The organism is Streptomyces sp. NPDC021096 (genome assembly GCF_040641275.1).
GTDB lineage: Bacteria > Actinomycetota > Actinomycetes > Streptomycetales > Streptomycetaceae > Streptomyces.
On the sequence record NZ_JBFADG010000009.1, the window covers coordinates 57,106 to 112,960 of the forward strand.

General features: G+C 73.3%; 53 protein-coding genes (2 of these 53 running past the window's edge). 39 read left to right on the forward strand and 14 right to left on the reverse strand.

The window, feature by feature from the left end; translation table 11 throughout:
- The 11 genes from pafA to AB0G59_RS15225 form a co-directional block, all read left to right on the forward strand.
- Nucleotides 1–1,134: the 3' portion of a Pup--protein ligase gene (gene pafA / locus AB0G59_RS15175; RefSeq protein WP_360911653.1), read on the forward strand. The gene continues 228 nt to the left of window position 1, outside the view; 1,134 of the gene's 1,362 nt are visible here — the last part of the coding sequence; its start codon lies beyond the left edge, outside the window; it ends in the stop codon at nucleotides 1,132–1,134.
- A 152-nt stretch (nucleotides 1,135–1,286) separates the two neighbouring features.
- The gene (locus tag AB0G59_RS15180) at nucleotides 1,287–2,270 is read left to right on the forward strand and encodes an FKBP-type peptidyl-prolyl cis-trans isomerase (protein ID WP_360911655.1); all 984 of its coding nucleotides are present in this window, start codon (nucleotides 1,287–1,289) and stop codon (nucleotides 2,268–2,270) included.
- A 65-nt stretch (nucleotides 2,271–2,335) separates the two neighbouring features.
- Entirely contained in the window at nucleotides 2,336–2,707 is a 372-nt protein-coding gene (locus AB0G59_RS15185; protein WP_071962850.1) for an FKBP-type peptidyl-prolyl cis-trans isomerase, read from the forward strand.
- Nucleotides 2,708–2,823: 116 nt separating this feature from the next.
- Entirely contained in the window at nucleotides 2,824–3,807 is a 984-nt protein-coding gene (locus tag AB0G59_RS15190; protein WP_071962851.1) for a WYL domain-containing protein, read from the forward strand.
- A gap of 21 nt (nucleotides 3,808–3,828) precedes the next feature.
- Nucleotides 3,829–4,791, forward strand: coding sequence for a WYL domain-containing protein (locus AB0G59_RS15195; protein WP_071962852.1), 963 nt, complete (start codon nucleotides 3,829–3,831; stop codon nucleotides 4,789–4,791).
- A gap of 32 nt (nucleotides 4,792–4,823) precedes the next feature.
- Nucleotides 4,824–5,066, forward strand: coding sequence for a hypothetical protein (locus AB0G59_RS15200; RefSeq protein WP_177337776.1), 243 nt, complete (start codon nucleotides 4,824–4,826; stop codon nucleotides 5,064–5,066).
- 37 nt (nucleotides 5,067–5,103) lie between these two features.
- Nucleotides 5,104–5,301, forward strand: coding sequence for a hypothetical protein (locus AB0G59_RS15205; protein ID WP_071962854.1), 198 nt, complete (start codon nucleotides 5,104–5,106; stop codon nucleotides 5,299–5,301).
- Between the two features lie 234 nt (nucleotides 5,302–5,535).
- The gene (gene tatA / locus AB0G59_RS15210) at nucleotides 5,536–5,814 is read left to right on the forward strand and encodes a Sec-independent protein translocase subunit TatA (RefSeq protein ID WP_360911659.1); all 279 of its coding nucleotides are present in this window, start codon (nucleotides 5,536–5,538) and stop codon (nucleotides 5,812–5,814) included.
- A gap of 111 nt (nucleotides 5,815–5,925) precedes the next feature.
- Nucleotides 5,926–6,795, forward strand: coding sequence for a twin-arginine translocase subunit TatC (gene tatC, locus AB0G59_RS15215; RefSeq protein WP_360911882.1), 870 nt, complete (start codon nucleotides 5,926–5,928; stop codon nucleotides 6,793–6,795).
- 93 nt (nucleotides 6,796–6,888) lie between these two features.
- On the forward strand, nucleotides 6,889–7,806 hold the full coding sequence (locus tag AB0G59_RS15220) for a diacylglycerol kinase (RefSeq protein WP_360911661.1): 918 nt from the start codon (nucleotides 6,889–6,891) through the stop codon (nucleotides 7,804–7,806).
- 44 nt (nucleotides 7,807–7,850) lie between these two features.
- A complete protein-coding gene (locus AB0G59_RS15225; RefSeq protein ID WP_360911663.1) occupies nucleotides 7,851–10,676 on the forward strand; it encodes a DEAD/DEAH box helicase in 2,826 nt (941 codons plus the stop codon).
- A 124-nt stretch (nucleotides 10,677–10,800) separates the two neighbouring features.
- On the opposite strand, the gene AB0G59_RS15230 is transcribed toward AB0G59_RS15225, so the two are convergent.
- The gene (locus tag AB0G59_RS15230; protein WP_360911665.1) at nucleotides 10,801–11,739 is read right to left on the reverse strand and encodes a LysR family transcriptional regulator; all 939 of its coding nucleotides are present in this window, start codon (nucleotides 11,737–11,739) and stop codon (nucleotides 10,801–10,803) included.
- Nucleotides 11,740–11,809: 70 nt separating this feature from the next.
- Here AB0G59_RS15230 and AB0G59_RS15235 point away from each other — a divergent pair, with 70 nt between their 5' ends.
- On the forward strand, nucleotides 11,810–12,931 hold the full coding sequence (locus AB0G59_RS15235; protein ID WP_360911667.1) for a TDT family transporter: 1,122 nt from the start codon (nucleotides 11,810–11,812) through the stop codon (nucleotides 12,929–12,931).
- Here the strand turns inward: AB0G59_RS15235 and AB0G59_RS15240 are convergent.
- Genes AB0G59_RS15240 through AB0G59_RS15250 form a run of 3 tightly spaced genes read right to left on the reverse strand, consistent with a single transcriptional unit; the run spans nucleotide 12,858 to nucleotide 16,507 of the window.
- On the reverse strand, nucleotides 12,858–13,598 hold the full coding sequence (locus tag AB0G59_RS15240) for a helical backbone metal receptor (protein ID WP_360911884.1): 741 nt from the start codon (nucleotides 13,596–13,598) through the stop codon (nucleotides 12,858–12,860). The genes AB0G59_RS15235 and AB0G59_RS15240 overlap by 74 nt on opposite strands.
- 31 nt (nucleotides 13,599–13,629) lie before the next feature.
- Nucleotides 13,630–15,441, reverse strand: a complete 1,812-nt coding sequence (locus AB0G59_RS15245; protein ID WP_360911669.1) for an ABC transporter permease/substrate binding protein — start codon at nucleotides 15,439–15,441, stop codon at nucleotides 13,630–13,632.
- On the reverse strand, nucleotides 15,434–16,507 hold the full coding sequence (locus AB0G59_RS15250; RefSeq protein ID WP_360911671.1) for a glycine betaine/L-proline ABC transporter ATP-binding protein: 1,074 nt from the start codon (nucleotides 16,505–16,507) through the stop codon (nucleotides 15,434–15,436). The genes AB0G59_RS15245 and AB0G59_RS15250 overlap by 8 nt, the downstream gene beginning before the upstream one ends.
- 114 nt (nucleotides 16,508–16,621) lie before the next feature.
- Between AB0G59_RS15250 and AB0G59_RS15255 the strand changes: the two genes are divergently transcribed.
- A complete protein-coding gene (locus AB0G59_RS15255) occupies nucleotides 16,622–17,572 on the forward strand; it encodes a 5'-3' exonuclease (RefSeq protein ID WP_360911673.1) in 951 nt (316 codons plus the stop codon).
- A gap of 56 nt (nucleotides 17,573–17,628) precedes the next feature.
- Nucleotides 17,629–18,489, forward strand: a complete 861-nt coding sequence (locus AB0G59_RS15260) for a siderophore-interacting protein (RefSeq protein WP_360911675.1) — start codon at nucleotides 17,629–17,631, stop codon at nucleotides 18,487–18,489.
- Between the two features lie 30 nt (nucleotides 18,490–18,519).
- On the opposite strand, the gene AB0G59_RS15265 is transcribed toward AB0G59_RS15260, so the two are convergent.
- The 3 genes from AB0G59_RS15265 to AB0G59_RS15275 form a co-directional block, all read right to left on the reverse strand.
- A complete protein-coding gene (locus tag AB0G59_RS15265) occupies nucleotides 18,520–19,293 on the reverse strand; it encodes a gamma-glutamyl-gamma-aminobutyrate hydrolase family protein (protein ID WP_360911677.1) in 774 nt (257 codons plus the stop codon).
- Nucleotides 19,290–20,756, reverse strand: a complete 1,467-nt coding sequence (gene eat, locus AB0G59_RS15270) for an ethanolamine permease (protein ID WP_360911679.1) — start codon at nucleotides 20,754–20,756, stop codon at nucleotides 19,290–19,292. The genes AB0G59_RS15265 and eat overlap by 4 nt, the downstream gene beginning before the upstream one ends.
- A 110-nt stretch (nucleotides 20,757–20,866) precedes the next feature.
- Nucleotides 20,867–21,589 carry an FCD domain-containing protein gene (locus AB0G59_RS15275; protein ID WP_360911681.1) on the reverse strand — a complete coding sequence of 241 codons (723 nt, stop codon included), beginning with the start codon at nucleotides 21,587–21,589 and terminating at the stop codon, nucleotides 20,867–20,869.
- A 73-nt stretch (nucleotides 21,590–21,662) separates the two neighbouring features.
- Here AB0G59_RS15275 and AB0G59_RS15280 point away from each other — a divergent pair, with 73 nt between their 5' ends.
- The 5 genes from AB0G59_RS15280 (at nucleotide 21,663) to AB0G59_RS15300 (ending at nucleotide 27,868) form a co-directional block, all read left to right on the forward strand.
- Nucleotides 21,663–23,030, forward strand: a complete 1,368-nt coding sequence (locus tag AB0G59_RS15280) for a glutamine synthetase family protein (RefSeq protein WP_071964719.1) — start codon at nucleotides 21,663–21,665, stop codon at nucleotides 23,028–23,030.
- Between the two features lie 121 nt (nucleotides 23,031–23,151).
- Complete coding sequence (locus AB0G59_RS15285) at nucleotides 23,152–24,528, forward strand: aldehyde dehydrogenase family protein (protein ID WP_360911684.1); 1,377 nt, start codon at nucleotides 23,152–23,154, stop codon at nucleotides 24,526–24,528.
- Nucleotides 24,525–25,310, forward strand: a complete 786-nt coding sequence (locus tag AB0G59_RS15290) for a 3-oxoacyl-ACP reductase (RefSeq protein ID WP_071964717.1) — start codon at nucleotides 24,525–24,527, stop codon at nucleotides 25,308–25,310. Before AB0G59_RS15285 ends, AB0G59_RS15290 begins: the two co-directional genes overlap by 4 nt.
- 89 nt (nucleotides 25,311–25,399) lie before the next feature.
- Nucleotides 25,400–26,671, forward strand: coding sequence for a haloacid dehalogenase-like hydrolase (locus AB0G59_RS15295; RefSeq protein WP_360911686.1), 1,272 nt, complete (start codon nucleotides 25,400–25,402; stop codon nucleotides 26,669–26,671).
- Nucleotides 26,672–26,818: 147 nt separating this feature from the next.
- Nucleotides 26,819–27,868: a zinc-binding dehydrogenase gene (locus tag AB0G59_RS15300; protein WP_360911688.1), complete on the forward strand. Its 1,050-nt coding sequence runs from the start codon at nucleotides 26,819–26,821 to the stop codon at nucleotides 27,866–27,868.
- Between the two features lie 22 nt (nucleotides 27,869–27,890).
- On the opposite strand, the gene AB0G59_RS15305 is transcribed toward AB0G59_RS15300, so the two are convergent.
- Entirely contained in the window at nucleotides 27,891–29,087 is a 1,197-nt protein-coding gene (locus AB0G59_RS15305) for an amino acid deaminase/aldolase (RefSeq protein ID WP_360911886.1), read from the reverse strand.
- A gap of 160 nt (nucleotides 29,088–29,247) precedes the next feature.
- Here AB0G59_RS15305 and AB0G59_RS15310 point away from each other — a divergent pair, with 160 nt between their 5' ends.
- The 4 genes from AB0G59_RS15310 to AB0G59_RS15325 all read left to right on the forward strand — a co-directional run bounded on the left by AB0G59_RS15310 (nucleotide 29,248) and on the right by AB0G59_RS15325 (nucleotide 33,073).
- Nucleotides 29,248–30,087 (forward strand): hypothetical protein, encoded by an 840-nt coding sequence (locus AB0G59_RS15310; protein WP_360911690.1) that lies wholly within the window; start codon nucleotides 29,248–29,250, stop codon nucleotides 30,085–30,087.
- The gene (gene mycP / locus AB0G59_RS15315; RefSeq protein WP_360911692.1) at nucleotides 30,084–31,259 is read left to right on the forward strand and encodes a type VII secretion-associated serine protease mycosin; all 1,176 of its coding nucleotides are present in this window, start codon (nucleotides 30,084–30,086) and stop codon (nucleotides 31,257–31,259) included. Before AB0G59_RS15310 ends, mycP begins: the two co-directional genes overlap by 4 nt.
- A 164-nt stretch (nucleotides 31,260–31,423) precedes the next feature.
- Nucleotides 31,424–32,158: an SseB family protein gene (locus AB0G59_RS15320; RefSeq protein WP_360911694.1), complete on the forward strand. Its 735-nt coding sequence runs from the start codon at nucleotides 31,424–31,426 to the stop codon at nucleotides 32,156–32,158.
- Between the two features lie 138 nt (nucleotides 32,159–32,296).
- Nucleotides 32,297–33,073, forward strand: coding sequence for an MIP family channel protein (locus AB0G59_RS15325; protein ID WP_360911888.1), 777 nt, complete (start codon nucleotides 32,297–32,299; stop codon nucleotides 33,071–33,073).
- A 31-nt stretch (nucleotides 33,074–33,104) separates the two neighbouring features.
- Here the strand turns inward: AB0G59_RS15325 and AB0G59_RS15330 are convergent, their stop codons facing one another.
- A complete protein-coding gene (locus AB0G59_RS15330; RefSeq protein ID WP_071964728.1) occupies nucleotides 33,105–33,494 on the reverse strand; it encodes a DUF1844 domain-containing protein in 390 nt (129 codons plus the stop codon).
- A gap of 323 nt (nucleotides 33,495–33,817) precedes the next feature.
- On the opposite strand from AB0G59_RS15330, the gene infC reads away from it, so the two are divergent.
- The 10 genes from infC to AB0G59_RS15380 all read left to right on the forward strand — a co-directional run bounded on the left by infC (nucleotide 33,818) and on the right by AB0G59_RS15380 (nucleotide 44,543).
- Complete coding sequence (gene infC, locus AB0G59_RS15335; RefSeq protein WP_360911697.1) at nucleotides 33,818–34,477, forward strand: translation initiation factor IF-3; 660 nt, start codon at nucleotides 33,818–33,820, stop codon at nucleotides 34,475–34,477.
- A 127-nt stretch (nucleotides 34,478–34,604) separates the two neighbouring features.
- Nucleotides 34,605–34,799, forward strand: a complete 195-nt coding sequence (gene rpmI / locus AB0G59_RS15340; RefSeq protein ID WP_071964711.1) for a 50S ribosomal protein L35 — start codon at nucleotides 34,605–34,607, stop codon at nucleotides 34,797–34,799.
- A gap of 102 nt (nucleotides 34,800–34,901) precedes the next feature.
- Complete coding sequence (gene rplT, locus AB0G59_RS15345) at nucleotides 34,902–35,288, forward strand: 50S ribosomal protein L20 (RefSeq protein ID WP_071964710.1); 387 nt, start codon at nucleotides 34,902–34,904, stop codon at nucleotides 35,286–35,288.
- Between the two features lie 156 nt (nucleotides 35,289–35,444).
- Nucleotides 35,445–36,299 carry an RNA methyltransferase gene (locus AB0G59_RS15350; protein WP_360911701.1) on the forward strand — a complete coding sequence of 285 codons (855 nt, stop codon included), beginning with the start codon at nucleotides 35,445–35,447 and terminating at the stop codon, nucleotides 36,297–36,299.
- A 36-nt stretch (nucleotides 36,300–36,335) separates the two neighbouring features.
- On the forward strand, nucleotides 36,336–37,475 hold the full coding sequence (locus tag AB0G59_RS15355) for an ATP-binding protein (protein WP_360911704.1): 1,140 nt from the start codon (nucleotides 36,336–36,338) through the stop codon (nucleotides 37,473–37,475).
- A gap of 146 nt (nucleotides 37,476–37,621) precedes the next feature.
- A complete protein-coding gene (pheS, locus tag AB0G59_RS15360) occupies nucleotides 37,622–38,752 on the forward strand; it encodes a phenylalanine--tRNA ligase subunit alpha (protein WP_360911706.1) in 1,131 nt (376 codons plus the stop codon).
- Nucleotides 38,752–41,262, forward strand: coding sequence for a phenylalanine--tRNA ligase subunit beta (gene pheT / locus AB0G59_RS15365; protein ID WP_360911708.1), 2,511 nt, complete (start codon nucleotides 38,752–38,754; stop codon nucleotides 41,260–41,262). The genes pheS and pheT overlap by 1 nt, the downstream gene beginning before the upstream one ends.
- A 195-nt stretch (nucleotides 41,263–41,457) precedes the next feature.
- On the forward strand, nucleotides 41,458–42,531 hold the full coding sequence (locus AB0G59_RS15370) for a PP2C family protein-serine/threonine phosphatase (protein ID WP_360911710.1): 1,074 nt from the start codon (nucleotides 41,458–41,460) through the stop codon (nucleotides 42,529–42,531).
- A gap of 85 nt (nucleotides 42,532–42,616) precedes the next feature.
- The gene (locus tag AB0G59_RS15375) at nucleotides 42,617–43,954 is read left to right on the forward strand and encodes a transcriptional regulator (protein ID WP_071964704.1); all 1,338 of its coding nucleotides are present in this window, start codon (nucleotides 42,617–42,619) and stop codon (nucleotides 43,952–43,954) included.
- A gap of 58 nt (nucleotides 43,955–44,012) precedes the next feature.
- Complete coding sequence (locus AB0G59_RS15380; protein WP_071964726.1) at nucleotides 44,013–44,543, forward strand: NUDIX hydrolase; 531 nt, start codon at nucleotides 44,013–44,015, stop codon at nucleotides 44,541–44,543.
- 24 nt (nucleotides 44,544–44,567) lie between these two features.
- On the opposite strand, the gene AB0G59_RS15385 is transcribed toward AB0G59_RS15380, so the two are convergent.
- Both AB0G59_RS15385 and AB0G59_RS15390 read right to left on the reverse strand, forming a co-directional pair.
- Entirely contained in the window at nucleotides 44,568–44,825 is a 258-nt protein-coding gene (locus AB0G59_RS15385) for a hypothetical protein (RefSeq protein WP_071964703.1), read from the reverse strand.
- A 170-nt stretch (nucleotides 44,826–44,995) separates the two neighbouring features.
- Nucleotides 44,996–45,853: a 3-hydroxybutyryl-CoA dehydrogenase gene (locus AB0G59_RS15390; protein WP_360911713.1), complete on the reverse strand. Its 858-nt coding sequence runs from the start codon at nucleotides 45,851–45,853 to the stop codon at nucleotides 44,996–44,998.
- A 176-nt stretch (nucleotides 45,854–46,029) separates the two neighbouring features.
- Between AB0G59_RS15390 and AB0G59_RS15395 the strand changes: the two genes are divergently transcribed.
- The gene (locus tag AB0G59_RS15395) at nucleotides 46,030–47,277 is read left to right on the forward strand and encodes a family 10 glycosylhydrolase (protein WP_360911715.1); all 1,248 of its coding nucleotides are present in this window, start codon (nucleotides 46,030–46,032) and stop codon (nucleotides 47,275–47,277) included.
- A 4-nt stretch (nucleotides 47,278–47,281) separates the two neighbouring features.
- Here AB0G59_RS15395 and AB0G59_RS15400 read toward each other — a convergent pair whose 3' ends face one another.
- Nucleotides 47,282–47,482, reverse strand: a complete 201-nt coding sequence (locus tag AB0G59_RS15400; RefSeq protein WP_360911717.1) for a DUF1918 domain-containing protein — start codon at nucleotides 47,480–47,482, stop codon at nucleotides 47,282–47,284.
- A 109-nt stretch (nucleotides 47,483–47,591) separates the two neighbouring features.
- Nucleotides 47,592–48,542: a DMT family transporter gene (locus AB0G59_RS15405; protein ID WP_360911719.1), complete on the reverse strand. Its 951-nt coding sequence runs from the start codon at nucleotides 48,540–48,542 to the stop codon at nucleotides 47,592–47,594.
- Here AB0G59_RS15405 and AB0G59_RS15410 point away from each other — a divergent pair.
- Nucleotides 48,541–49,992: a PLP-dependent aminotransferase family protein gene (locus AB0G59_RS15410; RefSeq protein WP_360911721.1), complete on the forward strand. Its 1,452-nt coding sequence runs from the start codon at nucleotides 48,541–48,543 to the stop codon at nucleotides 49,990–49,992. The genes AB0G59_RS15405 and AB0G59_RS15410 overlap by 2 nt on opposite strands.
- On the opposite strand, the gene AB0G59_RS15415 is transcribed toward AB0G59_RS15410, so the two are convergent.
- Nucleotides 49,976–50,884, reverse strand: coding sequence for a LysR family transcriptional regulator (locus AB0G59_RS15415; protein WP_360911723.1), 909 nt, complete (start codon nucleotides 50,882–50,884; stop codon nucleotides 49,976–49,978). The two genes, AB0G59_RS15410 and AB0G59_RS15415, sit on opposite strands and share 17 nt — an antisense overlap.
- A gap of 90 nt (nucleotides 50,885–50,974) precedes the next feature.
- On the opposite strand from AB0G59_RS15415, the gene AB0G59_RS15420 reads away from it, so the two are divergent.
- From AB0G59_RS15420 to AB0G59_RS15435, 4 genes are all read left to right on the forward strand, one after another.
- Entirely contained in the window at nucleotides 50,975–52,417 is a 1,443-nt protein-coding gene (locus AB0G59_RS15420; protein ID WP_360911725.1) for an MFS transporter, read from the forward strand.
- A 179-nt stretch (nucleotides 52,418–52,596) separates the two neighbouring features.
- Nucleotides 52,597–53,565, forward strand: a complete 969-nt coding sequence (locus AB0G59_RS15425; protein WP_360911889.1) for an alpha/beta fold hydrolase — start codon at nucleotides 52,597–52,599, stop codon at nucleotides 53,563–53,565.
- Nucleotides 53,558–54,727, forward strand: a complete 1,170-nt coding sequence (locus tag AB0G59_RS15430) for an acyltransferase (RefSeq protein ID WP_360911727.1) — start codon at nucleotides 53,558–53,560, stop codon at nucleotides 54,725–54,727. The genes AB0G59_RS15425 and AB0G59_RS15430 overlap by 8 nt, the downstream gene beginning before the upstream one ends.
- A gap of 16 nt (nucleotides 54,728–54,743) precedes the next feature.
- A protein-coding gene (locus tag AB0G59_RS15435; RefSeq protein WP_360911729.1) for a sensor histidine kinase crosses the window boundary here: on the forward strand, nucleotides 54,744–55,855 show its 5' portion. The gene runs 181 nt beyond the window's last position; only the first 1,112 of its 1,293 coding nucleotides appear in the window; the start codon lies at nucleotides 54,744–54,746; the stop codon falls past the right edge of the window.

Genomic DNA, 55,855 nt, shown 5'->3' on the forward strand with positions numbered 1-55,855 from the left:
ACCCACGACAAGGCGGGCGAGCGCATTCTCGAGGGCCTGCTCGTCGATGCCGAACGCCGCCTGCACGAGGAGGGGATCGCGGGCGACGTCTACCTCTTCAAGAACAACACGGACTCCGCGGGGAACTCCTACGGCTGTCACGAGAACTACCTCGTGGCCAGACACGGGGAGTTCTCCCGTCTCGCGGACATCCTCATCCCCTTCCTCGTCACCCGGCAGCTGCTCTGCGGGGCGGGGAAGGTCCTGCAGACCCCGCGCGGCGCGGTGTACTGCGTCAGTCAGCGCGCGGAGCACATCTGGGAGGGCGTCAGCTCCGCCACCACCCGCTCCCGCCCGATCATCAACACGCGGGACGAGCCGCACGCCGACGCCGAGCGCTACCGCAGGCTGCACGTCATCGTCGGGGACTCCAACATGTCCGAGACGACGATGCTGCTCAAGGTGGGCGCGACCGACCTCGTCCTGCGCATGATCGAGGCCGGCACCGTCATGCGCGACCTGACCCTGGAGAACCCCATCCGGGCCATCCGCGAGGTCAGCCACGACATCACCGGCCGGCGCAAGGTGCGCCTGGCCAGCGGCCGCGAGGCCTCCGCGCTGGAGGTCCAGCAGGAGTACTACGAGAAGGCCGTGGACTTCTGCGAGCGCCGCGGGATCCGCACAGGCACCGTCGAGCGCGTGCTGGAGCTGTGGGGCCGCGCCCTGGAGGCCATCCGGGACGAGGACCTGGACCGGATCTCCACCGAGATCGACTGGGTGATGAAGTACCAGCTCATCGAGCGGTACCGGGCCAAGAACAACATCACCATGTCGCATCCGAGGGTCGCGCAGATAGACCTGGCCTACCACGACATCCACCGCCGCCGCGGCCTGTACTACCTGCTGGAGAAGCGCGGGCAGGCGGCCCGGGTGTGCAACGACCTCAAGATCTTCGAGGGCAAGTCCGTGCCCCCGCAGACCACGCGCGCCCGGCTGCGCGGCGACTTCATCCGCCGGGCCCAGGAGCAGCGCCGGGACTTCACCGTCGACTGGGTGCACCTCAAGCTCAACGACCAGGCGCAGCGCACGGTGTTGTGCAAGGACCCGTTCCGGTCGGTCGACGACCGGGTGGAGAAGCTCATCGCCGGAATGTGACAGGTCGTAAAGAGACACAGCGTAAAAGGCACGGATGTGCGCCGGGTCCACCGCACCCGGCGTGCATCCGTGTCGGACGGGGTTGATCGGCGGGGCGCAGGCCGTAGAGTGACGGGCACTGCCCAGCGACCTCTATAGCCGAGTTGGACTTCATGAACCACACGAAGAACGCGCGTCGCCTCGCCGCGGCGTTGGCCGTGCCCGTCCTGCTGCTCACCGCCGCGGCGTGCGGGTCCGAGGACGGCGGCGGCTCCTCCGACGCCAAGGTGAAGGTGGAGGGCAAGTTCGGGGAGAAGCCCGAGATCACCGTGCCGAAGGACGCCAAGCCCGCGGACAAGCTCGTCGTGAAGACCCTGACCGAGGGCACCGGCGAGAAGGCGGAGAAGGGCTCCTTCGTCCGGCTGGACTTCGCCGGGCAGACGATGAAGGACAACAAGCCGCTCGGTGGCACCTGGGCGAGCCAGGACAAGACGGACGGCAAGGGCCCGCGCCGTCAGATGGTGCAGCAGCTCGGCCAGCCCAGCCAGGAGATGCCCGCCAAGGTGCTGGACGCGGTGGTGGGCCAGAAGGCCGGCTCCCGCATCGAGGTCGAGGGCACGGCCAAGGCGCTGATCGGCGACCAGCTCAACCCGCAGGCGGGCGTCAAGCCCGAGGACGGCCTGGTGTGGGTCATCGACGTCGTCGGTGCCCAGAAGGTCGACGCCAAGAGCGAGGTCAAGGGCGAGCAGGCCAAGCCGGAGGCCGGCATGCCCGAGGTCAAGCCCAATGCGCAGAAGGCCGCCGACATCACCATCCCCAAGGACGAGAAGGCGCCGACCGACCTCAAGGAGCAGGTGCTGATCAAGGGCACCGGCGCGGAGATCAAGGCCGGTGACGGCCTGATCGCGCAGTACACCGGTGTGAAGTGGGAGGACGGCAAGAAGTTCGACTCCTCCTGGGACCACGCCGGCGCCACGGCGTTCCAGATCGGCACCGGCTCGGTCGTCCAGGGCTGGGACAAGGGCCTGGTCGGCAAGCACGTGGGCGACCGCGTCGAGCTGGTGATCCCGCCGAAGTTCGGCTACGAGGGCCAGGCGCAGAGCGGCCTCGACAAGAACACCCTGGTCTTCGTCGTGGACATCGTGGGCAAGGTCTGATCCGCTGACCGCGATCTGCCAGAATTGCACGGTTGTCTGCAGGATTGATTCGTAGGAGCACGTTCGTGAACATCGAGAAGCCCGAGATCGACTTCCCGGAGGGTCCGGTTCCGGCCGACCTCGAGATCACCGAGATCTGGGAGGGCGACGGCCCCGTGGCCAAGGCCGGGGACTTCGTCAAGGTCCACTACGTCGGCGTCTCCTTCTCCACCGGTGAGGAGTTCGACGCGAGCTGGAACCGCGGCGGCCCGCTGGAGTTCAAGCTCGGCGCCGGCCAGGTCATCGCGGGCTGGGACCGTGGCATCCAGGGCATGAAGGTCGGTGGCCGCCGCAAGCTGGTCATCCCCGCCCACCTCGGCTACGGCGACCGTGGCGCCGGCGGCAAGATCGCCCCGGGCGAGACGCTGATCTTCGTTTGCGACCTGATGGGCGTCTGAGACACCCCGAACGAAGGCCGAGGGCCCGTGCCTGCCTGGCGCGGGCCCTCGGCTTTTGTCGTGGGAGCCCCGAGCGGTACGGTCAACGGTTGAGAGCACAAGTAGAGAGGGCGTCGATGGCGATCGCCAAGGCCGAGCGGTTGATGAACCTGGCACTGTGCCTGCTGGGCACGCGCCGCCCGCTCAGCAAAGGGGAGTTGCGGGCCTCGATCGAGGCCTACATTGAGGCCGGCGCGGCCGGTGCGGCGAGCGGCGACTCCGGGAGCGAGGACGCCTTCAACCGGATGTTCGAGCGCGACAAGGACGACCTGCGCGAGCTCGGCCTGATCATCGAGACCGTCGAGGGCCTCGACGGCGAGACCGGCTACCTCGCCCGCCGCGACAGCAACCGCCTCCCCGCGATCACCCTGGACGTCGAGGAGTCCGCCGCCCTCGGCCTGGCCGCCAAGGTCTGGCAGCAGGCCCGCCTCGCCTCGGCCGCCAGCGGCGCCCTGCAGAAGCTGCGCGCCGCCGGGATGCCGCTGGCGGAGGACCCGTACGGCACGCACAGCGCCCTCGAGACCCGCATCCCCGTCCACGAGGCCGCCTTCGAGCCGCTGATGCTCGCCGCCCGCGACCGCCGGCCCGTCGTCTTCGACTACCGCAAGGGCAACGCCGCCACCTCCGAGCAGCGCCGCGTCGAGCCCTGGGCGCTGGAGTGCTGGCGCGGCCACTGGTACCTGGCGGGCTGGGACCGCGACCGGCAGGCCGAGCGGGTCTTCCGGCTCTCCCGGATCACCGGCAAGGTCCGCTCCCGGGCCCTGCCGTTCACCGCGCCCGTACCCGACCACGTCACCATCCGCACCACCGTCGAGAGCTGGGCGGGCGAGAAGGCCACCGGCACGGCCCGGATCAAGGTGCGGGCGGGCCACGGCTATCCGCTGCGGGCCCGCGCCCTGAGCACGCGCGAGGCCGGCGACGGCTGGGAGGAGCTTCAGATCCCGTACGGGCACGGGCTGGACGCCTGGCTCGTGGAGTTCGGCCCCGACGTGATCGTGCTGGAGCCCGCCGAGCTGCGGGCCGACGTGATCGACCGGCTGCGCGCCGTGGCCAAGGGCTGAGAGGAACGGAACCGAGCACTGATGGCCACCAACGCCATTGACCAGACCCGGCGGATGCTGTCGCTGGTCACCTATCTGCGCGAACGCCCCGGCGCCCGGGTCACCGACGTGGCCCGCGCCTTCGGCATCACCGAGGACGAGCTGATCGGCGACCTCGATGTGCTGCCCATGTGCGGCACCAGCTTCCGGGGCGGTGACCTGCTGGACATCGACACCGACGGCGACCGCATCTGGTGGCACAACCCCGACGCCTCCGGCACCAGCACGGGCGAGCCGCTGCGGCTGGCCGCCGACGAGGCCACCGCCCTGCTGGTGGCCGCCCGTGCCGTGGCGACCCTGCCGGGGCTGCGCGAGAGCGACCGGCAGGCGCTGGTGCGCGCCACCGCCAAGATCGAGGCCGCGGCCGGGGAGGCGGCGGGCGCCAGCTCCCGGCTCTCGGTGACCTTCGAGTCCGAGGGCGGGGTCTTCGCCGACGTCGACCGGGCCATCTCCGAGCGCCGCCGCGTCTGGCTGCGCTACTACTCGCCCGCGCGCGACGAGCTGACCGAGCGTGAGGTCGACCCGATCCGGCTGTTCGCCGTGGGCCACACCTACATGGAGGCGTGGTGCCGGCTGTCCGAGGCGCGGCGCACCTTCCGGCTGGACCGGGTGGCCGAGATCCGGATCCTGGACGAGCCCTCCGACCCGCCGCCCGTCGAGCTGCGCGACCTGTCCGAGGGGCTGGTGCAGCCGGCCGCCGAGGACCCCGAGGTCGTCATCGAGGTGGGCCCCGGCGGTCGCTGGGTCGCCGAGTACTACCCGCACGACCGGGCCGAGGAGCTGCCTGACGGCGGCCTGCGGATCACGCTGCGCACCCCGGACCCGGCCTCGCTGCGCCGGCTGGCGCTGCGGCTCGGCCGGGACGGGCGGATCGCCGCCCCGGCCGCCGTGGCCGACAGCGCACGGGAGGCCGCCCGCGAGGCGCTGGCGGCATACGGAGAGTGAAGGGGAACCGGACAGTGGAATGGGCAGGGGACGTGAGGGACGCCGGGACGACGGCCGCCGCGGTCTTCAAAGCCGCGTGCCCGGACTGCCGGGGCTGCTTCGAGCTGGCCGCGGGAGCGCTGCGGCTGGCGATCGGCGCCAGCGACCGCACCACCTTCTACTCCTTCACATGCCCCGACTGCGGCTCCGCGGTCCGCAAGCCGGCGGGGGAGCGGATCGTCGAGCTGCTGACGGGCGGCGGGGTGCGCACCCTGCGGCTGCACATCACCGCCTGATCCCTCCGCTCCCGGCACCCCCCGATAGGCTCGTCCCATGTTCTGGCCCATGCTCGCCATCGCCCTCGGCTTCTGCGGCCTCGCCGTGCTCGGCGTGCTCGCCGCGCGCGTGTTCGTCGAGACCCGGCGGCTGGCCCGGCAGGTGGCCGAGGCCTCGCGGCGCATCACCCTGGCCGCCGAGGACCTGGAGCGGGCGGCGACGCCGCTCGCCGCGCAGGCCCCGCGCCGGGACTGAAGGGGCCGGCCCGTCCGTCGCGTCCGGTGCCCTGCTGGCCCCGCGGGGTGGACGGTACGCTGGTCGGGGTGGCCCTGTTGACGAGGCGGAGGGTCGCGACTGGGAGTATGCACAGGGATTGCCCAGCGTTTACCCCTGCGCGTTACGATCGCTGCCGTACGACTGATGGACATTTGTCCGATCGGTCGGTCAGCTGCCCCACACCCATGCCGCTTCGGTGAGAAGGTAAACCACATGTTCGGACGGCTCGGCCCCACCGAGATCATCCTCATTCTTGTCGTCATCGTCCTGCTGTTCGGTGCGAAGAAGCTTCCGGACATGGCGCGTGCCCTCGGCAAGTCCGCCCGCATCCTCAAGAGCGAGGCCAAGGCGATGAAGACCGAGGGTCAGGACAACGCCTCGGCCCCCGCCGACCCGCCCGCCGAGCAGGCTCCCCGTACGATCAAGGCCGCGCCCGGCGATGTGACCTCCCGCCCGGTGAGCGAGCAGACCGACCGCACGACCCAGCGCTGACCCCCGGACAGACTGAGACGGCCGCCCGGACGGCGTCCGTCTGCCGCACGAGATAGGGACGGTGGGTTGCTCACGTCTGCCCGCAAGAAGGAGAAGGACCCCGAGGGGCGGATGCCGCTCACGGAGCACCTTCGTGAGCTGCGCAACCGGCTGGCGAAGGCGGTCCTCGCGATCGTCGTGGTCGCCGTCGTCGCGGCGTTCTACAACAAACAGATCATGGACTTCCTGTCCGGGCCCGTTCCGCAGTGCCCGGACCGCGACCTGGCCAAGAGCCACGGCGGCAACTGCGCGGTCCTGATCTTCTCCAACCTGACGTCGCCCTTCACCACGATCGTCAAGGTCTGCCTGCTGGCCGGCGTCACGGTGTCGTCGCCGATCTGGCTGTACCAGCTGTGGGCGTTCCTCGCCCCGGGGCTGCACCGCAACGAGAAGAAGTACACGATCGCCTTCGTGGCGACCGCGGCACCGCTCTTCCTCGCGGGCGCCTACCTGGCGTACCTGATCATGCCCACCAGCATGCAGGTGCTGCTGAGCATCACCCCCGACTCCGCGGCCAACACCCTCGCCCTGGACGACATCCTGGACTTCAGCGTCCGGATGATCCTCGTCTTCGGCCTCGCATTCGAGCTGCCGCTGCTGCTGGTGATGATGAACGTGGCCGGCATGGTCACGGGCCAGGCCATGGTCAAGTGGTGGCGCGGCGTCGTCATGGGCGTCTTCATCTTCGGCGCGGTCGCCACCCCGAGCACCGACCCGTTCGGCATGTGCATCCTGGCCGTGCCGATCATCATCCTGTACTTCGGTGCGGTCGGCTTCTCGCTGCTCAACGACAAGCGCCGCGAGCGCCGCAACCCCGACCGCATGCTCGACGACGACGAGGCGGCCCCGCTGGACCTCACGCCGCAGTCCGTCGGCGACAGCGACGCCATGCCGGCCCTGCCCGAGCAGGCCCACCGTGGCGGCTACGACGACGTGACCTGATCCCTGGTGCACACCGATGCGGGGCGGTCGCCGGGAACGGCGGCCGCCCCGGTCGTGTTCATGGCGACCGGCGGCACCCGGTAGTGTCCCCGCGTGACTAGCGACATCACGTTATTCGTCAACCCCTCGGCCGGCCGGGGGCGCGGCGCCCGCGCCGCCCAGCCCGCGGCCCGGGTGCTGCGCGATGCCGGCTTCGCCGTCCGTACGGTCCTGGGCACGGACGCCTCCGACGCCCTGCGCCGGGCGCGCGAGGCCGTCGCCGGCGGCACCGGCGCGCTGATCGCCGTCGGCGGGGACGGCATGACCTCGCTGGCGCTGCAGGCCGTCGCCGGGACGCGGACCCCGCTCGGCGTGGTGGCCGTCGGTACCGGCAACGACTTCGCCCGCGCCGCCGCCCTGCCCGTCCGTGATCCCGTCGCGGCGGCCCGCGTCGTCGCCGGGGCCCTCAAGGGCGACGGCGGCCGGGCCGTGGACCTCGGCAGGGTGGGCACGACCTGGTTCGGCACGGTCCTCGCCTCCGGCTTCGACTCGCGCGTCAACGACCGGGGCAACCGGATGCGCTTCCCCACCGGGCGGCTGCGCTACGACGTGGCCATGGTCGCGGAGCTGGCCGCGCTGCGCACCGTTCCGTACCGCATACGGCTCGACGACGGGCCCGAACAGTGCGTCGAGGCGACGCTGGTGGCGGTCGGCAACGGCAGCTCCTACGGCGGCGGCATGCGCATCTGCGGTCAGGCCCGGCTGGACGACGGACTCTTCGACGTCACCGTCGTCGGCCCCTGCAGCCGCTCCACCCTGCTGCGGGTCTTCCCGAAGGTCTACCGGGGCACCCATCTGAGCCACCCGCGCGTCACCACCTACCGCGCGGCCAAGGTGACGCTGGAGGTGGACCCCGGGGCGGCGCCGGACGCCGGGAGCGTCACCGGCTACGCGGACGGCGAGCGGCTCGGCCCGCTGCCGCTCACGGCCGAGACCGTGCCCGCGGCCGTACGCCTCCTGGGAGCTCGATAAAGATCGGGTGGCTGTCGGAGGTCCCCGGTAGGCTCGTAGACAAGATGACCGAGGACATGTCCCCTGCTGAGCGCTACGCCCTGGCACGGCACCGCGCCGCGGAGCAGGCCACCGCGCTCGCCCCCTTCCGCGAGATGTACGACTTCGAGCTCGACCCCTTCCAGATAGAGGCCTGCCGGGCCCTGGAAGCCGGCAAGGGGGTACTGGTCGCGGCGCCGACCGGCTCCGGAAAGACCATCGTGGGCGAGTTCGCCGTCCACCTGGCCCTCACCCAGGGCCGCAAGTGCTTCTACACCACGCCCATCAAGGCGCTGTCGAACCAGAAGTACAGCGATCTCGTCCGACGCTACGGCGCCGCCAAGGTCGGCCTGCTGACCGGCGACAACAGCGTCAACCCCGACGCCCCGGTGCTCGTGATGACCACCGAGGTCCTGCGCAACATGCTCTACGCGGGCTCCCAGGCCCTCATAGGCCTCGGCTACGTGGTCATGGACGAGGTGCACTACCTCTCCGACCGCTTCCGTGGCGCCGTCTGGGAGGAGGTCATCATCCACCTCCCGGAGTCGGTGACCCTGGTCTCCCTGTCGGCCACGGTCTCCAACGCCGAGGAGTTCGGCGACTGGCTGGACACCGTGCGCGGCGACACCGAGGTGATCGTCTCCGAGGAGCGGCCCGTCCCGCTGTGGCAGCACGTGCTGGCCGGCCGGCGGATGTACGACCTCTTCGAGGAGCGCAGCGACCACGGCGGCCGCGGCGCCGCCCGGCGCGAGGTCAACCCCGACCTGCTGCGCATGGCCCGCATGGAGAACAGCCGCACCTACAACCCGCGCGAGCGCCGCCGCGGCAAGATGGTGCGCGAGGCCGACCGCGAGCGCGAGCGCCGCCAGCGCAGCCGCATCTGGACGCCCAGCCGCGTCGAGGTCATCGAGCGCCTGGACGCCGAGGGCCTGCTGCCCGCCATCACCTTCATCTTCAGCCGGGCCGGCTGCGAGGCCGCCGTCCAGCAGTGCCTCTACGCCGGGCTGCGGCTGAACGACGACGCGGCCCGGGTGAAGGTCCGGGAGATCGTCGAGGAGCGCACCGCCGCCATCCCCGACGAGGACCTCCACGTCCTGGGCTACTTCGAATGGCTGGAGGGCCTGGAGCGGGGCATCGCCGCGCACCACGCCGGCATGCTGCCGACCTTCAAGGAGGTCGTGGAGGAGCTCTTCGTCAAGGGCCTGGTCAAGGCCGTCTTCGCCACCGAGACCCTCGCGCTGGGCATCAACATGCCCGCCCGCACCGTGGTCCTCGAGAAGCTGGTGAAGTGGAACGGCGAGCAGCACGCCGACATCACCCCCGGCGAGTACACCCAGCTCACCGGACGCGCCGGACGGCGCGGCATCGACGTCGAGGGCCACGCCGTCGTGCTGTGGCAGCGCGCCATGGACCCCGGCGCCCTGGCCGGCCTGGCCGGCACCCGCACGTACCCGCTGCGCTCCAGCTTCAAGCCGTCGTACAACATGGCGGTCAATCTGGTCTCCCAGTTCGGGCGGCACCGCTCGAGGGAGCTGCTGGAGACCTCCTTCGCCCAGTTCCAGGCGGACAAGTCGGTCGTCGGCATCTCCCGCCAGGTGCAGAAGAACGAGGAGGGCCTGGCCGGCTACCGCGAGGCCATCGAGTGCCACCTGGGCGACTTCGAGGAGTACGCCCGGCTGCGCCGCGACCTGAAGGACCGCGAGACCGAGCTGGCCAAGCAGGGCGCCGTACAGCGGCGGGCCGCCGCCGCGGCCGCGCTGGAGCGGCTCAAGCCCGGCGACGTCATCCACGTGCCGTCCGGCAAGTTCGCCGGACTCGCGCTGGTGCTCGACCCGGGCCTGCCCGCCGGCCGCACCGACCGCCACCGCGGCTTCGACCACTACGACGGGCCCCGTCCGCTGGTGCTCACCGCCGAGCGGCAGGTCAAGCGGCTCGCCTCCATCGACTTCCCCGTCCCGGTGGAACCGCTGGAGCGGATGCGCATCCCCAAGTCCTTCAACCCGCGCAGCCCCCAGTCGCGCCGCGACCTCGCCTCCGCGCTGCGCACGAAGGCCGGCCACATCGAGCCCGACCGGCACCGCAAGTCGCGGGCCGCGGCGGCCGACGACACCGAGATCACCCGGCTGCGGGCCGCGCTGCGCGCTCACCCCTGCCACGGGTGCGACGAGCGCGAGGACCACGCCCGCTGGGCGGAGCGCTACCACCGCCTGCAGCGCGACACCCGTCAGCTGGAGCGGCGCATCGAGGGCCGCACGAACACCATCGCGCGCACCTTCGACCGCATCTGCGCGCTGCTGACCGAGCTCGGCTACCTGCGGGCGGACGAGGTCACCGAGGACGGCCGCCGGCTGGCCCGCCTCTACGGCGAGCTGGACCTGCTGGCCTCCGAGTGCCTGCGCGAAGGCGTCTGGGACGGCCTGGGGCCGGCGGAGCTGGCGGCGTGCGCGTCGGCGCTGGTGTACGAGGCGCGGGCCGCCGACGACGCGGTGCCGCCGAAGCTGCCCACGGGGGCGGCGAAGGAGGCGCTCGCCGAGATGGTCCGCATCTGGGGCCGGCTGGACGCCCTGGAGGAGGAGCACAAGATCAACCAGGCCGAGGGCGTCGGCCAGCGCGAGCCGGACCTCGGCTTCGCCTGGCCCGCCTACCGGTGGGCCTCCGGGCATGGCCTGGACGAGGTGCTGCGGGAGATCGACATGCCGGCGGGCGACTTCGTGCGGTGGTCGAAGCAGCTGATCGATGTGCTGGGGCAGATCGCGGCGGCGGCGCCGGCGGGTAGTCCTGTCGCGCGGAATGCGCGCAAGGCCGTCGATGGCTTGCTGCGCGGGGTCGTGGCGTACTCCTCGGTGGGGTGAGCGGGGGCACCGGCGGCTCGGCACCGCCGGGCCGCGCCGCGGTGGGCCGAGCGCCGTCGCGGCGGGGTTTCCTCCCCGGTCCCGCCCCTTCCCGTAACCGGGGCTCCGCCCCGGACCCCGGTCCTCAAACGCCGGACGGGCTGGATTTTCCCCGCGTCAGTCCCAGTAGGTCGCGGGCCGGGCCCGTCGGGCGGTGGCCTCTTGGCCAGACGGCTCGGAGGGTGCGGCGCAGGGGGAGGTCCGCGAGCGGTATCTCCACCAGGCGGCGGGCCGCCAGTTCCTCGCCGATCGCGAGCTCGCTCAGCACCGACGGGCCCGCGCCGCTGACGACGGCCGCCTTCGCCGCCGTCGTCGACGCCAGTTCCAGGAGCGGCTCGGCCAGACCGCCGTACGAGGCCAGGGCCGTGTCCAGGACCTGGCGGGTGCCCGAGCCGCGCTCGCGCAGGATCAGCGGGGTGGCCGCCAGCTCCGACGCGGCCAGTGGGGCCCTGCGGCGGGCCCATGGGTGGCCCGGGGCGGTGACCAGGACGAGCCGGTCGTGGGCGACGACCGCGCCGTCCAGGCCGGGCGGCACGTCCAGGCCCTCCACGAACCCGAGATCGGCCTCCCCGGCGAGCAGGCGCCCGGCCACCGCCGCCGAGTTCCCGGCCAGCAGTGAAACGGCCGTGCCCGGCCGCTCCGTGCGCAGCGCTATCAGCCACCCGGGCAGCAGATACTCCGCGATGGTCATGCTGGCCGCCACCCGCAGCCGCGAGTCGCGGCGCCCACGCAGCGCCTGCGCCCCCGCGTCGAGGGCCTCCGCGGCCTCCACCACGCGCCGCGCCCAGTCCGTGACCAGCACCCCGGCGTCCGTCAGCCGGGAACCGCGCGGGGAGCGCTCCACGAGGGCGACGCCGAGCTGCCGTTCCATGCTGCGCACCCGGCCGCTGGCGGCGGGCTGGGTGATGCCCAGCTCCCGCGCGGCCCGCCCCAGGCTCCCCAGCCGGGCCACGGCGAGCAGCAGCTCCAGCGCCCCGAGGTCGGGCACCCGGTGGGCGAGGGGCGTCGGCAGGTCCGCACTCATAACCCCAGCTTATGCCCTCATAGCCCGGCGGTCCCTGGTGGCGGGTGCGGGCCCGGGAGACGGTGGGGACATGAGTGAGCAACCCCGCCCCCGCCTGCGCCACCTCGGCCCGAACTGGTACGCCACCGTCATGGGCACCGCCATCGTCGCCTCCGCCGGAGCCGCCCTGCCCCTCCACGGGCCCGGGCTGCGGGGCGCGTACGAGACGGTGTGGGCGCTGGCGGCGCTGGCGCTGCTCACCGTGCTCGCCGCGCGCGCGGGCCACTGGGCCCGCCACCGCGACCAGGCCCGGCGGCATCTGGCCGACCCGGCCGTGGCGCCTTTCTACGGCTGTCTGGCGATGGCCCTGCTGGCCGTCGGCGGCGCCACGCTCTCCGTGGGGTCCGGGGTGATCGGCGAACGGGCCGCCCTGGCGACCGACGCGGTGCTGTGGGTGAGCGGCACCGTCATCGGGCTCGGCGCGGCCGCCGCCATTCCGTACCTGATGGTGACCCGGCACCGCATAGCGCCCGGCGACGCCTCGCCGGTGTGGCTGCTGCCCGTGGTGGCACCCATGGTCTCCGCGGCGCTCGGCCCCGCCCTCGTACCGCATCTGCCGGCCGGGCAGTGGCGGGAGGCGATGGTGCTGGGCTGCTACGCGCTGTTCGGGCTGAGCCTGCTGGCGACGCTGGTCATCCTGCCGCTGCTCTTCGCGCGGCTCGTCCACCACGGCCCGCTGCCGCTCGCGCTGACGCCGACGCTGTTCCTCGTCCTGGGCCCGCTGGGCCAGTCCACGACCGCCGTGAACAACCTCGCCGACGTCGCCCAGGGCGCCGTCCCGGCCCCGTACGCGCAGGCGATGGCCGGTTTCGCGGTGCTGTACGGCACGCCCGTCATGGGCTTCGCCCTGCTGTGGCTCGTGCTGGCCGCCGCGATGGTGGTGCGCGCCTTCCGCGGCGGCATGGGCTTCGCCATGACGTGGTGGGCCTTCACCTTCCCCGTCGGTACGTGCGTGACGGGCGCCGCGGCGCTCGCGCGCCACACGGGCCTGCACGCCCTGACCTGGCTGGCCGTCGCGCTCTACGTCCTGCTGGTGGCGGCCTGGGCGGTCGCGGGGGCCCGGACGCTGGCCGGCGTGGTCAGCGGGAGGCTGCTCGCAGCGCCGCGCCCAGCACCTGCGGCGCTCGCGTCAGCGATGGCCCGTACCACGTGAGATGACGCCCGCTGACCAGCGCGGACGGCAGGCCGGGGAAGGACTCCGGCCCGTCGTCCGCGCTGAAGCGGTACGGCTCGTCGGGCAGGACGACTATCTCCGCGCCGCAGGCGTTCAGATCGGCCAGCGGGATGCGCGGATAGCGATCGGCGTGCCCGGCATGGACGTTGACGACACCGAGCCGGGCGAGGACGTCACCGGCGAAGGTGTCCCGGCCGAGCACCATCCAGGGTCTGCGCCACACCGGAACCACGGCCCGCAGGAAGGGGCCCGCGGCGCGGGTGTCCCGCCATGCGTCACGCGCGTCGTCCAGCCAGGCGGGCCGGGCCAGCCCGCAGCCGCGCACCAGGACGCGCTCCAGCTCGGTGAACGCCTGGTCCAGGGTGCGTACTTCGGTGACGAGGACCTCGAGACCGGCGGCGAGCAGCGCGGCGAGGTCGGGGGCGCGGTTCTCCTCCTCGTTGGCGATGACGAGGTCGGGCGCGAGGGCCGCGATGCGCGCGGTGTCGGGGTTCTTGGTGCCGCCGACCCGGACGACGTCGAGGCCGGCCGGGTGCTCGCACCAGTCGGTGGCCCCCACGAGGAGGCCGGGCGCGGTGGCGGCCACGGCCTCGGTGAGCGAGGGGACCAGGGAGACGACACGGCGTACGGCGGGGCGGCCGCTCAGCGAGCTCACCGCCCCACCGTACGCCTGTTCGTCAGGTGCCGACAGGCGCCAGCTTGTCGGCGAAGCCCGGGTGGGCGTCGAGCCAGCGGCGGGCGGAGTCCTTCTCCTTGCCCTTGCCGCCGCTCTGGATCTCCGCCTCGAGGGAGGCGAGGTCCTTCTCGGACATCTTGAAGTTCTTCACCCACTGAGCGATCTTCGGGAAGTCGGCGGCGAAGTCCTTCTTGCCGACGGCGTGGATCTGCTCGCCCTCGCCCCAGGCGCCCTTGGGGTCCTTGAGCTTCTTCAGGTCGTGCTTGGCGTACGCCCAGTGCGGCGACCAGAGGGTGGTGACGATGGGTTCCTTCTTCTTCATCGCCCGGTCGAGCTCGGCGAGCATCGTGGACGTCGAGGACGAGACGACCTTGTACTCGCCGTCCAGGCCGTACTCCTTGAGCACCTTGTCGTTGAGCGTGCCCATCATCCCGGCGCTGGACTCGATGCCGATGATCTTCCCGCCGAACTGTGCGCCCTTGCCCTTGAGGTCCGCCAGGGAGTCGATGCCCTTGACGTACGAGGGGACGGTCAGCTCCAGGGAGGTGGGGCCGTACCAGGAGCCGAGGTCGCTGAGCTTGTCGCCGTAGCGGTCCATGTACTGCTTGTGCGTGGTGGGCAGCCAGGAGTCGAACTGGAGGTCCATCTGGCCCTGGGCCAGGGCGGTGTAGAGCGGGCCGGGGTCGAGCTGCTTGACGTCCGGCTTGTAGCCGCGGTCCTCCAGGACGTTCTGCCACAGGTAGGTGGTGGCGACCGCCTCGTCCCACGGGAAGTAGCCGAGCTTGACCTGCTTGCCGTGGCCGACGTTCTTGCCCGCGGCCACCGCCTCCCCGTCGCCGCCGCCCTGGGTCAGCCGCATGCCGCCCGCGACGAGCGCGAGGACGACGACGCCGACGGCGGCCACGGCGGTGCCGGGCCGGTGGCTGAGGAACTTCGGGGCGCCGGAGCGCACCGAGGCGGCGGCCTTGGCCGCGGCGCGGCGGCCGAGCGGGGAGACCCGCTTGCCGAGGGCGCCGGTCATCCGGTCCAGGTACATCGCGAGGACGACGACGGCCAGGCCGCTCTCGACGCCGCCGCCGATGTCGACCTGGGTGACGGCCGCGTAGACGGACTCGCCGAGGCCGCCGGCGCCCGCCATGCCGGCGATGACGACCATGGACAGCGCCAGCATGATGACCTGGTTGACGCCCGCCATGATGGTGGGCAGGGCGAGCGGCAGCTGCACCCGGGTGAGGGTGTCGCGCGGGGTGGTGCCGAAGGCGCGGGCGGCCTCGACGAGTTCGCCGTCGACCTGGCGGATGCCGAGCTCGGTCATCCGCACGCCGGGCGGCATCGAGAAGACGATGGTGGCGATCAGGCCGGGGATGGGCCCGATGGAGAAGAACATCACGCCCGGGATCAGGTAGACGAAGGCGGGCATCGTCTGCATGACGTCGAGCACGGGCCGCAGCACCCCGCTGACCCGGCGGTCCCGGGCCGCCCAGATGCCCAGCGGAACGGCGAGCACGAGCGTGATGAGGCTGGCGACGAGGACGAGCGAGAGGGTGGAGGTCGCCTCGTCCCACAGGCCGAAGGAGTCGATGAGCGCGAGCCCGGCGAACGCCAGGGCGCCCGCGAGCAGGCCGCGCAGCCACCAGGCGAGGACGGCGAGGATGCCGGCCATGAGCAGCGCGTCGGGGGCGCCGAGGACGGCGTTGACCCCGTCGTACATGCCGGACAGGACGGTGTTGACGGCGTCGAAGAGCCAGGAGAGGTGGGACTGCAGCCAGTCCACGGCGCTCTCGGCCCAGCTGCCGAGGTGGATCTTAGGCATGGGCGGTCACCTCCGGCTCGGGCCGCTGCGCAAGGGGCGCGGCGTCCGCTTCGGCCGGCTGCTCGGCCAGGGCTTCCAGCAGGCGGTCGCGGGTGACGACGCCGGCCAGCTCGCCGCGCTCGTCGGTGACCGCGACGGGGGCGCCGCTGTGGGAGAAGGGGGCGAACAGCTCGGAGACGGCCGTCTGCGCGCTGACGGTGGCGGCCCCGGCCGGGACACCGGACGGCTTGTCCATGATCGCGCCCGCGGTGAGCACCCGGGAGCGGTCGACGTCCTGGATGAAGGAGGCGACGTAGTCGTTGGCCGGGCGGAGCAGGATGTCCTCGGCCGTGCCGTTCTGGACGACGCGGCCGTCGCGCATGACGGCGATGCGGTCGCCCAGGCGCATGGCCTCGTTGAGGTCGTGGGTGATGAAGACGATGGTCTTCTTCAGCCGCTTCTGCAGGTCCAGCAGCTGGTCCTGCATGTCGCGGCGGATCAGCGGGTCCAGCGCGCTGAAGGACTCGTCCATCAGCAGCAGGTCGGCGTCGGTGGCCAGCGCACGGGCCAGGCCGACGCGCTGCTGCATGCCGCCGGAGAGCTCGTCGGGCCAGGAGCGCTCCCAGCCCTTGAGGCCGGCGAGCTCCAGGGCCTCGGTGGCCCGCGCCTCGCGCTCCTCGCGCGGCACGCCGCGCACCTCCAGGCCGTAGGCGGCGTTCTCGAGCACGCTGCGGTGGGGGAAGAGGGCGAAGTGCTGGAAGACCATGCTGATGTTCCGCGAGCGCACGTCGCGCAGCTCGCGCGGGGACAGCGCGGTCAGGTCCCGTCCGTCGTACAGGACGCGGCCCGCGGTCGGCTCCAGCAGCCCGTTGAGCATGCGCAGGAGGGTGGACTTTCCGGATCCGGAGAGCCCCATCACCACGAAGATCTGGCCGGCTTCGACCTCGAACGACGCGTCGATCACCGCCGCGGTGGTGCCGTCAGCGCGCAGCTCGTCGCGGTCGGCACCGCTTTCGAGCCGCCGGACGGCTGCTTCGGGTCGTCTGCCGAACACCTTGTACAGGTGCTCGGCCTTCAGCCTGGACACATAAACCTCTCGGGTCGAACAGCAAGGCCCCGCCACCCCCCAAGGGACGGGGCCACTCCGGCGCCGCGCCTGCCCCCGTTCATTCGGGGCAAACCGAACAGTGACCCGGTTCACATGTCAGCGGGGTGCGGCATGATCGGTGCCGTGACGCGACGCCTGATGCTCCTCGACACCGCCTCCCTGTACTTCCGCGCCTATTTCGGGGTGCCGGAATCGGTGAAGGCTCCCGACGGCACGCCCGTGAACGCGGTGCGCGGCCTGCTGGACTTCATCACCCGCCTGGTCCAGGACCACCACCCCGACGACCTGGTCGCCTGCATGGACTTCGACTGGCGCCCCGAGTGGCGGGTGGCGCTGATCCCCTCGTACAAGGCGCACCGGGTCGCCGAGGAGGTCGAGGGCGCCCCCGACGAGGAGGAGACGCCGGACACCCTCTCCCCCCAGGTGCCGGTGATCGAGGCCGTGCTGGACGCGGTGGGCATCGCCCGGGTCGGGGCCGTGGGGTACGAGGCCGACGACGTGATCGGCACGCTGGCCGGCCGGGCCCGGGGCCCGGTGGACATCGTCACCGGCGACCGCGACCTCTACCAGCTCGTCGACGACCGCCGCGGGGTGCGGGTGCTGTACCCGCTCAAGGGCGTGGGCACCCTGCAGGCCGTGGACGAGGCGCTGCTGCGGGAGAAGTACGGCGTGGACGGCCCCGGCTACGCCGACCTGGCCCTGCTGCGCGGTGACCCCAGCGACGGGCTGCCGGGTGTGCCGGGCGTGGGGGAGAAGACGGCGGCGAAGCTGCTGGCGGCCTTCGGCGACCTGGCCGGGATCATGGCGGCGGTCGACGACCCGGCGGCGAAGCTGACCCCGGCCCAGCGCCGGCGACTGGACGAGGCGCGGCCGTACCTGGCGGTGGCGCCCAAGGTGGTGCGGGTCGCCCAGGACGTGCCGCTGGCGCCCTTCGACGCCGCGCTGCCGGCCGCGCCCCGCGATCCGCGGGCCCTGGACGCCCTCGCCGAGCGCTGGGGTCTGGGCGGCTCGCTGCAGCGGTTGCTGTCCACGCTCGGCGGGTGAGCTGTTAGGTTAGGCAGTCCTAACTTTGAATGATCAGGGGATCAGGGGAGACAGCCATGGCAGACCGTCCGGTCCGTAAGAAGCCGCAGCTGACCCGGGCGCACGTGGTGCGCACCGAGCGGCTGACCCCGCACATGGTGCGCGTGGTGCTCGGCGGCGAGGAGCTCGCCGGGTTCGGCGCCGGCGAGTACAGCGACCACTACGTCAAGCTGCTCTTCCCGGTCGAGGGCGTGGCCTACCCCGAGCCCTTCGACATGGAGGTCATCCGCCGCGACATGCCGCGCGACCAGTGGCCGCGGACGCGTACGTACACGGTGCGCTCCTTCGACCGCGCGGCGCGCGAGCTGGTGATCGACTTCGTCTTCCACGGCGACGAGGGCCTGGCCGGCCCCTGGGCGGCGGGCGCGCGTCCCGGCGACGAGATCCGCTTCCTCGGCCCCGGCGGCGCCTACGTCCCCGACCCGGCCGCCGGCTGGCACCTGCTGGCGGGCGACGAGAGCGCGCTGCCCGCGATCACCGCGTCCCTGGAGCGGGTGCCGGAGGGCGCCCTCGTCCACGCCTTCGTCGAGGTCTCCGACGCCGAGGAGGAGCAGAAGCTGGAGCTGCCCGCCGGCGTCGAGGTCACCTGGCTGCACCGGGCGGGCCGGCCCGTGGGCGAGGCCCTGGTCGAGGCTGTCCGCTCGCTGGACTTCCCCGCCGGGGACGTGCAGGCCTTCGTGCACGGCGAGGCCGGCTTCGTGAAGGAGCTGCGCCGCCACCTGCGGATGGAGCGCGAGGTGCCCCGCGAGCGGCTGTCCATCTCCGGCTACTGGCGGCGCGGTCACGACGAGGACGGCTGGCAGGCCTCCAAGCGCGAGTGGAACCAGCAGGTGGAGGCGGAGCAGGAGAGCGGGTCGGCGGCCGGGGCCGCCGCCTAGCCCTCCCCGCTCCGCTCCTCCCGGGGGCCGTCACCCGCCGGACGGCCCCGCCGTCCCCGTGGCGGCCCGCACCAGGGCCTCGGCGAGCCGCAGGTCGTCCCGGGCCTCGGGGTGCCACTGGACGCCCAGCGCGAAGCGCCCGTCCGCGTACTCCAGCGCCTCGACCGTGCCGTCCTCCGCGTGGGCGGTGGCCACCAGGCCCGCGCCCAGGCGGTCCACGCACTGGTGGTGGTGGGTGGCCACGTCCAGCGATCCGGGCACCAGATGGCCGGTCAGGGTGCCGGGGACCGTCTTGACCGCGTGGTCGGTGAAGGAGCCCGCCACCGGGTTGTGGGCGTCGTGGCCCACCGCGTCGGGCAGATGCTGGCAGAGGGTGCCGCCCGTGTGGACGTTCATCAGCTGCATGCCCCGGCAGATGCCGAGGACCGGGACGCCCTGCTCCAGCGCGGCCCCCAGCAGGGCCAGTTCCCAGCGGTCGCGCTCGGGCACGGGGGCGCCCGCCCGGGCGTGCGGCTCCTGGCCGTAGAGGGCCGGGTCCAGGTCCTCCCCGCCGGCCAGGACCAGGCCGTCCAGCCGCCGGACCACCGCGGCGGCGCTCGCCGGGTCCTCGTCGGGCGGCAGCAGCACCGCCAGGCCGCCCGCCTCCTGGACGTAGCGCGCGTACGCGGCCGGCAGCAGGGCGGCGGGAAGGTCCCAGGCCACTCCCCAACGGGCCCGGGTGAGATAGGTGCTGACGCCGATGAGCGGCCGCCGGTCCTCCAACGTCCTTGTCCTTTCCTCGTGAACGGTCGTGTGCACGGTCATTCTCGGGCGAGCTCCGCCTCCGCCGCGGCCAGTGCCGCGAATTCCTCCTCCGGGGCGCTCGCCACCAGGCGGTGCCGGCTGTAGAGGGCGAAGTAGGCGGCGGCGACGGCGTAGACGCCCAGGGCGATGAAGGCGGCGGTGACGTCCACCAGGAACGTGGCCACCAGCGCCGAGCAGGCCAGCACGAAGGCCACGGTGGACGTGGCGGTGCCGCCCGGGGTGCGGTAGGGCCGCGCCAGGTCCGGCTCGCGGCGGCGCAGCACGATGTGGGAGAGCGACATCAGGGCGTAGGAGATGGTGGCGCCGAACACCGCGACGTTGAGCATCCGCGCCCCGTCGCCCGTGACCGCCGCCAGCGTGAAGCCGAGCGCGCCCGGCACCACCAGCCCGAGCCAGGGGGCCTTGCGGCGGCTGGTCAGGGAGAGGAAGCGGGGCAGGTAGCCGGCCCGGGAGAGGGCGAAGAGCTGCCGCGATCCGGCGTAGATGAGGGAGAAGAAGGAGGCCACCAGGCCCGCCAGGCCGGCGTAGTTGACGATCCGGCCCAGCGTCGTGGCCCGCCCGTCCGGCTGCAGGGCGGCGACCAGGGGGTTGCCGGCGTCCTTGAGCGCGTCCGCGCCGCCCGCGCCGGTGGAGGCGAGGAAGGTCAGCAGGGCCAGGAGCAGCAGGATGCCCATGGAGGTGGCCATGGCCTTCGGCAGCGTCCGGGCCGGGTCCCGGGTCTCCTCGGCCGCGAGCGGCACGCCCTCGACGCCGAGGAAGAACCACATGCCGAAGGGGAACGCCGCCCAGATGCCCAGCAGGCCGAACGGCAGCCAGGAGGAAGCCCCGAAGGCGTCCGGGTCGGCGGGGATGTCGTTCAGCCGCCCCGCGTCGAAGTCGGTGAACGCGCCCGCGGCGAAGACGACCAGGGCGGCGACCGCCACCCCCGTCACCACGAAGCTGAAGCGCAGCGCCTCGCCCACACCCCACAGATGGATGCCGATGAAGATCACGAAACAGGCCAGGTACACCGGCCAGGCGGAGGTGAGCCCGAACAGCTGCAGCGACTCGACGTAGTCCCCGATGAACAGCGAGATGGCGGCGGGCGCCAGGACGTACTCGATGAGGATGGCGGTTCCGGTGAGGAAGCCGCCCCAGGGGCCCAGCGCGCGGCGGGCGAAGCCGTAACCGCCGCCCGCCGTGGGGAGGATGGCGGCGAGCTCGGCCAGGGCGAAGACCATGCAGGTGTACATCAGGCCCATGAGCACGGCGGCGATGGCCAGTCCGCCGAAGCCGCCCTGGGCGAGGCCGAAGTTCCAGCCGGAGAAGTCGCCGGAGACGACGTAGGCCACTCCCAGGCCGGTGAGCAGGAGGGGGCCGGCGCTTCCTCGGCGCAGCGTACGCCTGTCCAGATAGTCGGCCGGGTCCGCCGGACCCACTGGGCCGGCGGGAGGTGCGCTGGGGGAATCCGTGCGTTCGGCCATGAGCCGCTCCTGCCTGGAGACGTGAGGCAAAGGTTTCGCGCCATACCTTTGCCGTGCCGACGGCCGAAAGGCAACCCCCCTGCGTTAAACCCCGGTTACGGGCCCGCCGACTAGGCCAGGAATCCCCGCAAAAGCGCCGCCGTGCCGCAGCAGTGCTCCCGCATCACCTCGCGCGCCCCGTCCGCGTCCCCGTCCAGCACGGCCTCCACCAGGGCGGTGTGCTGCCGCTGGGAGTGCTCGAGGTTGCGCACCAGCAGCGGGATGCAGTCCAGCAGGTCGTTGACGGTCGCACGGACCGCGGCGTACTGCGCGGCCAGCGAGACGGAACCGGAGAGCTCCGCCAGCGTCAGGTGGAACATCGTGTCCAGACGGCGGTAGTCGGCCAGCGGCGCGTCATGGGTGGCGGCCAGCGCGGCCCGCAGCCGTGCGGCCTGCTCGTCGTCCAGCCCGTGCGCGGCGCACAGCCCGGCGGCGCCCACCTCCAGGACCTCCCGGAAGCGCAGGGTGTCCTCCACGTCCACGGCCGCGACCCGGCGCCGCAGTTCGTCCTCGCCCGCCGACCGGTCCCGGTCCAGGACGAACGTGCCGCCGTACCGGCCGCGCCGGCTCTCCACCAGGCCCTGGTCGTGCAGCACCTTCAGCACCTCGCGCAGCGTCACCCGGCTGATCCGCAGTCGCTCGGCCAACTCGCGCTCGGCCGGCAGCCGTTCCCCCCGGGCCACCAGGCCGAGCCGCATGATCTGGAGTATCTGCTCCAGCGCCTCCTCGAAGCCGTTGCCCGCCCGGACCGGTCGCAGGACCGGCGACAGCCGGTCCGCCGCATGCTCGTTCATCGGCCCCCCTTCCCAATCAATGGTCTACGGCCCTACCTTAAGACCTCCGGTCGCACCGACAGGAGGCAACACCGTGGCAGACCGCATGCCCCCGCTCACGGTCGAGGAGCTGCGCAGGCTCGTCGACACCGGGGAGATCGACACTGTCGTCCTCGCCTTCACGGACATGCAAGGACGACTCCAGGGGAAGCGGTTCGCCGCCCGGTTCTTCCTCGACGACACACTCGAACACGGCACCGAGGGCTGCAACTACCTCCTCGCCGTGGACGCCGAGATGAACACGGTCGACGGCTACGCCATGTCGTCCTGGGAACGCGGCTACGGCGACTTCGCCCTCCACGGCGACCTCACCACCTTGCGCCGCACCCCCTGGAACCCCGGCACCGCCCTCATCACCGCCGACCTCGCCTGGCACGACGGCTCGCCCGTCCTCGCCTCGCCGCGCCAGATCCTGCGCCGTCAGCTGGACCGGCTGGCCGAGCGCGGCTGGAGCGCCCACGTGGGCACCGAGCTGGAGTTCATCGTCTTCAAGGACACCTACGAAGCGGCCTGGAACCGCGGCTACCGCGACATGACCCCGGCCAACCAGTACAACTGCGACTACTCCGTGCTCGGCACCGGCCGCGTCGAGCCCCTGCTGCGCCGCATCCGCAACGAGATGGGCGCCGCCGGCATGACGGTGGAGTCCGCCAAGGGCGAGTGCAACCTCGGCCAGCACGAGATCGCCTTCCGCTACGACGAGGCGCTCACCACCTGCGACCAGCACGTCGTCTACAAGACCGGCGCCAAGGAGATCGCCGCCCAGGAGGGCATGGCGCTCACCTTCATGGCCAAGTACGACGAGCGCGAGGGCAACTCCTGCCACATCCACCTCTCGCTGCGCGACGAGGCCGGTCGCCCCGTGCTCGCCGACGACTCCGGCCCGTACGGCATGTCGACGACGATGCGGCACTTCCTCGCCGGACAGCTCGCCGCCCTGCGCGACTTCACCCTCCTGTACGCGCCCCACATCAACTCCTACAAGCGCTTTCGGCCCGGCTCCTTCGCCCCCACCGCCGTCGCCTGGGGCCCCGACAACCGCACCTGCTCGCTGCGCGTCGTCGGCCACGGCCACTCCCACCGCTTCGAGAACCGGCTGCCCGGCGGCGACGTGAACCCCTATCTCGCCGTCGCCGGCATGGTCGCCGCCGGACTGTACGGCGTCGAGCACGAACTGGAGCTGCCGGAGGTCTGTACCGGCAACGCCTACACCGGCGGCGCCGCACACGTCCCCGCCACGCTGCGCGAGGCCGCACAGCTGTGGGAGGCCAGCCCCATAGCCCGGGCCGCCTTCGGCGACGAGGTCGTCGAGCACTACCTGAACATGGCGCGTGTCGAGCAGGAGGCATACGACACCGCCGTCACCGACTGGGAGCGGTTCCGCTCCTTCGAGCGGATGTAACCCGTGACTTTGCGCCCACCTGCGTTCCGCTGGGCTGGGGGCACCTCCCAGCGGTAGCTGGGGGAGGGTGGGCACAACGCGACCACCGGCGTGCAGCCGCGTACGAACCACAGGAGAGGACTTGCACGAGCTTCACGTACTCAACCCGGCGACCGAGGAACTGGTCGCCACCGTCCCCGCGGCGACGCGGCAAGACGTCGACGCAGCCGTCCGCCGCGCCGCCGACGCCCAGCGCGGCTGGGCCCGGCTCGCCCCCGGCGACCGGGCCCGGCAGCTGCGCCGCTTCGCCGCCGTCGTCGACGCCCACCTGGAGGAACTCGCACAGCTGGAGGTCCGCGAGGCCGGGCACCCGATCGGCAACGCCCGCTGGGAGGCCGGCAACGTCCGTGACCTGCTGGAGTACGCGGCCGCCGGAGTGGAGCGGCTGACCGGCTCCCAGATCCCGGTGGCCGGCGGCCTGGACGTCACCTTCCACGAGCCGCTGGGCGTCGTCGCCGTCATCGCGCCCTGGAACTTCCCCATGCCCATCGCCGCCTGGGGCTTCGCCCCCGCCCTGGCCGCGGGCAACGCCGTGCTCGTCAAGCCCGCCGAGACCACCCCGCTGACCGCCCTGCGGCTGGCCGGGCTGGCCCTGGAGGCCGGGCTGCCCGAGGGCCTCCTGCAGGTCCTGCCCGGCGCCGGACCCGAGGCGGGCGACGCGCTCGTCGAACACCCCGGCGTCGCCAAGGTCGTCTTCACCGGCTCCACCGCCGTCGGCAAGCAGATCATGGCCAAGTGCGCGGCCGGCGTGAAGCGCGTGACCCTCGAACTCGGCGGCAAGAGCCCCAACATCGTCTTCGCCGACGCCGACGTCGAGCGGGCCGCCGCGGCCGCGCCCGGCTCCTTCCTCGACAACACCGGCCAGGACTGCTGCGCCCGCAGCCGCATCCTGGTCCAGCGCGGCGTCTACGACCGGTTCATGGAGCTGCTGGAGCCGGCGGTCAAGGCCTTCGTCGCCGGCGACCCCACCGACCCGGCCACCCAGATGGGCCCGCTGATCTCCGCCGCCCACCGTGAGCGCGTACGGTCCTACGTCCCCGAGTCCGCCCCCGCCGCCATCCGCGGCGAGGCCCCGGCCGGCAAGGGGTTCTGGTACCCGGCCACCGTGCTCGAGGGCACGGCGGGCGACCGCGCGGCCGTGGAGGAGGTCTTCGGGCCGGTCGCCGTCGTCATCCCCTTCGAGGACGAGGCGGAGGCGGTGCGGATCGCCAACGCCACCGACTACGGCCTCTCCGGCTCGATCTGGACCCGGGACGTCTCCCGCGCCCTGCGCCTCTCGCGCGCCGTCGCGGCGGGCAACCTCTCCGTCAACTCCCACAGCAGCGTGCGCTACTGGACCCCCTTCGGCGGATTCAAGCAGTCCGGCCTCGGCCGCGAGCTGGGCCCCGGCGCGCTGTCCGCCTTCACCGAGACCAAGAACGTCTTCATCGCCATCGACCCTCTGGAGGAGACCAAGTGACCGACCAGACCCCCGTCTGCCGCCGACTCGCCGGACGGACCGCCGTCGTCACCGGAGCCGGCAGCGGCATCGGCCTGGCCACCGCCCGGCGGTTCGCCTCCGAGGGCGCCAACGTCGTGTGCGCCGACATCGACGAGAGCGCGGGCAAGGCCGCCGCGGCCGAGACCGGCGGACTGTTCGTCAAGGTCGACGTCACCAGCCCCGAGGAGGTCGAGGCGCTCTTCAAGACCGCCTACGACACCTACGGCTCGGTCGACGTCGCCTTCAACAACGCCGGCATCTCCCCGCCCGACGACGACTCCATCCTCACCACCGGCCTCGAGGCCTGGAAGCGCGTCCAGGAGGTCAACCTCACCTCCGTCTACCTGTGCTGCAAGGCGGCGCTGCCGTACATGCAGCGCCAGGGCAAGGGCTCCATCATCAACACCGCCTCCTTCGTCGCCGTGATGGGCGCCGCCACCTCGCAGATCAGCTACACCGCCTCCAAGGGCGGCGTGCTGGCCATGTCCCGTGAGCTGGGCGTGCAGTTCGCCCGCGAGGGCATCCGCGTCAACGCGCTCTGCCCGGGGCCGGTGAACACGCCCCTGCTGAAGGAGCTGTTCGCCAAGGACCCCGAGCGCGCGGCGCGGCGCCTGGTGCACGTGCCGGTGGGCCGGTTCGCCGAGCCCGAGGAGATCGCGGCCGCCGTCGCCTTCCTCGCCAGTGACGACTCGTCCTTCGTCAACGCCGCCGAGTTCCTGGTGGATGGAGGCATCGCGGGCGCCTATGTGACCCCGCTGTAAGGTCCATGATCAGACGCCAGGGCCGGTCCGCCGTCTGACCGGTCCGGCCCGGCGTACGTCCTGCCCTCCTCACGCACCAAAGAGAGCACATGCGCACCAAGTCCGCCATCGTCGTCGGCCTCGCTGCCGCCGCGGCCCTCGCCGCGTCGGTCCCCGCCACCGCGGCCCCCGCCCACGACCGCGCGTCCCGCCCGAACTGCCCCCAGCTGGACAAGAAGCTTCCCTGGGCCGGCGACAACCGCGCCCGGCTGCAGAAGATGATCGACGAGCGCGGCACCTGCTCCGGCAAGCGCGGACCGCGCCCGGTCGCCGCCTTCGACTGGGACAACACCGTCGTCAAGAACGACATCACGGACGCCACGCTCGCCTGGTCGCTGAAGCACGACAAGATCCTGCGGCCCAAGCGCTGGAGCGACACCAGCGCCTGGCTGACCCCCGCCGCCGACAAGGCCCTCACCAAGGCGTGCGGCACCTCCGTGCCCGTCGGCCGGCCGCTGCCCACCTCGAAGAACACCGCCTGCACCGACGAGATCTTCGAGATCCGTGAGAAGTCGCAGACCATGGCGGGCGAGCCGGCCTTCGCCGGCGACTGGAACCACCGGCGCACGGTCCCCGCCTACGGCTGGATACCGCAGCTGTTCGCCGGCCACACCCCCGCCGCCCTCAACGCCTTCGCCAAGCAGGCGCGCGCCGAGCAGCTCGCGGCACCCGTCGGCGCCAAGCAGACCGTCGGCACCCACACCATCGCCGGCTACATCCGCTACTACGACCAGCAGAAGGACCTGATCCGCACGCTCAAGGCGGCCGGGTTCGACGTCTACATCGTCTCCGCCTCCTCGGAGCCGATCGCCGAGGCCTGGTCGAGCGGCGTCGGCCTCGACCGTAAGCACACCATCGGCATCCGCAGCATCACCGAGCACGGCCGCCTCACCACGTCCCTCAAGGGCTGCGGTGGCGTCGAGACCGGCCGCGGCGACGCCCTGCCGTACATGGACGGCAAGCGCTGCATGATCAACCAGGAGATCTTCAAGATCAAGGGCGCGAAGGCCTGGAAGCAGCAGGACGCCGCCCACCGCATCGCCCTCGGCGCGGGCGACGCCGACACCGACGTGACGTTCGTCAACGACGCCACGGGCTCGCACGTCGCCATCAACCGCAACAAGTCCGAGCTGATGTGCCGCGCCTACGACGACGCGGACGGCCGCTGGGTGGCCAACCCGATGTTCATCGAGCCGATGCCGCGCAAGTCCGGTACGTACCCCTGCTCGACGACGGGTGCCACCGCCGCGGACGGCTCCAAGGTGCCGGTGCTGCGCGCCGACGGGAGCGTGATCCCGGACCAGGCGGACAAGGCGTTCTGATCTGACGGAACGTCTCCCGCGCGGTTCCCCTGGACGGCAGGGACCGGTGGCCATCGGCACCACCGGTCCCTGCCGTCTTTTCCGATGCATGAAGTATCGGTTTTCCTGTTCTCCTTGCCGGTTCCGTGTACCCAGGAGGCCCCAGCCATGCCCGAGACCATGCTCGCCGGACGGTTCGACCTGCGCACCGGCCGCTTCGCCGTCGAAGAGACCCCCGTACCCGAGCCCGGCCCCGGCCAGGTCCGCATCAAGGTCAAGGCCGCCGGCATCTGCCTGTCCGACGTCCACCTCATGGACGGCAGCCTCAGGCCCGCGTACGCGACCGCGGACAAGGTCACCGTCGGCCACGAGACGGCGGGCGTCATCGACGCCCTCGGCCCGGACGTACCCGGCGACTGGGCGGCGGGACAGCGCGTCCTGCTGCAGGCGGGGGAGCGCTGCGGCGGCTGCGCGGCCTGCCTGCGCCACGAGCCCTGTCTGGCGGTGCGCACGCGCGGCTTCGACTACGACGGCGGCTGGGCCGAGTACGCCCTGGCCACCCACCATACGCTCGTCGCGATCCCCGACGACCTCCCCTTCGAGCAGGCGGCCGTCATCCCCGACGCCGTCTCCACCCCCTGGGCCGCCGTCACCGCCACCGGCCGGGTCCGGCCCGCCCACCCCGTGGGCGTATGGGGCGTGGGCGGCCTGGGTGCCCACGCCGTGCAGCTGCTGCGCCTCGCCGGCGCCGCGCCCGTCATCGCCCTCGACCCGCTGCCGGCCGCACGCGAACGCGCCCTGGAATTCGGCGCGGACCTCGCCCTGGACCCCGCCGCCCCCGACGCCCGCGAGCGGATCCTGGCCGCCACCGGGGGCCTCGGACTCGACCTGGCCCTCGACATGGCGGGCGTGGCCGCCGTCCGCGACCAGGCCGTGCGCTGCCTGGGCCGGGGCGGCCGCCTCGTCCTCGTGGGCCTGGGCCCCGGCCCGCTGACCCTCGCCGACAGCATCGCCTTCAGCTACCGCGAGCAGCGCGTCCTCGGCCACTACGGCTCGGAACCCTCCCACGTGGAGGAGCTCGTCTCGCTCGCGCGGCTGCACCGCCTGGACCTCAGCCGGTCCATCAGCGCGACGCTGCCGCTCGCCGAGGCGGCGGCGGGCGTGGAACGCCTGCGGAAGAAGGAGGGTGACCCCATCCGGATCGTCCTGATCCCCTGACAGCACCCGGCAGCGGGCCAGCTCACAGGAACGTGCGGCCCTCGCCCCGGTAGGTGGGGGCCGTCCGCGTCACCCGGTCGCCGTCGACCAGGTGCAACGCCGCGAAGCGCTCGCACAGCTCGCCCGCCTTCGCATGCCGGAACCACACCTTGTCGCCGATCAGCAGATCGTCCGCGGCCTGCCCCAGCAGCGGCGTCTGCACCTCGCCCGCGCCCTCCCGCGCCGTCAGCCGCAGCCCCGCCGGCAGGTACGGGACCGGCAGCCGGTCCGGGCCCGCCGCGCCGGAGGCGGGATAGCCGCCGCCCAGCACGGTCACCACGCCCACCCCGGGGCGGCGCACCACCGGCAGTGCGAAGAGCGCCGCCGGGCTGCCCCGGAACGAGGTGTAGTGGTCGAACAGCCGCGGCACGTACAGCCCCGAGCCGGCGGCGACCTCCGTCACCGCCTCCTCGGCGGCCGTGTGCTGCACGCTGCCCGTACCGCCGCCGTTGACGAACTCCAGCTCCGCGACGGCCCGCACCGCCCGCACGGCCTCGGCCCGCAGGGCCGCCAGCCGGCCGCGGGAGGCGGACTGCATCAGCCGGACGGCCCCCGAGCGCACCGGACGACCCGCCACCGCATCCCCCACGCCCGCCACATGGGCCTCGTACGCCATCAGGCCCACCAACCGGAAGCCCGGACGGCGGACGACGGCACGGGCCAGCTCCGCGAGCCGCTCGGGGGTGTGCAGCGGCGACCGTAATGCCCCGATCCGTACCCGGCCGCCCAGCAGCCGCAGCGAGACGTCGAACTCCAGGCACACCCGCACCTCTTCGCGCCCCGCACGGGCCGCCTCGACCACCGCCAGCTGCGCCGGGTCGTCCACCATCACCGTCACCGCGCGGGCCAGCTTGGGGTCCGAGGTCAGCTCCGCGAAGCCCGCCCGGTCGGCCGAGGGGTACGCCAGCAGCACGTCCGCCACCCCCGAGCGCGCCAGCCACAGCGACTCCTCCAGGCTGTAGCTCAGCACCCCCGCGAAGCCCTCGCGCTCCAGCACCCGCTCCAACAGCGCCCGGCAGCGCACCGACTTGCTCGCCACCCGCACCGGCTTGCCCCGCGCCCGGCGCACCAGATCGGCGGCGTTGGCGTCGAACGCCTGGAGGTCGACCACCGCCAGCGGGGCGTCCAGGTGGGCGGTGGCCCGGTCGTAGCGCACTCGGTCGGACGACATGGCGGGCAGCTTGCCAGAGCCGAATTGCCCTGGATAGAGGTCCCGCACGGACGAAATGGCACCCGCCGCGCCGTGCCCCGTAAAGTGGCGCGCACGCCACGGCCCACGGGCCGGCGGCGATGTCCGACATGAGGCGGTACGGCGAGCCGGCTCGCGAGGGGGAGCGCAGTTGAGCACCGAAGCGGATGCCATGCCGCCGCCCACCGTTCCCTTGTGCGCCCCACCGCCCCCGCTGCCCCCTGAGGCCCCCCGCCCGCGCGGCCGTACGGCCGCCGCCGGCGTGTGCCTCGTCCTCGGACTGGGCCTCATAGCCGGGGCGGCGGCCGGTACTTGGCTCACGGACGGGCCCCCCGAGCGCTCGGCCGCGGAAGCGGCGTACGCGCGCGGCGCCACGGTGTGGCAGAACGTCCCCGTCGACCGGCTCTTCCCGCCCACCGTGCACCGCGACGCGGCCGGCCCCGGCGGTGCCCCCCGCGACTGGAACCGGGCCGGCATCGCCCCCGACGGCGACTGCGCGGAGGCCTTCGACCCGCTGCTCGCCACGGCCCTCGCCCCCGTCGGCTGCAAGCGCCTGCTGCGCGCCACGTACACCGACGCCACCGGCTCCTCCGTGACCACGGTCGGCCTGCTCGTCACGGACGCGGACACCGCCGGCATGCGTGCCCTGCGCAAGCGGTTCGCGGACGAACGCCTCGACGAGCGCTCCGACCTGATGCCCCGCCCGTACGCCCCCCAGGGCACGGCCGCCGACCGGTTCGGCGTCGCCCAGCGCGTGAGCTGGCACATCACCGTCCTCACCGACGTCCCCGCGGTCGTCTTCGCGGTGACGGGCTTCACCGACGGCCGCACGGGCACCCCGGCCCAGCCCGCCGCCCGGGCCGTCGCCCCGGGCGGCACCACCGCCGCCGCCCAGGCCGGCCTCGGCCACGACGCCACGTCCCTCGCGGAGGAAGTGGAACGCGCCTTCCGCGACGCGGCGCACAAGCCGCCGGGGGAGGCGGACCGATGACGGCCCCGCGCGCCCTGCCGGTGCTCGCCGCCGCCGTCAGCCTCGCCCTGGTCGCCGCCGCCCCCGCGCACGCCGACGTCATACGGGCCCAGGAGTGGGCGCTGGACGCCCTGCACACGCAGGACGCCTGGCGCACCACGAAGGGCGCCGGGATCACCGTCGCCGTCCTCGACACCGGCGTCGACGAGAGCCACCCCGACCTGCGGGGACGGGTACTGCCGGGCAAGGACCTGATCGGGTTCGGGGCCGGGCCCGGCGAGCGGGCCTGGGCCCGGCACGGGACCGCCATGGCCGGGATCATCGCCGGGCGCGGCCACGGCGAGGGCGACGCCGACGGCGTCACCGGCGTCGCCCCCGAGGCGCGGATCCTGCCGGTCCGCGTGATCCTCGAGGACGGCGACCCGGCCCGCGCCAAGGCCCGCGGAGCGCGCGGCGGCGCGCTGGCCGACGGCATCCGCTGGGCCGCCGACCACGGCGCCGACGTGATCAACCTGTCCCTCGGCGACGACAGCGACACCGCCCACCCCGAACCGCGCGAGGACGCCGCCGTCCAGTACGCCCTCGCCAAGGGCGCCGTCGTCGTGGCCTCGGCCGGCAACGGCGGCGAGAAGGGCGACCACGTCTCCTACCCCGCCGCCTACCCCGGCGTCATCGCGGTGACCGCGGTCGACCGCTACGGCGCCCGCGCCCCGTTCTCCACCCGCCGCTGGTACGCCACCGTCAGCGCGCCCGGCGTCGACGTCGTGATCGCCGACCCGGACCGGCGCTACTACGAGGGCTGGGGCACCAGCGCCGCGGCCGCCTTCGTCTCCGGCGCCGCGGCGCTCGTCCGCGCCGCGCACCCGGGCCTGAGCCCGGCGCGGGTCCGCGAGCTGCTGACCGAGACCGCGCAGGACGCCCCGGCGGGCGGGCGCAGCGACGAGCTCGGCGCGGGGCTGGTCGATCCGGCGGCGGCCATCGCGCGGGGGGCGGGGGAGCGGCCCCAGAGCCGTGACGCTGCGCTTGCCCCGCGCTACTTCGGCTCCGGCCCTCGGCAGGGCCGCGGCGACGGCGGGGGCAGTGGCCTCAGCGCTTCCGCTCTGACGGCCGGTGGGGCGGGCGTCGTCCTGCTCCTGCTGGCCGCAGTCCTGGGGCTCCGCCCCAGACCCCGCTCCTCAAACTCCCCCAGCTAACGCTGGGAGGTGCCCCCAGAGGGGCTGGATTTTCCAGCCCGTCCGGCGTTTGAGGACAAGAAACGGTGAAAGGGCGGGGCAGGGGCAAGATCTCCCGAAGCCGGAGCGACCCGGCACCCGCACCCCCATCCGTCGCCACCCCCCTGCCCGGATAGGCTCGGGGCGTGGCCCTCAAGAACATCCCCGACCCCGGTTTCTCCGACGACGACGGCTCCGCCGACGCCGCCCTGACCGAGGCGCTCGCCGCCTGGTCGGCCGACCGCTCCGCCGAGGGCCGGGTGCTCGCCGCCCTGCAGGGCGCGCGGCTGCTCGTCCCCGTCGTGGCCGTGCTCGGCGAGGTGGAGACCGGGCCCGACGGGCTCAAGCGCGAGAAGACCAGCGACATGGCCGTGCCGACGCTGCAGGCGCCGGACGGGCGCCGGGCGCTTCCGGCGTTCACCTCGACCGAGACGCTGGCGCGCTGGCGCGCGGATGCCCGGCCCGTGGCCGTACCGCTGCACCAGGCGCTGCAGGCGGCCGCGCACGAGAAGGCGGACACGATCGTCCTGGACCTGGCCGGCCCGGTGACGTACCCGCTGACCGGCCCGGCCCTGCTCGCCCTGGCCGAGGGGCGCGCCAGCGCCGACCCGCTGGCCGACCCCGCCGTCGCCGATGCGCTGCGGGCCGTCCTGGCGGCCGAGCCCGGCGTGCTGCGCGCCCATCTGACCCCCTCCCGGGACGCCGACGGCACCCTGGCCCTCGTGCTGGCGGCCGGGGCGCAGGCCCCCGAGGTGGTGCGGCGGGTCGCGGAGGGGCTGGCGGCCGACGAGGTGCTGCGGGCCCGGCTCGTCCGGGGCCTGGACCTGGCCCTGCTGCCGGCGGAGGCGAACGTTCCGGGGGAGCCGCTCCACAGCCGCTGAGCCGCGGGGGCCGCTGATCTCCGACAGGCGCCGTGCCGTGGATCGTCCGACAATGCCAGAGGACTGTCCACTGATCCTCTGGAGGACGCCATGGACGCCCTGAAGAACGTGAAGCCGGCCCTTGCGGGCCTCGACCCGGTGAAGACGAGGACCATCGCCGCGGAATTCCTCGGAACCCTGCTGCTGGTCTTCTTCGCCGTCGGCTCCGTGGTGCTCGCGGCCGACTACATCGGTGTGCTCGGCATCGCGCTCACCTTCGGCTTCACCCTGCTGGCCCTGGCGTACGGCCTGGGGCCGGTCTCGGGGTGTCACGTCAACCCGGCGGTGACCCTCGGGATGCTGGTGGAGCGCCGGATCTCGCTGCACACCGCCATCGAGTACTGGATCGCGCAGCTGCTCGGCGGCATCGTGGGCGCGTTGATCCTCTTCCTGCTGGCCAAGCAGGTGCCGGGGCTCAAGACGGACGGGGCCTTCGGCAGCAACGGCTTCGGCGACCGCTCCGCCGTGCACCTGAACACCGGCGGCGCGTTCCTGGCGGAGGTCGTGATGACGTTCCTGCTGGTGTTCGTGGTGCTGGCGGTGACGCACCGGATCGCTGTGGTGGGCTTCGACGGGCTGGCCATCGGACTCGCCCTGGCCGTGGTGCACCTCATCGGCGTGCCGCTGACCGGAACGTCCGTGAACCCGGCCCGCAGCATCGGCCCGGCCCTCTTCGCGGGCGGCGCGGCCCTGTCCCAGCTGTGGCTGTTCATCGTGGCGCCGCTGATCGGGGGTGTCCTGGCCGCCTTCGCGCACCGGGTCACGCACCCGTACCACGGCGCGGCCATCGTCGCCAACGATGTCGCGCGGCCCGAGCCGCTGCCGGAGCCGGGCGAGGTCCGGCAGGACAAGCCGCACCGCGGCGACGTGCCCTGAGGTCGGCGGCCCCAGGCCGCCGACCGGAGGATCAGCCGAAGACGGGCCCGGTGAACTTCTCGCCGGGGCCCTGGCCCGGCTCGTCCGGGACGACGGAGGCCTCGCGGAAGGCCAGCTGCAGCGACTTCAGGCCGTCGCGCAGCGGCGCCGCGTGGAAGTTGCTGACCTCGGTGGCGCTCGCGGTGACCAGGCCGGCGAGGGCGTGGATCAGCTTGCGGGCCTCGTCCAGGTCCTTGTGCTTGTCGCCCTCCTCGGCCAGGCCGAGGTTGACGGCGGCGGCGCTCATCAGGTGCACCGCGACCGTGGTGATCACCTCGACGGCGGGGACGTCCGCGATGTCGCGGGTCATGGTGTCGAAGTCCGGGCTGGTGGGCTCGGCGCCGTCGGCGTGGCCGTTGGCGCTGGGGGTCGCGTCGCTCATGGCGGACACGATACGTCCCGTTGCCGTATCGGTTCGCCACCGGTTAGCACGCCCGCTCACCAGCTGCTAAGGTTGTGGAACGACCGGCTGGGCGCATGTGTGCCCGGCCCACAAGTGGAGCTCCGATCTCCCACCTCGCCGATCTCAGGTCGGCAGGTCTCCGGTCAGGCGGCGCCCATCGTTCCGTACGGACGATGGAGCTGCCCGATGATGCGCCCCGCGGCATGCCGTGGCGGTGTTCCGGTTTCATGGAGCCCCGCCTGTGTCCCGTCGGGGCATTTTTTCATGTGCCGGCGCGGTTGGTCTTTACGAAAAGACGTTACGTGGCCGCCCGTGAGGGTGCCGCGTGGTGCTACCGAGGAGGCCCCATCAGCGCCGAGCCCCGCATCAACGACCGGATCCGAGTCCCCGAGGTGCGACTTGTCGGTCCCAGTGGCGAGCAGGTCGGCATCGTGCCGCTTGCCAAGGCACTGGAGCTTGCGCAGGAGTACGACCTCGACCTGGTCGAGGTGGCGGCGAACGCACGCCCGCCGGTCTGCAAGCTCATGGACTACGGGAAGTTCAAGTACGAGTCGGCCATGAAGGCCCGTGAGGCGCGCAAGAACCAGGCGCACACGGTCATCAAGGAGATGAAGCTCCGGCCGAAGATCGACCCGCACGACTACGACACCAAAAAGGGTCACGTCGTACGGTTCCTCAAGCAGGGCGACAAGGTCAAGATCACGATCATGTTCCGTGGTCGCGAGCAGTCCCGGCCCGAGCTGGGCTACCGACTGCTGCAGCGTCTGGCGGAGGACGTCCAGGACCTGGGTTTCGTCGAGTCGAACCCCAAGCAGGACGGCCGCAACATGATCATGGTTCTCGGTCCGCACAAGAAGAAGACCGAGGCGATGGCCGAAGCCCGCGAGGCGCAGGCCGCCCGCAAGGCCGAGCGCCAGGGTGGATCCAGCACGGACGCCGCCGAGGAGCCCGCAGAGGCGTGATTCCGGGGCACTCGTGCCCTGGCTCACTCCGGGGCAGCCGCCCCGGACAGCAACCGAACACAGCTGACGCTACCCGTGTGCCCGTAGCCGGGCCGGGGGAGCGCCACCGACGAGGAGATACGGCGCGATGCCGAAGAACAAGACGCACTCCGGTGCCAGCAAGCGCTTCAAGATCACCGGTTCCGGCAAGGTCATGCGTGAGCGCGCCGGCAAGCGCCACCTGCTCGAGCACAAGTCGTCCAAGCTGACGCGTCGCCTCACCGGCAACGCCGAGATGGCCCCGGGCGACGCCAAGAAGATCAAGAAGCTTCTCGGCAAGTGACGCCCTGCACCCCGTGACCCACGGGGTGCGCGTCGGACCGGGACCCAATCGAATTCGGGCCGTGTGAGAACCCACCGCGGCCCCGCTACAAGGAGTTAACAAGTGGCACGCGTCAAGCGCGCAGTCAACGCGCACAAGAAGCGTCGGGCGATCCTCGAGGCGGCCAGCGGTTACCGCGGCCAGCGCTCGCGTCTGTACCGCAAGGCCAAGGAGCAGGTCACCCACTCCCTGGTCTACAACTACAACGACCGCAAGAAGCGCAAGGGCGACTTCCGTCAGCTGTGGATCCAGCGCATCAACGCCGCTGCCCGCCAGAACGGCATGACGTACAACCGCCTCATCCAGGGTCTGAAGGCCGCCAACATCGAGGTGGACCGCAAGATCCTGGCCGAGCTCGCGGTCAACGACATGAACGCGTTCGCCGCGCTCGTCGAGGTTGCGCAGAAGGCGCTGCCGGCCGACGTCAACGCCCCGAAGGCCGCTGCCTGATCCGGCGCGCCCCTCAAGGCATGAGCGGACCCGCAGGCCCCACCGGCCCGCGGGTCCGCTGACTTTTGCCGTCATGGGCGGCCCCAGCGGCCGCCCCGCCCCGCCTCGCGAGTCCGCGATGCCGTACGACCCCCACAGTGAAGTGAGCCGCCGCCCATGGGCACCCCCGAGCTGATCTCCCCGCGCTCCCCCCGCGTCATCGCCGCCCGCCGGCTGGCCAAGCGCAGTTTCCGGGTCAAGGAGCGCCGGTTCATCGCCGAGGGCCCCCAGGCCGTGCGCGAGGCGATCGCGCACCGCAGCGGCGGCGAGCCGACCCTGCTCGAGCTCTTCGCCACCGTCGAGGCGGCCGGCCGGCACGCCGAGATCATCGAGGCCGCCCACGCCGCCGGCGTGCGGGTGCACCACGCCGACGACGCCACGGTCGCCGACCTCTCGCAGACCGTGACCCCGCAGGGCCTCGTCGGCGTCTGCCGCTTCCTCGACTCGCCCTTCGAGGAGATCCTCGCCGCTCGGCCCAAGCTGGTGGCCGTCCTGGCGCACGTGCGCGACCCCGGCAACGCCGGCACGGTCCTGCGCTGCGCCGACGCCGCGGGCGCCGAGGCCGTGGTGCTGACCGACGCCTCGGTGGACCTGTACAACCCCAAGTCGGTGCGGGCCTCCGTCGGCTCCCTCTTCCACCTGCCGGTCGCCGTGGGCGTCCCCGTCGAGCAGGCCGTCCGCGGCCTGCAGGGGGCCGGCGCGCGCATCCTGGCCGCCGACGGGGCCGGGGACCGGGACCTCGACGCGGAGCTGGACCGGGGCACGATGGGCGGCCCCACCGCCTGGATCTTCGGCAACGAGGCCTGGGGCCTGCCCGAGGAGACCCGCGCCCTGGCCGACGCCGTGGTGCGCGTGCCGATCCACGGAAAGGCCGAGTCCCTCAACCTCGCCACGGCCGCCGCGGTGTGCCTGTACGCCTCCGCCCGTGCGCAGCGCGCGTCCGGAGGGTGCCGCTCCGTGACCTCCAGCTAGTAGGGTGGCGCTCCGGGGGCTCGGGAGGGGGTGCGGATGAGGAACGTCAGGACTTCCGGGAGCGCGGTGGTCGGCACCTGTCCGACCGCCTCCAGCGGCTCCCCGGGCACGGCGAACGGCTTCGGCCTGCACGCCGACGACCTGCCCGACGGCCTGGTCGTCGCCGACGCCGCCGGCCGCGTGACCTGCTTCAACGCCGCCGCCGCCCGCATCACGGCCGTCCACCCCGCCGAGGCGCTCGGCCGCCCCCTGGAGAGCGCCCTGCCCCTGGAGGACCTCGACGGCCGCCGCTGGTGGCCGCTGACCGACCCCTACGGCGGGCTCACCACGCGCACGGGCCAGCCCGAGCGGAACCTCCTGCTGCCCGGCGGCCGCCAGGTGCTGGTCTCCGCCCGGTACGTCCGGGAGCGGCCCGGCGGGCCCGTGGTGCGCGTCGTGATCCAGCTGCGCGGCACCGAGGCGCGGCGCCGCACCGAGCGCAGCCACGCCGAGCTGATCGCCACCGTCGCCCACGAGCTGCGCTCGCCCCTGACGTCCGTCAAGGGGTTCACGGCGACGCTGCTGGCCAAGTGGGAGCGGTTCACCGACGACCAGAAGCGGCTGATGCTGGAGACCGTCGACGCCGACGCCGACCGCGTCACCCGGCTCATCGCCGAGCTGCTGGACATCTCCCGGATCGACTCCGGCCGGCTGGAGGTGCGCCGCCAGCCGGTCGACATGGCCGCGGCCGTGCGCCGGCACGTCGAGGCGTACACCAGGGCCGGCCTGCGGGCCGACCGGTTCCGGGTGGAGGTCGCCGAGGGGCTGCCCGCGCTCTGGGCCGATCCGGACAAGGTCGACCAGGTTCTGGGCAACCTCCTGGAAAACGCGGTGCGCCACGGCGAGGGAACGGTCACCATAGAGGTGACACCAGCAGTGACGAAGGCCAGGACGGAGGGGACGGCGGTCACCGTGAGCGATGAGGGCCCCGGAATCCCCGAGGAATCGATGGCCCGCGTCTTCACCCGCTTCTGGCGGGGCAGCAAGCGCGGCGGCACCGGCCTGGGCCTGTACATCGTCAAGGGCATCGTCGAGGCCCACGGCGGGACGATCACGGTGGGACGGGCCGCCCGTGGCGGCGCCCAGTTCCGATTTACCCTGCCCGTGGGCGCCCCGGCCTTCCTCACCCAGGCCTGAAGCCGCGCCCCACGGGCTCATCCGACCACACGCGCCCCTTAGACTCGACCTTTGGCACCTTTGGCATTACTGAAGGCCCCCGGTCCATGCCGTCGGGCGAAAGCGCGCAGCCAAGCGAAGCCAGCCAATCGGAAGCACGGGAAGATATGTCGGCACCCAATAAGTCGTACGACCCTGTCGAGGTCGAGGCACTGAAACCGGAAGAGATCGAGCGCAGGCGGGACGAGGCGCTCGCCGCCTTCGCCGCGGCCGCCGACCTCGAGGCTCTGCGGGAGGCGAAGGCCGCGCACATGGGCGACCGCTCCCCGCTCGCCCTCGCCAACCGCGAGATCGGCGCCCTGCCCCCGCAGGCCAAGGCCGAGGCCGGCAAGCGCGTGGGCATGGCCCGCGGTGCCGTGAACAAGGCCCTCGCCGCCCGCCAGGCGGAGCTGGAGTCCGAGCGGGACGCCCGCGTGCTGGTCGAGGAGGCGGTGGACGTCACGCTGCCCTACGACCGCATCCCGGCCGGCGCCCGTCACCCGCTGACCACGCTCTGCGAGCGCATCGAGGACGTCTTCGTCGCCATGGGCTACGAGGTCGCCGAGGGCCCCGAGGTCGAGGCCGAGTGGTTCAACTTCGACGCCCTGAACTTCGAGCCGGACCACCCGGCCCGCGCCATGCAGGACACCTTCTTCGTCCAGGGCGCCGACCCCAAGACTGCGCTCTCGACGTCTGGCATCGTGCTGCGCACCCACACCTCCCCGGTGCAGGTCCGCTCGATGCTCGACCGCGAGCCCCCCATCTACGTGGTCTGCCCCGGCCGTGTGTACCGCACGGACGAGCTGGACGCCACGCACACCCCGGTCTTCCACCAGGTCGAGCTCCTCGCCATCGACGAGGGCCTGACCATGGCCGACCTCAAGGGCACCATCGAGCACATGGTGCGCTCGCTGTTCGGCGAGGGCCTCACGACCCGGCTGCGCCCGAACTACTTCCCGTTCACCGAGCCCTCCGCCGAGCTGGACATGGAGTGCTACGTCTGCCGCGGCGAGTCGGTCGGCAACCCCGACCGCCCCTGCCGCACCTGCTCCAGCGAGGGCTGGATCGAGCTCGGCGGCTGCGGCATGGTCAACCCGCGCGTGCTGGTCGCCGCGGGCATCGACCCGGAGAAGTACAGCGGCTTCGCCTTCGGGTTCGGCATCGAGCGGATGCTGATGTTCCGCCACAACGTCGAGGACATGCGAGACATGGTCGAGGGTGACGTGCGCTTCACCAGGCCGTTCGGGATGGAGATCTGATGCGCGCCCCGCTTTCCTGGCTGCGGGAATACGTCGACCTGCCGGTCGGCGAGACCGGCCGTGACGTACAGGCCAAGCTCGTCGCCGCCGGCCTCGAGGTCGAGCGCGTCGAGCAGCTCGGCACCGGCCTCAAGGGCCCCCTGGTCGTCGGCAAGGTCCTCACCATCGAGGAGCTCGAGGGCTTCCGCAAGCCGATCCGCTTCTGCACGGTCGACGTCGGCCAGGCCAACGGCACCGGCGAGCCGCAGGAGATCGTCTGCGGCGCCCGCAACTTCGCCGTCGGCGACAAGGTCGTCGTGGTCCTGCCCGGCGCCGTGCTGCCCGGTGACTTCGCGATCGCCGCCCGCAAGACCTACGGCAAGACCTCGCACGGCATGATCTGCTCCGGCGAGGAGCTGGGCATGGGCGACGACGGCACGCACGGCATCATCGTGCTGCCGCAGGAGTACGAGCCCGGCACCGACGCCATCAAGCTGCTCGAGCTCGTCGACGACGTCCTCGACATCGCCGTCACCCCCGACCGGGGCTACTGCCTGTCGATGCGCGGCATCGCCCGCGAGGCCGCCACCGCCTACGGCCTGCCGCTGCGCGACCCGGCCCTGCTGGACGTGCCCGCGCCCAACAGCTACGGCTACCCCGTCCAGGTCGCCGACCCCTCCGGCTGCGACCGCTTCACCGCCCGCACGGTCACCGGCCTCGACCCCGAGGCCCGCTCCCCGATCTGGCTGCAGCGCCGTCTGCAGAAGGCGGGCATGCGACCGGTCTCGCTCGCCGTCGACATCACCAACTACGTGATGCTCGAGCTCGGCCAGCCGCTGCACGCCTACGACCGCTCCCGCGTCGAAGGCACCATCGGCGTGCGCCGCGCCCAGCCGGGCGAGAAGCTGACCACCCTCGACGGCACCAAGCGCGTCCTGGACGCCGAGGACCTGGTCATCACCGACAACCGCGGCCCCATCGGGCTCGCCGGTGTCATGGGCGGCGCCGACACCGAGATCGCGGACCACGCGGCCGGCCAGGGCTCCACCGAGGTCGTCATCGAGGCGGCGCACTTCGACGCCGTCGCGATCGCCCGGGCGGCCCGCCGCCACAAGCTGTCCACCGAGGCGTCCAAGCGCTTCGAGCGCGGCGTCGACCCGCAGGCGGCCTCCGCGGCCGCCCAGCGCACCGTCGACCTGCTGGTGCTGCTCGCGGGCGGCACCGCCGAGGCCGGCGTCACCGAGATCGTCGCCCCCAGCGGGCCGCGTACCATCTCGCTGAACGCCGACCACCCGGACCGCGTCGCCGGCGTCGAGTACGGCCGGGAGACCGTCGTACGCCGCCTGCAGCAGGTCGGCTGCGACGTCTACGGACAGGACGAGCTGCTCGTCACCGTCCCCAGCTGGCGGCCCGACCTCACCGACCCGAACGACCTCGCCGAAGAGGTCATCCGGCTCGAGGGCTACGAGAACCTGCCCGCCACCCTCCCGCACCCGCCGGCCGGCCGCGGTCTGACCTCGCGTCAGCGCCTGCACCGCCGCGTCGGCCGGGCGCTGGCCGGCGCGGGCTACGTCGAGGCGCTCAACTACCCCTTCATCGGGGACTGGGCCCTTGACCACCTCGGCCTGGACGCCGACGACCCGCGCCGCACCACGGTGCGCCTGCTCAACCCGCTCTCCGACGCCGAGCCGTCGCTGCGCACCACGCTGCTGCCCGGGCTCTTCACCGCCCTGCGCCGCAACGACAGCCGTGGCGAGCACGACCTGGCGCTCTTCGAGACCGGCTCGGTCTTCCGGCCGACCGGCGAGGAGGTCGCCCCGGTCCGGCTGCCCGTCGACCGCCGCCCGACCGACGAGGAGATCGCCCGCCTGAACGCCGCGCTGCCCCGGCAGCCGCGCCGGGCGGCCGTGGTCCTGGCCGGAGCGCGCGAGCAGGCCGGCTGGTGGGACAAGGGCCGCCCGGCGACCTGGGCGGACGCCGTCGAGGCCGGCCGGGTCGTGGCCCGCGAGGCCGGCGTCGAGCTGATCGTCCGCCAGGACCAGCAGGCCCCCTTCCACCCCGGCCGCTGCGCCGCGCTGCTGGCGCTGGTCGACGGCCAGGAGGTGCTCGTCGGCAACGCCGGTGAGCTGCACCCGCGCGTCACCAAGGCGTTCGGTCTGCCGGAGCGCACCTGCGCGATGGAGATCGAGCTGGACCGGCTGGAGGAGGCCGGCGCGGGCGTGGTCGAGGCCCCGCACGTGTCCACCTTCCCCGTGGCCACCCAGGATGTCGCGCTCGTCGTGGACGCCTCGGTCGCCGCTGCCGACGTCGAGGCCGCGCTGCGCGAGGGCGCCGGTGAACTCCTCGAGTCGCTGCGCCTGTTCGACGTCTTCACCGGCCAACAGCTGGGCGGGGGCAAGAAGTCGCTGGCCTACGCGCTGCGCTTCCGCGCCGACGACCGCACCCTGACCGCCGAGGAGGCCTCGGCGGCCCGCGACGCGGCGGTCCGGGTGGCCGTCGAGCGCACGGGCGCGGTGCTGCGCGGCGCCTAGCACTGCCCGGCGGCACGCCGCCGTCATGCGCGAGGGGCGCCCCGGAACTCCGGGGCGCCCTTCCGTATGTCACGCACCGTCAGCGAAGCACGGTCCGAATATCACTCAATGGGGTGGAATCGGGGGGTCGGGTCGTTACTTTCGCGTGACTGCTCGCAAGAATCGAGCCGTCATTGCTGCTACGGGGGGCACGGCATGATCCGTACCGGGGCGCTGCGCTGCTGGCGGGGTGCGGTGTTCGCGCTGCCCGGCCTGTGGATGCTCACCGTCGTCGTCTTCGAGCTCGTCGGCTCGCTCGGCCCGCAGTTCGTCCCGCTCCTCGCCGCGGCACCCGTCATCGCCTGCGCCGTGGCCGTGGCCGCCGGCGGGGGCCGGCCCGACGGCCACGGCCGGCGCCTCGCGGCCGAGCTGGAGCGGGCCAAGGAGATCGCGGTCACCGCACAGCGCGCCCTGCTGCGCCCCCTGCCGCCCCGGATCGACGGGCTCGCCCTCGCCGGCGGCCACCTCTCGGCGAGCGAAGGCGCCCTGGTCGGCGGCGATCTGTACGACGTGCAGGCCACCCCGCAGGGGGTGCGCATCATCATGGGCGACGTCCGCGGCCACGGCCTGCCCGCGCTGGCCACCGTCGCCGCCCTCCTCGGCAGCTTCCGCGAGGCCGCCCACGACGAGGGCGAACTCCCCGGCGTGCTGCGCCGCCTGGAGCGCGCCCTGCACCGCCACCTGCGCGAACGGGCCCGCGGCGAGCACCCCGCCGAGGCCGCGGAGCGGGACCGCTCGGACGCCGAGGAGTTCGTGACCGTCCTGCTCCTGGAGATCCGCGACCAGGGCGAGGTCATGGCGCTCAACTGCGGCCACCCCTGGCCCCATCGGCTCACCGGCGCGGACGGCCCGGCCCCCGCCGTCCTGCCCACGGGCGGCGAACCGCTGCCGCCGCTGGGGATGTTCCCGCTCCCCGCCGAGCTGCCCCCGCTCGCCCTCACCCGGCTGCTGCCCGGCGACGCCCTCGTCCTGCACACCGACGGGGCCGAGGACGCCCGCGACGCCGCAGGGGCGTTCTTCCCCCTCACCGGCGCCCTGGCCGAGGCCGTCCGCGCCGGCGCGGACGCGGCCCCCGCGACCGTCGTCGAGCGCGTCCAGGACGCCCTGTTGCGGCACACCGGAGGGCTGCTCTCGGACGACTTCGCGCTGCTGGCCCTGCGCAACGACCGCGACCGCGTCCCGGCGCCCTCCCGTCCCCCGTCCCTGGTGCGCTCCTGCCTGCGCTCCTGACGTGCGGGGGCGGCCGTGGCCCGTTCACACCCCGTGCGAAGGGATCTCCACTACGCTGATCCCACCGAGCGCACCGGAGGGCAGGATGGAGCCCAACACACTGCTCGACGCCATCCTCGACGAGGCGGGAATCTCCCACGCCGGTCTGGCCGCCCACATCAACGCGGCAGGCCGGGCCCGGGGACTGGCGTTGCGTTACGAACACACCGCCGTCGCCCGCTGGCTCAAGGGCCAGCGGCCGCGCGGCCAGGTACCGGACCTCATCTGCGAGGTCCTCGGCGAGCGGCTGCACCGCGCGCTGACCCTCGACGACATCGGACTCGGCACCCCCGGCAGCCCCCGGGTGCCCGGCACCCCCCTGTCCGGCTTCGTCGAGCGCGCCACCGCCCTGTGGCGCTCCGACGAACAGCAACGCGAACACGTGGTCACGGCCCCCGCCGTCACGGGCACCCCCGCGGTCATCCCGGTCTGGGAGTGGGAGAACCCGCCCGAGGACGCCGACGTCTCCCGGCGCGGCCTGACCCGGGTCTCCCACGACGACATCGACATGCTGCGCGCGGCCCGGGCGCACTACGAGCAGATGTACCGCAAGGCGGGCGGCGTGGCGACCCGGGGCCGCGTCGTCGGCTTCCTCAACGCCGAGGCGGCGCCGCTGCTGCGCGGCGGCTACTCCGATGCGATGGGCCGTCAACTGCACCGTGCCACCGGCGGACTGGTGGCCGTCGCCGGCATCTGCGCCTACGACTCCGACGCCCACGGACTGGCCCAGCGCTACTTCCACCAGGCGCTGCGGCTGGCCAAGGCCAGCGGGGACCGCGGGCTGGGCGCGTATGTGATCGCCCTCCTCGTCAACCAGTCGCTGTTCATGGGGGAGTACCGCCAGGCCGTCGCCTTCGCCGAGTCCGCGCTGCGGGCCGGGGGCACCCATCTCACCCCCGCGCTGGCCGCCGACCTCTACGCCATGCAGGCCAAGGCCTACGCACGGCTGGGCGACGGCGCCGGGGCGCTGGGCTGCATCCGGCGGGCCGAGGCGGCCGCCGAGCGCATCCACCGTGGCCAGGAACCCGCCGAGACCGGCTACGTCCAGCCCGGCCTGGTGAACGTACAGGTGGCGGAGGCGCTGTTGAGCCTCGGCGACCTCGGACCCGCCCGTGAGCACGCGGACCGGGCCGTCGACACCCCCGCCCACGACCGGGGCCGTGTCCACCGGCTCGCCATGCTCACGCACATCGAGCTGCGTCAGGGAGACGCGGACAAGGCGGTGGCCACCGCACGGGAGATGACCGAGCAGGCGAGAGGCATGGAATCGCAGCGCTTACGGGACCGGCTCCGTGCGGTGCGCGAGCACCTGATCGAGAGTGGGTGCGCGGCCACGGCCGAGGCCGCCGAGATGATCGACGGGGCGCTGCGCGTGCCCTTGTGAGTGAGATCGCCAGGACAGCGCCCGGGAGGTGGCCACCTCGGCGGAAGGTGGCAAACACGTGCGTTGGAAGAATCTCAAGGAGTTGACCGTCTACGAGAACCGCTGGTTCCAGGTCAATCTCGCGGACGTCGAGCTCCCCGACGGCCGGCATCTCGACCACTTCCTCATCCGGCTGCGGCCCGTCGCCGTGGCCACGGTGGTCAACGCGGCCAACGAGGTCCTGCTGCTGTGGCGGCACCGTTTCATCACCGACAACTGGGGCTGGGAACTGGCGGCCGGCGTCGTCGAGGACGGCGAGGACATCGCCTACGCGGCGGCCCGGGAGATGGAGGAGGAGACCGGCTGGCGGCCCTCCCGACTGCGGCACCTGATGTCCGTCGAGCCGTCCAACGGGCTCACCGACGCCCGGCACCACATCTACTGGACGGACGAGGCCGAGTACATCGGCGACCCCGAGGACGGCTTCGAGTCGGACCGCCGCGAGTGGGTGCCGCTCAAGCTGGTGCCCGACCTGATCGCCCGCGGTGAGGTGCCGGCCGCCAACATGGCGGCGGCCCTGCTGCTCCTGCACCACATCCGGCTCGGCTGACGGGTCGCCGGGCGCGTCCCGCGCTCATCGGCCGACCGCCTGCCACACGGCGACCGCCAGTCCGGCGAGGCCGGTGAGCGCGGCAAGTGACGGCAGCGGCCACTTGCCGTGCTCCAGAGCCCGTACCCGCTCCGTCATCTCGGTGATGTCGCGCTCGGTCTGGTCGCTGCGCTGGGTGAGAAGAGCGAGGTGGCCGTCGATGCGGACGACGCCGACATCGAGACTGCGCCTGAGCTCCGCGAGCTCGGCCGCCTTCGCGGCGTGCTCGGGATGGGTGGTCACGGTGCGTACCCCTTCCGGAAGTGTCCTTCGTGCTTGCCGACGAGTGCGAGTCAACCGCGTCGGCCTGCGGGGCGGGAGCGTGTGCGGGGGGTATATGCGGGTCACCGGCGCACACCCCGTGTGAAAGCAGGGGGTGCGCCGGGCCGCCGTCGGTCACCGTGCGTAGCGATCTAGTACGTGTAGAAGCCCGAGCCCGTCTTGCGGCCCAGCCGGCCCGCGTCGACCATGCGCTGCAGCAGCGGCGGGGCGGCGTACAGCGGCTCCTTGTACTCCGTGTACATGCTGTCGGCGACGGAGGCGACCGTGTCCAGGCCGATCAGGTCGGCGAGCTTGAGCGGGCCCATGGGGTGGGCGCAGCCCAGCTCCATGCCGTTGTCGATGTCCTCGCGGCTGGCCATGCCCGACTCGAACATCCGGATCGCGGAGAGCAGGTACGGGATGAGCAGGGCGTTGACGACGAAGCCGGAGCGGTCCTGGGCGCGGATGGCGTGCTTGCCCAGGACGTTGCCGACCAGTATTTCGGCGCGCTTGATCGTCTCTTCGCCGGTGGTCAGCGCGGGGATCAGCTCGACGAGCTGCTGCACGGGGGCCGGGTTGAAGAAGTGGATGCCGATCACGCGGTCGGGGCGGGAGGTCGCCACGGCCAGCTTCACCAGCGGGATGGAGGAGGTGTTGGACGCCAGGATGGCGTCCGGGCGGGTGATCACCTGGTCGAGGACCTGGAAGATCTCGGTCTTGACCTGCTCGTTCTCGACGACGGCCTCGATGACGAGGTCCCGGTCGGCGAATTCGCCCAGGTCGGTGGTGAAGGTCAGGCGCGCCAGGGTGGCGTCACGCTCCGCCTCGGTGATCTTGCCGCGTTCGGCGGCCTTGCCGAGGGAGTTGGTCAGGCGGGTGCGGCCCAGCTCCAGCGCCTCGCCCGTCGTCTCGGCGACCTTGACGTCCAGGCCGGCCCGGGCACACACCTCCGCGATGCCCGCGCCCATCTGGCCGCAGCCCACCACTCCGACGCGTTCGATGTCGGTCACATCGTGCCTTTCGCTGATCGCTGATCTTCGTCGACCGGCGGGGATCGGAGGTCATCCGGCTCCCGCCTCGGAAAAGACGTTACTCCGCGGGGGGCGGTGCCGGGCGGGCCGGGGCGGGCATGCTCTGCGCGAGGGGTGTGACGGGCGGTCCGCCGTTGACGAAAGAGGGGTTGCATATGGGACGTATGAGTCGAAGAGGGTTCACCGTCGCCGCGGCCGGTGCCATGTCGGTGATGCTGGCGACGGGTGAGGCGGGCGCGCTGCCGGCATCGGGTGCCGGGGGAGCCCAGGCCCGCAGGCGGGAGTTCCGCGGCATGTGGGCGGCCACGGTCGTGAACGTCGACTGGCCCTCGCGCCCCGGCCTGGCACCCGAGGTCCAACGCGCCGAGCTGCTGGCGCTGTTCGATGCCGCCGTGGCCCGCCGGCTGAACGCCGTGCTCCTGCAGATCCGGCCGACCGCCGACGCCTTCTGGCCGTCCCGGTACGAGCCGTGGTCGGAATACCTGACCGGCACTCAAGGGCGCTCGCCCGGCTGGGATCCGCTGGCCTTCGCCGTGCGCGAGGCCCACAAGCGCCGCCTGGAGCTGCACGGTTGGTTCAACCCCTACCGCATCGCCAACCACACCGACCCCGGTCGGCTCGTCCCCGGCCACCCGGCGCGGGTCCACCCCGAGTGGGCCGTGCGCTACGGCGGCAAGCTCTACTACAACCCCGGCCTGCCCGAGGTCCGCCGCTTCGTCCAGGACGCCATGCTCGACGCGGTCTGGCGCTACGACCTGGACGGCGTGCACTTCGACGACTACTTCTACCCCTACCCCGTGGCCGGTCAGGTCTTCGACGACACGGCCGCCTACCAGCGCTACGGCGCCGGCTTCCCCGACCGGGCCGCCTGGCGGCGCGACAACATCGACCGCCTGGTGCGCGAGACGCGCGAGCGCATCAAGAAGCGCAAGCGGCATGTGCGCTTCGGCGTCAGCCCGTTCGCCGTCTGGCGCAACCGCGCCACCGATCCCCTGGGCTCCGACACCCGGGCCGGGGTGCAGACCTACGACGACCTGTACGCCGACACCCGCAGGTGGGTCCGCGAGGGCTGGATCGACTACATCGTCCCGCAGTGCTACTGGCACATCGGCTTCCCCGTCGCCGACTACGCCAAGCTCGTCCCCTGGTGGGCGCGGACCGTACGCGGCACGGACGTCCACCTCTACATCGGCGAGGCCCTGTACCGGGCCGGCGATCCCGCGCAGCCGGCGCCCTGGCAGGACCCCGCCGAGCTCTCCCGCCACATCGCCCTGGGCCGTGCGCACCCCGAAGTGCTCGGCAACGTCTACTTCTCCGCCAAGCAGGTGTCAGCCGACCGCATCGGGGCGATGGCGCGCGTGGTGAAGGACCACTACCCCCACCGCGCGCGCCCGCCGCGCTGACGGATCAGTGCCGGTCGCCGCCCTTGCGGTGCTCCACCACGGAGTCGGGCCCCGGGGACATGATGCTCTCGTGCCCGTTCTCCGCCCGGACGCGGTACGGCGGGTTGCCGTCGCGGCCCAGTACCTCCACGACCTCCACGACGTGGTCCTTCTGGCCGACCACCCGGCCGTGTACGACCAGCCGGTCGCCCTTGCTCGCATGCATCGACGGTGACCCTTCCGTTGTGGGTGGGCAGGTGCACTCGGATACTCCCAGCCTAGGGTGACCGGCGGTATAGGGCGCGCTCAGGAATGTGCGGGGGCCGGCCGTCGCGTCACCGTCCGGCCCGCTGGGTCGCGCCGATGCAGACCAGCACGGCGAGCGCCGCCAGCGGCGCCGCCGGCGTCAGGCTCTCGCCCAGCAGGGCCACCGACCACACCAGGGTGAGCAGCGGCTGGGCCAGCTGCACCTGGCTGGCCCTGGCCACGCCGATCGCGCCCATGCCCCGGTACCAGACCCACAGGCTGACGAACTGGGACGTGCCCAGCCAGAGCAGCCCGGCGAGGGCGTGCCCGCTCGGCCGGACGGGTTCGGCGAGCAGGGCGAGGACCGCACCGGTCAGGGCCAGGGGCAGGCACAGCACCAGCGCCCAGCCGATGATCTGCCAGCCCGGCAGCTCGCGCGCCAGGGCGCCGCCCTCGGCGTATCCCGCGGCACAGATCAGCAGGGCGCCCAGCAGGTACAGGTCGCCGGGCGAGAAGCGTCCGCCGCTCTGGTAGAGGGCGAAGGCGACGACCACGGCGGCGCCGGTCAGCGCGGCCGCCCAGAAGCCGCGCGAGTGCCGGGTCCGGGTCCGCACCGCCGCGTACGCGGCCGTCGTCAGCGGCAGCAGGCCCACCACCACGGCCGCGTGCGAGGTCGAGGACGTCTGCAGGGCCAGCGTGGTGAGCAGGGGGAACCCCACGACGGTGCCGGCGGCCACGGCCAGCAGGGGAAGCAGGTGCCGGCGGGCCGGCAGCGGCACCCGCCCGGCCAGCAGACAGCTTCCGGCGATCAACGCCGCCAGGACGGCCCGGCAGGCCGTCACCGACCACGGCCCCATCCCCTCGAGGGCCCAGGCGGTCGCGGGGAACGTCAGGGAGAACATGCCGACCCCGAGGGCGGCGAGCAGCATGCCGCCGCCCGAACGGCCGCGCGCCCCGGCGGCGTCCACCACCGGCGGCGCCTGCGCGGGAACGCTCACCGCTATCGAAGAAGGGGCAGTAGCGCTATCTTGTGCTGTCATGCATGAGCGTAACAGCGTGGCCGAACTCGCGGGCATCCTGCGTGGAGAGCTCAACCGCTACTCTCCTGGTGAGAAGCTGCCCTCCAGCAGGGCCCTGGTCGAGCGCTTCCACGTCAGCCCTGTCACCGTCTCCCGGGCGCTGGCCTCCCTGGCCGCCGAGGGCCTGGTGCGCACCCGGCCCGGCGCGGGCGCCTTCCGGGCCGAGCCGCACGCCGCCCCCGCCCGGGCCGGCGACACCTCCTGGCAGCAGGTCGCGCTCAGCGCCGAGACCGGCGACGACTCCGTACCCCGCTCCGTCGACTCCGGCGGCGTCCTCACCTCCCTCGCCAGCCCGCCCCCCGGCGTCATCGAACTCAGCGGCGGCTACCTCCACCCCGGCCTCCAGCCCGAACGCGCCCTGGCCGCCGCCCTCGGCCGGGCCGGGCGCCGGCCGGGCGCGTGGGAGCGCCCGCCCCTGGAGGGCGTCGACGAGCTGCGGTCGTGGTTCGCCCGCGAGATCGGCGGCCCGGCCGGCACGGTCGCCCCCTCCGGCGTACTGATCACCTCCGGCGGCCAGAGCGCGCTCACTACCGCCCTGCGCGCCCTCGCCCCGCCCGGCGCGCCCGTGCTCGTCGAGTCCCCCACCTACCCCGGCATGGTCGCCGCCGCGCGCGCCTCGGGGCTGCGGCCCGTGCCCGTACCCGTGGACGACCGCGGCGTACGCACCGATCTGCTCGCGGAGGCCTTCCGGGCCAGCGGCGCCCGGGTCTTCGTCTGCCAGCCGCTCTTCCAGAACCCCACCGGCACGGTGCTGGCCGACGACCGGCGCCGGGAGGTCCTGCGGATCGCCCGCGCGGCCGGGGCCTTCGTCATCGAGGACGACTTCGCGCGCCGCCTCGTCCACGAGGGCGCCCCGCCGCTGCCGCCCACGCTGGCCTCGCAGGACGTGGACGGCGTCGTCGTCCACGTCTGCTCACTGACCAAGTTCACCTCGCCCAGCCTGCGTGTGGGGGCCCTCGCCGCCCGCGGCCCCGTCCTGGAACGGCTGCGGGCCATCCAGGTCGTCGACAGCTTCTTCGTGCCCCGCCCGCTGCAGGAAACAGCCCTCGAACTCGTCGGCGCGCCCGCCTGGTCCCGTCACCGCCGCGCGGTCGCCGCCGAACTGCGCACCCGCCGCGAGGCGCTCCTGGCCGAACTGGCCCGCGAACTCCCCGTCCTCGTCCCGGACGTCGTGGCCCAGGGCGGCTTCCACATCTGGTTCCGCCTCCCGGACGGCACCGACGAGAGCGCCCTGGCCGCCGCCGCGCTGCGCGCCGGGGTCGCCGTCAACGCCGGCCGCCCGTTCTACTGCGCCGAACCCCCCGCCCCGCACCTGCGCCTGTGCTTCGCGGGCGCGGCGGGCACGGCCGAACTGGCCGAGGGCGTACGCCGGTTGCGCGCGGCGTACGAGGAGGTCACCGGGGGCCGGTGACGGACCCGCCGCCGGCCCGCGTCACCGCCTCCCGCAGCCACCGGTGCGCCGGGTCGTCATCGACGCGTACGTGCCAGGCCATGCCCGTGTCGACGCCCGGCAGCGACAGCGGAACGTCCCGGACGACCAGCGGCATCGTCCGCGCGGCGTGCGCGGCGACGGGCGCGGCCACCAGGGCCAGGGCGTCCGAGCTCAGCGCCAGGAAGCACGCCGTCGCATGGCTCGGCACGGTCGCCAGCACCTGACGGCTCAGCCCCAGCACCGCCAGACGCTCGTCGACGACGCCGCGCAGGCGGCCCCGGCGGGTGACGGTGATGTGGGGGAGCGCGGCGAACCGCTCGACGGTCAGCGGCTCGTGGGCGTGCGGCGCGCCGGCCCGGCAGACGGTGACGAAGTGGTGCCGGGCGAGCGGGGCGCTGCGCACGTCGTGGGGGAGCGCGGGCAGTCGGCCGATGTCCAGGTCGACGCCGTCGCGCAGGTCGGCGGGGTCCTCGTCGCCCTCGGGCAGGAAGCGCAGCCGGATGCCGGGGGCCTCGCGGGCGACGCGCTCGGTGAGCGCCGGGCCGACGACGACGGCGAAGGCGTCGTTCGTGCGGAGCGTGAAGTCCCGCTGGACGGAGGCGATGTCGAGCGGCTCGGCCGGCCGCAGCGCGGCCAGCGCGCCGGCGAGGGCCGCCTCGGCCCGCGGGCGCAGCTCCAGCGCCCGCGGGGTGAGGGCGAGCCCCCGCCCGGCGGGGACCAGCAGCGGATCGCCCAGCACCCGGCGCAGCCGGCCCAGGGTGCGGCTCATCGCGGACGCCGAGACGTTCATCCGCGCGGCCGCCCCCGTCACACTGCCCTCGCGCAGCAGGGCGTCCAGCGCGGGCAGCAGGTTCATGTCCGGTAGTTGCATGGCAGTCAATTCTGGCTTGAGCATTCGGAACTTGTGGTCAATCATCCCCCGCCCCCACGATGAACCCGACACCGGAAAGCGATGGGACAGATGATCGACACCAAGCGACGCAACACCGCCCTCCTGGTCGCGGGCTGCTTCTTCATGGAGAACCTGGACGGCACCATCGTCACCACCGCCGCACCCAGGATGGGCGCCGCCCTGGGCGTCGCCCCGACCGCCATCGGCCTGGTCGTCACCGCCTATCTGGTGACGCTCGCCGTCCTGATACCGCTCAGCGGCTGGCTGACCGCCCGCTTCGGGGCCCGGCGCGTCTTCCTGACCGCCATCGCCGTGTTCACCGTGGCCTCGCTGGGGTGCGCGCTCAGCACCAGCCTCGGCGAGCTGGTCGCCCTGCGCGTCCTGCAGGGGGCCGGCGGCGCCATGATGGTCCCGGTCGGACGGCTGATGGTGGTCTCCGGCGCCGACAAGCCCGACATACCCCGGCTCGTCTCGTACGTCGTCTGGCCCGCCCTTCTCGCCCCGGTCCTCGCACCGCTGGCGGGCGGCCTGCTCACCACGTATGCGAGCTGGCACTGGATGTTCCTCGTCAACCTCCCCCTCGGCGCCCTGGCGTTCGCCATCGCCTGGCGCCTCGTCGACGCCCCCGCCGAGGGCCCGGACGCCGCCGTGCCGCGCCTGGACCGGTGGGGCGTCGTCCTGACCTCCACCGGCCTCGGCGCGCTGACATGGACGGCCCACCTGCTCTCCGAGCCCGGGACGGACCTGGTGCCCGCGCTTGTCGCGGGAGGCGTCGCCGTGCTGCTCCTGGCGGTGGCGGCGCGGCATCTGCTGCGTACGGCCGAGCCGCTGATCGACCTGCGCACGCTGCGGGTGGCGACCTTCCGGGCGTCGGTGTCCGGGGGCTCGCTGTTCTGGATCGTCGTGGCGGCCGTGCCCTTCCTGCTGCCGCTGCTCTTCCAGGAGGTCTTCGGCTGGAGCGCGGTCGAGTCCGGCGCCATGGTGCTGTTCGTCTTCGTGGGCAACATCGCCATCAAGCCGGCGACGACCTTCCTGCTCAACCGCTACGGCTTCCGGCCGCTGCTGGTCGTCGCCACCCTCGGGGTCGGCGCCACCACGGCGCTGTGCGCCTTCCTCACCGCCGCGACGCCCCTCGCCCTCGTCGTCGTCCTCACCGTGATCAGCGGTGCCGCCCGCTCCCTCGGCCTCACCTGTTACCAGGTCATCGCCTTCGCCGACGTCCCGCAGGAGCGGATGCGCCACGCCAACACCCTCCAGTCCACCGCCCAGCAGGCCGCCGCGGGCCTCGGCGTCGCCGCCGCCGCGGTCGCGCTGCGCGCCGGAGGGCCGCTCGGCGACCTGCTGCCGGGACGGACGACCCCGGCGACCGCCTACGCGGTGGCCTTCTGCCTGCTCGCGCTCGTCAGCCTCGGCGCGCTGGCCGGCGCCCTGCGCCTGCACCCCACGGCGGGCGACGCGGTCCGCCGCCCGGCACCGCGCCCCGCGGGGCGCCGTGACCTCGAGCGCGCGTGACGAGGGCCCGCCCTTTCACGCACCGGCCGGTCCGACCGCCCGCGCCCCCTACCCGTAGTACTCCGGAGCTACGCGCAGGGTCGGCTCCCCGGTGGGACGCCAACCACACCACCTGATCCCTACCTTCCGTACCGGAAACACGAAAGCCCCCGGTACGGAAGGACCCCGTCATGGCCGTCATGGCGTCCCGCCCGCGCAGCGGCCTGCGCCGCGCCCTGCTCGCCGCGCTCGTCGCCGCCTCCGTCGCGGTGCCGGTGGCGGGCGTCGCCCGCCCGGCGGCGGTCCCGGCCCCCGCCCCGGCCGCCCTCGCCCCCCTGCGCGCCGCGACCCCCGCCGCGCTCCAGGAGCGCTACGCCGCCCAACGCGCCGGCATCCGGGCGGCCGAACAGGCGGCCGCCGCCCACGGCGACCGCCGACGGGCCGCCACGCTGCGCGCCATGGCCGACCCGGCGCGCCGCTTCCTCGCCTTCGACGGCCGCGACGGCGGACGCACCGCCGAGGTCCTCGGCGACCTCGCGCGCGCAGAGCGGATCGCGGTGCTGGTGCCCGGTTCCGACACCAGCCTCGACACCTACGGGCGGTTCCGGGCCGGCGCCGTGGCCCTGCAGCGGGAGCTGGGCGAGCGGGCCGCCGTCGTCGCCTGGCTCGGCTACGGCACCCCGGGCACCTTCAGCACCGCGGTGCTCACGCCGGCGCGGGCCGACACAGCCGCCCCCCGACTGCGGGCCTTCGTCGAGGAGCTGAGCACGGCCGTACCGGCGGCGAGGACCTCGCTGGTGTGCCACTCCTACGGCGCCGTCGTCTGTGCCCGGGCCGCCCCGGGCCTGCCGGTCGCCGACATCGTTCTCTACGGCAGCCCCGGCACCGGCGCCGCCGACCACGTCGGCCACTTGCAGACGCGGGCCACCGTCTGGGCGGGGCGCGGCGCCCGCGACTGGATCGCGGACGTGCCGCACATACGCCTCGCCCTGGGCTTCGCCACCGTCGGGCTCGGCACCGATCCGCTCGCGAAGCGGTTCGGCGCCCGCCCCTTCGACGCGGGCTCCGCCGGGCACGGCGACTACCTCGAGCCCCGCTCCACATCCCTGAGGAACATCGCCCGGATCGTCTCCGGAGCAACCCCCGTCGAGGAGGGCCGCCATGCGTGAGACCGTCCGGCGCATCGAGCGCGCCACCCCGCCCGGCCGCGACCGCGGCATCGACGCCCTGCGCGCCCTCGCCGTCCTCGGCGTCGTCCTCGGCCACTGGCTGGTCACCGCCCTGGTCGCCGACACCGGCACGGTGCGCGGCGCCAGCCCCCTGCAGCACATGCCCGGGCTGATCCCCCTCTCCTGGTTGTTCCAGACCCTCGCCGTCTTCTTCCTGGTGGGCGGGCACGTCGGCGCCGCGGGGTACGCCTCGGCCCGCGCCCGCGGCACGACGTACCGGCAGTGGCTCGGCGCCCGGCTGGCGCGGCTGTTCGGGCCGGTCGCCGCCGTGCTGACGGTGTGGACGGTGGCGGCGGGCGCGATGCTGGCGGCCGGGGCCGGGTACGCGACCGTGCACGCCCTGGGCAAGCTGGTGCTGTCCCCGCTGTGGTTCCTGCTGGTCTTCGCGGCGCTGACGGCCGCGACCCCGCTGGTCGCCGGGCTGCACCCGCTGTGGCCGCTCGCGGTGGTGGCCTGCGGAGACCTCGTCCGGCTGGGCCTCGGCGGCCCCGCCTGGCTCGGCTGGCTCAACGTGGCCGCCGGCTGGCTGGTGCCGTACTGCCTGGGCGCGGCCTGGGCGCGCGGCGCCTTCCCGGTACGCGCGACCGGACGGGCGCTGCTCGCCGGCGGCGCGGCCGCCACCACGGGCCTCGTCCTGTACGCCGGTTACCCGGCGTCCATGGTCGGGGTGCCCGGCGCCGCGGTGTCCAACCTCGACCCGCCCACCCTCGCGGCCGTCACCTTCGGCCTCGCCCAGTGCGGGGCGGCCCTGCTGCTGCTCGGCCCGCTGCGCCGGCTGCTGCGGCGGCCGGTGGCGTGGGCGGCGGTGGCGCTGGTGAACCTGGCCGCGATGACCGTCTTCCTCTGGCACCAGACCGCGATGATGGCGGTCACCGCCCTCGGCCTGCTCGCGGGCGAGGCCCTGCCCGGCCTGCACACCGTGCCCGACGGACCCGGCTGGGTGCTCGCCCGGCTGGCCTGGCTGCCGGTGTTCGCCGTGGCGCTGCTGGTGTGCCTGGCGGCCTTCCACGCCTACGAACGGGGCACCGCGGGCGGGCGCGGCGGGAGCCGCACCGTGCGCGGGCGGGGGGCCGCGCGGACGGCGGAGGTGCGGCGTGCCTAGAGTTGATCTTGTGCGGATGGGGGAGAAGGAACGGTTTGCCGCTGGGGCGCGCTCGACGCTGCGCGCCCTGGCCACGGGCCTGCTGACGATGCGGCGCGACCCGCTGCCGCGGCTGCGCTCGCTCGGCTGGCTGCCGCATGCCCACGTGGTGCTGATCGCGCTGGTCATCTGTCCCTTCAGCGCCGGAAACAGCAACGGGGAGTTCCACCAGAATCCGACACTCCGGATGCTGTTCGCGGTACTCCAGTCGGTGGCCGTCGTCCTCGCGCTGTCCCGCCCGGTACCCGCCTGGTGGCTGTCGACGATCACGCTCTTCCTCGTCGCGGCGCTCGGCGAGGCCGAGGTCAGCCAGGACCACCTGTGGCCGTGGGGCATCGAGGACATCGTCCTGCACACCCTCGTGCTGCTCCTCCTCGCCCTGCGGGTCCGCCCCCTGATCGCGGCCCAGGCGCTGACGCTGACCGTCCTGTCGGGGCTGCTCAACACCCTCTTCCAGACCCAGGACCACAACGAGGTCCTCACCCGCGCCCTCGTGCCCTTCGCGACCGCGGTCGTCGTCGGAGCCTCCCTGCGCATGAGCCGGGTGGCCCGCACGCGCCTGGTCGAGCAGGAGGTGCTCACCGCCGAGGAACGCTCCCGGCGCACCCTGCTGGAGGAGCGCAACCGCATCGCCCGCGAGCTGCACGACGTGGTCGCCCACCACATGTCGGTCATCTCCATCCAGGCCCAGGTCGCCCCGCACCTGGTCGAGAACCCGTCCGCGGACCTGAAGGAGAACCTCGCCGGCATCCGCCAGAACGCGGTCGAGGCGCTGACCGAACTGCGCCGGGTCCTGGGCGTCCTGCGCTCCGAGGACCCCTCCGCCGAGGGCGCGCGGCACGCGCCGCAGCCCACCCTCGACCGCCTGGCCGAACTGGTCGAGAACGTACGGGGCGCCGGCCTCGCCGTCACCACCGAGATCACGGGCGAGCCGCGCCCGCTGTCCCCGGGCGTGGAGCTGTCGGCCTTCCGCATCGTGCAGGAGTCGCTCAGCAACGCGATGCGCCACGCCCCCGGAGCCCGGGTGCGCGTGGGGATCGGCTATCACCCCTCGGGGGTCACGGTCCGCGTCGTCAACACCGCCCCGGA

What these genes read in the sequence shown, in the direction of transcription:
- mycP (WP_360911692.1), top strand. Translation starts at nt 30,084, where the DNA reads ATGACGGCCCCGCGCGCCCTGCCGGTGCTCGCCGCCGCCGTCAGCCTC.
- AB0G59_RS15415 (WP_360911723.1), bottom strand. Translation starts at nt 50,884, where the DNA reads ATGCAACTACCGGACATGAACCTGCTGCCCGCGCTGGACGCCCTGCTG.
- pheS (WP_360911706.1), top strand. Translation starts at nt 37,622, where the DNA reads ATGTCGGCACCCAATAAGTCGTACGACCCTGTCGAGGTCGAGGCACTG.
- AB0G59_RS15395 (WP_360911715.1), top strand. Translation starts at nt 46,030, where the DNA reads ATGGGACGTATGAGTCGAAGAGGGTTCACCGTCGCCGCGGCCGGTGCC.
- AB0G59_RS15230 (WP_360911665.1), bottom strand. Translation starts at nt 11,739, where the DNA reads ATGAGTGCGGACCTGCCGACGCCCCTCGCCCACCGGGTGCCCGACCTC.
- AB0G59_RS15375 (WP_071964704.1), top strand. Translation starts at nt 42,617, where the DNA reads ATGGAGCCCAACACACTGCTCGACGCCATCCTCGACGAGGCGGGAATC.
- AB0G59_RS15245 (WP_360911669.1), bottom strand. Translation starts at nt 15,441, where the DNA reads ATGCCTAAGATCCACCTCGGCAGCTGGGCCGAGAGCGCCGTGGACTGG.
- AB0G59_RS15295 (WP_360911686.1), top strand. Translation starts at nt 25,400, where the DNA reads ATGCGCACCAAGTCCGCCATCGTCGTCGGCCTCGCTGCCGCCGCGGCC.
- AB0G59_RS15405 (WP_360911719.1), bottom strand. Translation starts at nt 48,542, where the DNA reads ATGACAGCACAAGATAGCGCTACTGCCCCTTCTTCGATAGCGGTGAGC.
- eat (WP_360911679.1), bottom strand. Translation starts at nt 20,756, where the DNA reads ATGGCCGAACGCACGGATTCCCCCAGCGCACCTCCCGCCGGCCCAGTG.
- AB0G59_RS15190 (WP_071962851.1), top strand. Translation starts at nt 2,824, where the DNA reads ATGGCGATCGCCAAGGCCGAGCGGTTGATGAACCTGGCACTGTGCCTG.
- AB0G59_RS15430 (WP_360911727.1), top strand. Translation starts at nt 53,558, where the DNA reads ATGCGTGAGACCGTCCGGCGCATCGAGCGCGCCACCCCGCCCGGCCGC.
- AB0G59_RS15330 (WP_071964728.1), bottom strand. Translation starts at nt 33,494, where the DNA reads ATGAGCGACGCGACCCCCAGCGCCAACGGCCACGCCGACGGCGCCGAG.
- AB0G59_RS15260 (WP_360911675.1), top strand. Translation starts at nt 17,629, where the DNA reads ATGGCAGACCGTCCGGTCCGTAAGAAGCCGCAGCTGACCCGGGCGCAC.
- AB0G59_RS15350 (WP_360911701.1), top strand. Translation starts at nt 35,445, where the DNA reads ATGGGCACCCCCGAGCTGATCTCCCCGCGCTCCCCCCGCGTCATCGCC.
- AB0G59_RS15235 (WP_360911667.1), top strand. Translation starts at nt 11,810, where the DNA reads ATGAGTGAGCAACCCCGCCCCCGCCTGCGCCACCTCGGCCCGAACTGG.
- AB0G59_RS15370 (WP_360911710.1), top strand. Translation starts at nt 41,458, where the DNA reads ATGATCCGTACCGGGGCGCTGCGCTGCTGGCGGGGTGCGGTGTTCGCG.
- tatA (WP_360911659.1), top strand. Translation starts at nt 5,536, where the DNA reads ATGTTCGGACGGCTCGGCCCCACCGAGATCATCCTCATTCTTGTCGTC.
- AB0G59_RS15225 (WP_360911663.1), top strand. Translation starts at nt 7,851, where the DNA reads ATGACCGAGGACATGTCCCCTGCTGAGCGCTACGCCCTGGCACGGCAC.
- AB0G59_RS15400 (WP_360911717.1), bottom strand. Translation starts at nt 47,482, where the DNA reads ATGCATGCGAGCAAGGGCGACCGGCTGGTCGTACACGGCCGGGTGGTC.
- AB0G59_RS15180 (WP_360911655.1), top strand. Translation starts at nt 1,287, where the DNA reads ATGAACCACACGAAGAACGCGCGTCGCCTCGCCGCGGCGTTGGCCGTG.
- AB0G59_RS15410 (WP_360911721.1), top strand. Translation starts at nt 48,541, where the DNA reads ATGCATGAGCGTAACAGCGTGGCCGAACTCGCGGGCATCCTGCGTGGA.
- tatC (WP_360911882.1), top strand. Translation starts at nt 5,926, where the DNA reads ATGCCGCTCACGGAGCACCTTCGTGAGCTGCGCAACCGGCTGGCGAAG.
- AB0G59_RS15205 (WP_071962854.1), top strand. Translation starts at nt 5,104, where the DNA reads ATGTTCTGGCCCATGCTCGCCATCGCCCTCGGCTTCTGCGGCCTCGCC.
- AB0G59_RS15355 (WP_360911704.1), top strand. Translation starts at nt 36,336, where the DNA reads ATGAGGAACGTCAGGACTTCCGGGAGCGCGGTGGTCGGCACCTGTCCG.
- pheT (WP_360911708.1), top strand. Translation starts at nt 38,752, where the DNA reads ATGCGCGCCCCGCTTTCCTGGCTGCGGGAATACGTCGACCTGCCGGTC.
- rpmI (WP_071964711.1), top strand. Translation starts at nt 34,605, where the DNA reads ATGCCGAAGAACAAGACGCACTCCGGTGCCAGCAAGCGCTTCAAGATC.
- AB0G59_RS15255 (WP_360911673.1), top strand. Translation starts at nt 16,622, where the DNA reads ATGTCAGCGGGGTGCGGCATGATCGGTGCCGTGACGCGACGCCTGATG.
- AB0G59_RS15420 (WP_360911725.1), top strand. Translation starts at nt 50,975, where the DNA reads ATGATCGACACCAAGCGACGCAACACCGCCCTCCTGGTCGCGGGCTGC.
- AB0G59_RS15265 (WP_360911677.1), bottom strand. Translation starts at nt 19,293, where the DNA reads ATGACCGTGCACACGACCGTTCACGAGGAAAGGACAAGGACGTTGGAG.
- AB0G59_RS15195 (WP_071962852.1), top strand. Translation starts at nt 3,829, where the DNA reads ATGGCCACCAACGCCATTGACCAGACCCGGCGGATGCTGTCGCTGGTC.
- AB0G59_RS15425 (WP_360911889.1), top strand. Translation starts at nt 52,597, where the DNA reads ATGGCGTCCCGCCCGCGCAGCGGCCTGCGCCGCGCCCTGCTCGCCGCG.
- AB0G59_RS15275 (WP_360911681.1), bottom strand. Translation starts at nt 21,589, where the DNA reads ATGAACGAGCATGCGGCGGACCGGCTGTCGCCGGTCCTGCGACCGGTC.
- AB0G59_RS15300 (WP_360911688.1), top strand. Translation starts at nt 26,819, where the DNA reads ATGCCCGAGACCATGCTCGCCGGACGGTTCGACCTGCGCACCGGCCGC.